The organism is Microbulbifer sp. S227A (assembly GCF_049800935.1).
This window is the reverse complement of the sequence record NZ_JBNAFZ010000007.1, coordinates 1-57,671: the sequence shown is the minus strand read 5'-3', so window position 1 is coordinate 57,671 and position 57,671 is coordinate 1. Positions and strand designations below refer to the sequence as shown.

The following is a 57,671-nucleotide window of genomic DNA, read 5'->3' as shown; positions in this document are numbered from 1 at the left end:
CATGAGCGCGTTTTTGTTGTTCTTTGTCTTTTGCGGATCCGAAAGCAGCTTCAGACACCGAGGCGGTGCCGCCAGCCGGTAAGGCTTTGCGAGACACGCCGTAAACCCATCCATGGGGGCTCGGCTGCGGCCGTCCTGGCCGCAGACGGTCTCGCAAAGCCTTACCAGCTAGCGACACCTTCGCATAAAGTTCAGACGCTCTAAGCGGCCTGTGAAAGCTTGTTGCGCTAGCCCTGGCCGCGATTAAACAGCGCCGCCACAAAGTCTTTCGCCACAAATGGCTGCAGGTCTTCTGCCTGCTCCCCCACGCCGATAAAGCGTACCGGAATCCCCAGCTTCTGTGCTAGCGCGAAAATCACCCCGCCCTTGGCAGTGCCATCAAGCTTGGTGAGCACCAGGCCGCTAACCCCCGCGGCATCCCTGAAGGTCTCCGCCTGCGACAGCGCGTTCTGGCCGGTGCCGGCATCCAGTACCAGCAGCACCTCGTGCGGCGCGGCGCCGTCGAGCTTGCCCATTACACGGCGCACCTTGGACAGCTCTTCCATCAGGTTCGACTTGTTGTGCAGGCGCCCGGCGGTATCGGCAATCACCACATCGACGTTGCGGGATTGCGCAGACTGTATCGCATCAAAGATCACAGAGGCACTATCCGCGCCAGTATGCTGGGCCACAACCGGCACATTGTGACGCTGTCCCCAAACTTGCAGTTGTTCCACCGCGGCGGCACGGAAGGTATCGCCGGCGGCGAGCATCACCGACTTGCCTTCATTCAGGTAACGGTGGGCCAGCTTGCCGATGGTAGTGGTCTTGCCGACGCCATTCACACCAACCACCAGAATCACAAACGGCTTTTTACTCTCGTCGATCACCAGCGGCGCTTCGACCTTGCCCAGCAACCCGGCCAGCTCCTCCTGCAGCGCCTTGTACAGCGCTGCGCCATCAGACAGTTCGCGGCGGGAAACCCGCTCGGTGAGGCGGTCGATAATCTCGGTGGTGGCATCCACGCCCACGTCCGCCATGAGCAGCTGGGTCTCCAACTCCTCCATCAGGTCTTCGTCGATTTCCTTGGCACCCAGGAACAGGTTGCCCATACCCTCGGCAAACTGGCTGCTGGTGCGCGACAGGCCGCGGCGGATACGCGCAAAGAAACCCTCTTTCTTGGGCTTTTCCTGCACCGGCTCCGGTACCGGCGCTGGCTCGTCCTGCGCCACTTCCATGGCCGGGTCGAATCCGGATTCCGGGGCTTCTTCGGTGGAAAGATGCTCGTCTTCCGCTGCCAGTGCCGGAGTAGAGGCAGGCTCTGGCGTGCCCTGTGCCACCTCGGCGGCCGGATCGAAACCCGCTTCCGGGGCTTCTTCCGTCGATAGTTGCTCTTCTTCGGACGAAGGAGCCGGCGCCTGCAAATTCTCCGGGATTACAAATTCAGCCTCGCCGGCCGCTTCTTCGGCCACCTCCTCAGCAAGAGGGTGCTGGGACTCCGCGGGGGCTGCCGTATCCTCGGCGGCCTGGTCCTCGGACTTCTTTTTGCGCAGAAAATCAAAAATCATCGGGTGCGAATTCTTCGAAGGAGATAGATGAGGGTCACTGCCACTGGCAGCCGGTCTCGGAAAGGCGCTAATCTTAGCACCGCTGACTGTTTAGCACACAGTACGGCCCTGTCTAATTTACTGCTGTAGCAACTTCTCCGGACAACCGATGCCCAGAAACCGCCGCCCCCGGCCGAGTAAACCGTCTTCCGCCACACAAGCGCCAAGCCAGCTGCGCATCATCGGCGGCCGTTGGCGCGGGCGCAAAGTCGCTTTTGCGCCGATTGAAGGACTGCGCCCAACCGGGGATCGCCTGCGCGAGACCCTGTTCAACTGGCTGCAGTTTCATCTGCCCGATGCGCGCTGCCTGGATCTGTTTGCCGGTTCCGGTGCACTGGGCCTCGAAGCCCTGAGCCGCGGGGCCGCGCATGTGGACTTTGTGGAACTCGACGGCGGCGCCGCGCGCACTCTGCGCGAACAGTTGAAACTGTTACAGGCGGCAGGTGGCGAGGTGCACAACTGCACCGCAGAGGTATTCACCAGCCAGAGCGGCCCGGCCTACGACGTGGTGTTTGTCGACCCGCCCTTCGCCAGGAACCTGTGGGCAGACACCCTGAATGCACTCGCGCAAAGCCAACGGCTGAGCACTGGCACCCTGGTGTATGTGGAGTCCCCACGGGACAACGTGATTGCCGCGCCTGAGGGCTGGCAACTGGAGAAAGAAAAGCACGCCGGACAGGTATGCATGCGCTTGTATAGGGTGTGAGCGCTGGGCGTAGATTCGAGGCGTGAATTCCCACTATTCATCCCGTTAGTGGCGATTTTGCCGCGACATTTTGAGAGCCGCGGCTAAATTGTTTAAGATGCGCGTCCCTTCTGGCCGGCAAGGCGAATTGGCTTATGAAAAAAGTGGTTTACCCGGGTACGTTTGACCCCATCACCAATGGTCATATGGACCTCGTTGAGCGGGCCTGCCGCCTGTTCGATCATGTGGTGGTCGCTGTTGCCGCCAGCACCCGCAAGAACCCGCTGTTCACCATGGAAGAGCGCGTGGAGCTGGCCCAACAAGAGCTGGCCCACTTGGACAACATCGAAGTGATCGGCTTCGACATCCTGCTCGCCGATCTGGTACGCCAGCTGGATGCCCACGGTGTAGTGCGCGGCCTGCGCGCGGTATCCGACTTTGAATACGAGTTTCAGCTGGCCAATATGAACCGCCAGCTGGCGCCGCAAATGGAGAGTCTGTTCCTGACACCGGCGGAACACCTGTCTTACATCTCCTCCTCCCTGGTACGCGAAATCGCCTCGCTCGGTGGTGACGTCACCAAATTCGTACCGCCCGGCGTGCAAAAGGCACTGCAAGAGAAATACAACCGCTAAAGCGGTATCCGCCAACGCAAGCTGGCCTACCAGTCTGATACACTCGGGCGATCCACACTCTTTCGGGTCGCCCAGTGAATCGTTTTTTCTCTCGCGCTAACGTCCTTTCCAAGCCCCGGCTGCTGGCTACCAGCGCCGCGCTGTCTTTGCATCTCCTTGCAGTACCGGCGAGCGCCCAACAAACGGCGCAACCGCAAGCACTGGCGGACGTAAAACAGGAAGTACAGCCAGAAATTGCCACCGGGCGCACCGAAATCAAGTCCGCCATCGCCAGCGAGTTTATGGCGGTCACTGCCAACCCCCACGCCTCCGCGGCAGCGGAGCAGATCCTGGCGAAAGGCGGCACCGCAGTAGATGCCGCCATCACCGCACAGCTGGTGCTCGGGTTGGTGGAGCCCCAGTCGTCCGGCATTGGCGGCGGCGCCTTTATGCTGAGCTACCGCGCCGACGACCAAAAGCTCAACGGCTATGACGGCCGTGAAACCGCGCCGCAGGCCGTGGATGAAAACTATTTCATGCACGACGGCAAACCCATGAGCTTTATCAAGGCGGTGATCGGTGGCTATTCCGTGGGCGTCCCCGGTGTCATGCGCATGATGGAGCTGGCCCACAAGCGCGACGGCAAACTGCCCTGGGCCGAGTTGTTCCAGCCGGCGATTGCACTGGCGGAAAATGGTTTCGCGATTTCCCCGCGCCTGTACAAGCTGGCGGACCGGCTGCCAATGGTGGCCGCGCGCCCGGCCATCACTGCCTACCTGTTTGGTGACGACGGCAAACCACTGCCGGTCGGGCATATCCTGCAAAATCCGGAGTATGCGGCAACCCTGAAACTGCTCGCCAATAAAGGCACCAAGCCGTTTTATGAGGGCGAAATTGCCCGAGCCATTGTGGACGCCGTGCGCAACGACCCGGAAAACCCCGGCGTGATGACCATGGCAGATATGGCCAGCTACTCCGCCAAGATCCGCAAACCGGTGTGCGCGGATTATTTCGAATTCGATGTGTGCGGTGCCGCGGCACCCTCATCCGGGGGCACCACCGTGGGCGCCATCCTCGGCATGCTACAACACACACCGGTGCAGAAATTTGAGGTAGGCAGTGCCGAGCTTACCCATCTGTTTATCGAAGCCTCAGAGCTGGCTTTTGCGGACCGCAACACCTACGCCGCCGATAGCGACTTTGTCGCAGTGCCCACCGCAGCACTGGTCGCCCCCGAATACCTGGCCGCGCGCGCGAAACTGATCGACCTGGAAAAAGCACAGCCGGCAAAAGCGGGCGACCCCAAAGCCTTTGCGGGCAAACGTGTAGAAGCCAAGTCTCCCGAACTGCCCAACACCAGCCATCTCTCCATCGTCGATCAGTACGGCAATGCGGTGAGTATGACCACCAGTATCGAGACCGGGTTTGGCTCGCGACTGCTGGTGAAAGGATTTTTGCTGAACAACCAGCTCACCGACTTTTCCTTCGTGCCGCACAACGCCAACAAGGAACTGGTGGCCAACCGCATCCAGGCTGGCAAGCGCCCGCGCTCGTCCATGTCGCCGACCATGGTGTTTAACGAAGACGATAGTCTGCGCCTGATTATTGGCTCACCCGGTGGCTCGCGGATTATCGATTACACTGCCCGCTCCATCCTTTACCACCTGACAAAGGGCATGCCCATTGCCGAGGCGATCGCCGCCGGTAACATCGGCGCTATCGGTTATCGGGTGGAAGTGGAGCCCGATACGCTCAGCGATGACGAACTGAAAAAGCTCGAGGCAAAAGGGCACAAGGTGGTGCGCCGGGACTTGAATAGCGGCATCCATGGTATTGCCGTCAAGCAAGGCAAGCTCCATGGCGGCGCCGACACCCGCCGCGAAGGCAGTGCGGTCGGGCGCTAATCACCGGCAATCTCACAGGGAAGTAACGATGACAAATCCGTGGTTCTTTTTGGTAATTGCCGGCCTGCTGGAAGTGGGCTGGGCCATCGGCCTCAAGTATACCGAGGGCTTCAGCAAGCTCATGCCCAGTGTGCTCACCGCTATCGCGATGATCGCGAGCTTTTATTTTCTGTCGCAGGCATTAAAAACGATTCCCGTGGGTACCGGCTACGCCGTGTGGACCGGCATCGGCGCAGTGGGCACCGCTATCCTTGGCATCATTCTATTTGCCGAATCCACCGCCCTGCCGCGCCTGTTGTGTATCGGCCTGATCGTCGCGGGCATTGCCGGACTCAAACTGTTTTCACCCGGCTGACTTAGTTACCCGGGATCCACAGGTAATCCGTCGGGTCATCGGGGCAGGGGCCCAGGCCACACTCCAGCAGGGTGGCGACGAACATAACCAGCAAGATCACCAGAAAGCTGTACACCCCGAGGTTACCCAACCAGCCGGGGCTGCGCGGAATATCCGCCGCGTCCTTCTGTTTCATCCCATCCAGCATTAACAAAACACCGAGATACAGGGCCAGCAAAAAGAACGCGATCAGCGCCCAGGTATAAAAATGCAGCCCCAAAAACGGCATGCCGTAACCCGGGTCGCCGGGGGCGATATGCAACAGCACCTGCCGCGCGGAAGACACCATGCCGGCAAGGGCAGAGAGTATCGCAATGCCGTAATGCGCCGGGCGACTGCCAAAGCACACATTCAGCATCAGACCGATTCCGACCATAGCAAACGCCACCCGCTGCAGCAGACACAGGGGGCAGGGCAGGTCGTGATAGACGATTTGCCAGACAAAGGCGAACCAGAGAGTCCCACCGACCCCTACCAACGCGAGGGCATTCAGACAGTCGGTCCAACGGCGCAGGCCGAAAAGATAGTGAATCACAGCGCAGCTCTCCTGGGCGTGCTGGGCGTGCTTCGCCCCGCAGCGGGCAAAACGTGGCTCAAAGGGAAATCTTCAGGGGGGTGGTCATATGGTAGAAACACCAGGCGACATAGATGGCAGCGGTAATCGCCCACCACCCCATCGCGCTAGCCCGGTGCCCACGCCAGGTGAACCAGGCGGAGATCAGCGCCGTGAGAAAAGGCAACACAATGATCATGGATTCAAACTCGATTGGAACATCGGGCTCAAATTTAGGGTGAGCGCAAACGAATTCCCAATCAGCGCTGACAGCGGGGACAGAAGAAGGTGTTGCGCTGGCCGATAATCTGCTCGCGAATGGTGCCGAGGCATCGCCGACAGGGCTCGCCGGTGCGACCGTAAACATTGAGCTGCTGGGCAAAATAGCCCGGCTTGCCGTCACCACCGACGAAGTCTCTGAGGGTGGTGCCGCCCTGCTGAATGGCGAAGGCCAGCACCTCCTTGATCGCTTCCACTAAACGCTCGTAGCGGGCGCGGGAGATCTTGCCGGCAGGGGTTTGCGGGCGGATACCGGCCATGAACAGGGCTTCGGAGGCGTAGATATTGCCCACGCCGACGACAATGCGGCCGTCCATGATGAATGTCTTTACCGGGGCCTTGCGGCCGCGGGAGGCGTTAAACAGGTAGTCCGCGTGGAAGTCGTCGCTAAGGGGCTCAGGCCCCAGGTGGGCAATCAGCTCGTGATCGGCGATGTCTTCGGTGGTCCACAGCAGAGCGCCGAAACGGCGCGGGTCGTGGAAGCGCAGCCGCTGGCCACTGTCGAGCAGCCAGTCGATATGATCGTGCTTTTGCGGCGGCTCACTGCCTCCAACAATACGCAGGCTGCCGGACATACCCAAATGCCAGATGGCGAGTCCCTTGTCAGTCTCCACCAGCAGGTACTTTGCGCGGCGATCCAGTCGCTGAATACGGGCACCGCGGATCTTCTCGGCAAAGTCGGCATCCACCGGCCAGCGCAGGCTGTGCTGGCGAATTTCGCACTGCTTTACCTTGCGACCCTCAAGGTGGGGCGCCAAACCGCGCTTGGTGGTTTCTACTTCTGGGAGTTCTGGCATCTTCGGGTTTCCGGGGCAACCGCTAGCTAGTTGGGTGGCAGCTCCGCTAGTGCTGGCCCTTCGCCAGACACGCCGTAAACCCATCCCTGGGGGCTCGGCTGCGGCCGTCCTGGCCGCAGACGGTCTGGCAAAGGGCCAGCACTAGCGGAGCTTTCGCATCAGAGTTTATTTGTTTCTTGCGGGCACAAAAAAGCCCGGAGAACCGGGCTTTTTCGCGAACAGTCAGGCAATCAATTACTTGATTTTGCCTTCCTTGTACATCACATGCTTGCGAGCAACGGGATCGTATTTTTTGATCTCCATTTTCTCAGGCATGGTGCGCTTGTTCTTGTCAGTGGTGTAGAAGTGGCCGGTGCCGGCGCTGGAATTCAGGCGAATCTTGTCACGCATTGTTCTATCTCCAATCTGCTATTAAGCAGCTATTAAACTTTCTCGCCGCGCTTGCGCAGCTCTGCCAGTACAGTATCGATACCTTTCTTATCGATAATGCGCATACCTTTAGTAGAAACACGCAGTTTAACGAAGCGCTTCTCTGCTTCCACCCAGAAACGGTGGGACTGCAGGTTCGGCACGAAGCGACGCTTGGTGCGGTTTTTGGCGTGAGAAACGTTGTTTCCGGTTACCGGGCGCTTACCGGTTACCTGACATACCTTGGACATCTGATTGGCCTCTTAAAAACTCTCGTGCCCTCAGCTCAAGGCGGGGCAAATGCAAAATTCGGTATCCAGCGGACCGCGGGATCTGTACAGAATCTGGCCCGGCCGCAAAGAGCGGCGTTTTATACCAGAACCCCCTAGGTGGGGCAAGTTTTAACCAACTTTTTTGCTGTCTGGGCGGCCACTTTGGGTCAATGGCGCGAATACCAGCTTCTCTGTCTTGGAGTGAGTATATCGGCCCGACCGCCACGGATATTCGATACGAAGCTCAGTAGGCCTCAGAGCAATCCGCGTTCCGCAAAAGAGCAGCCGGCTCCCTCACCAACAATCAGGTGGTCCAACACTCGGATATCCACCAATGCCAGGGCATCTTTAAGTCGCCCGGTAATATGGATATCTGCCTGACTGGGCTCACTTACGCCAGATGGGTGGTTGTGGGCAAGGATTACCGCCGCGGCGCCCCTGGCAAGGGCTGTCTGCACCACCTCACGGGGATAAACACTGGCCGCGTTCAGCGTGCCCTCAAACAGCTCATCAAAGGCAATCACCCGGTGTTGGCTATCCAGAAACAGGCAGCAGAACACCTCGCGGGTACGATGGCGCAACTGTGCGGCTAAATAGTCACGCACCGCCTGTGGACTGGTGAGCGCATCGGTACGCCGCAGGTGCTCCGCCAGATGGCGCCTGCCCATCTCCAGTACCGCCTGCAACTGCACATACTTGGCATCGCCCAGGCCCTTGCCCGCACAGAAAGCCTTGCGCTCCGCCTCCAGTAACGGCCGCAGCCCACCAAAGTCGCTCAGCAGCTGTCGCGCCAGATCCACCGCCGATACACCCGGCAAGCCGGTACGCAGAAAGATCGCCAACAGCTCCGCGTCAGACAGCGCCGCCGCACCCTTGGCCAGCAACTTTTCCCGCGGCCGCTCCTCCGCCGGCCAGTCGGTAATCGCCATTTCCCCTCCCTGGGTAATCGCCCAAAACAAAAAGTAAATGCTCGCTTCCCCTGCAAGCTCGCAATAGCAACCTCGTGACCATATGGTCCACGGCGCTAAAATGGTAATCTTACGTGTTCCCAGCGTTTCGGAAACCCAGAATATGCCCTCACTGGCCAACAAACGGATACTGCTTGGTGTCTCCGGCGGCATTGCCGCCTATAAAAGCGCCGACCTGGTACGCAGGCTCCAGGACCGCGGTGCCACCGTGCGCGTGGTCATGACTGCCGGTGCACAGGAGTTTGTGCGCCCGCTGACATTCCAGGCGCTGTCCGGCAATCCGGTGCACACGCACCTGTTGGACCCGGCCGCCGAAGCAGCCATGGGGCATATTGAGCTGGCCAAGTGGGCCGATGTAATCTTGATCGCACCGGCCAGCGCCAGCTTAATGGCGCGGCTCGCCGCCGGTATGGCCGACGACCTGCTGACCACCCTGTGCCTGGCCACAGAAGCCCCGGTGGTACTGGCACCGGCCATGAACCAGGCCATGTGGCGCCACCCCGCCACCCTGGCCAATGCCGAAACCCTGCAAAGGCGCGGTGCCACCCTACTGGGCCCGGATGCCGGTAGCCAGGCCTGCGGCGATGTGGGTCCGGGGCGTATGCTGGAGCCACTGGATATTGTCGACGGGTTAGTAGATTTTCTCGTGCCCGAGCAAGTGCTCGCCGGCAAAAAAGTCACCATCACCGCCGGCCCCACGCGCGAAGCGCTGGACCCAGTGCGCTACCTGAGCAACCACAGCTCCGGAAAAATGGGCTTCGCCATCGCCGCCGCCGCAGCACGCGCCGGTGCCGAAGTTACCCTGATCGCCGGCCCGGTACGGCTGGACACACCCGCGGGCGTCACCCGCGTGGATGTTGTGAGCACCGACGATATGCTCGCCGCTGCCGAGCAGGCGGCCGATGATAGCGACCTGTTTATTGCCGCCGCTGCCGTGGTGGATTTCCGCCCGGCGATTGTGGCGGAACAAAAGATTAAGAAAGAAGACGGTCATGACAGCGACGTACTGAGCCTGGTGAAAAACCCGGATATCGTCGCCACCATCGCTGCACGCAAAAGCAAGCGCCCATTTGTGGTGGGCTTTGCCGCGGAAACCGAGAAGGTCATCGAGCATGCGAAGAGCAAGCTCGCGCGCAAGAACCTCGACATGATTGTGGCAAACGATGTGAGCGACCCTGCCGGCGGATTTAACAGCGACCGCAATCAGGTGGTGATTATCGATAACGCCGGCGAAACGCCGCTGCCCGCTGCACTGAAAACCGAACTGGCAGCGGAACTGATCGGGCGGATTGCCAAGCGCGCTTTTCCGGGCGCATAAAAAGCATTACACGAAATAATAACGACACCACAGAAGTACAACACTGCACGGCCGCACCTTGGGGGCGGCCGAACAAGATTCAGAATAACTGAACCGGTCCGGGGGCTGGTCTGGAAAGACTAGGAGACTGAAAAGTCGTGGCTGTAAAAGCACAAACAGAAAATAAACCTCTGTGGCACAGCGGGCTCACATTACCTGCGCTGCTGGCTGCCGCCGTTTGGCTCGGCGGTGCACATCTGCTGAACACCAACGTACTGCAGACGCACAACCAAGCCAGCGTACGCGCGGCGTCGCAACAAACAGCCAATGGCTATGCCGAACAACTGCAAGGGTTTTTCAGCCAGCGCCAGCAGCAATTGGCCAAGCTGAATCTGCAGCAAAAATCTTCTACGCGCATGGGCACCAATGCGATCCCGCAGGGGGCGGTGCAATACTTCACCGCGGCAGAGCTGTATGCGGGTGTTGGCAATCCGCCACTCAATTTTGCCCAGGTAGACCTGCTAAAACGCAGCCAGCAAGGCGGCCAACAAAAACCCGAATTCCTGCGCGGTAGCGATAACCAATGGCAACTGTATAGCGCACAACCAGAGCAAGACGGCGCCCTGCTGATTGCCCAGCCATTTGGTGTGTTTGAACGTGCGCTGTCGGAACTGGACACCGCACCGGGCAACGTCCGTGTGGCGCAGCAGTTCCCCGACGGACCTGCAAGCCCATTGTGGAATTCCCCCACCCAGGGGAGTACCGGCGACTCGGTGTCGGCCCCGGTTGCCGGCAGCTATCTGAAAGTCTCCTTTACCCCTTCACCCACTTTTGCCGGCGCACACAGTATTTCACCAATATGGCTATTTGCCCTGGCCTTGATCGGCCTCGGGGCAACGCTGTTTGGCTTGTGGAAAATGCTACCCGCCGATGGCGGTGCCGCACCCTGGGAGCAGGCCGGACGCAGCAAGAAAAAAGGTGCTGCACAAAAAGGCCTGCGCAAAGAGGATCTCGACACGCCCAAGTCTGCATCAGAAAGCACCACCACTGCGGTGAGCTCGGCGGCACCCAAAGTCGAGCAGGCCTCTGCCCACGACCTGATGCGCACACCGAGCACCGAAATCCCGGCCCACGTATTCCGCGCTTACGATATCCGCGGTATTGCCGGTGAGGAAATTAACGAGCCATTTGCTTACCAGCTGGGTCGCGCCCTTGGCACCATTGCCCTGCAGGCGGGACAAAAACTCTTGCTGGTGGGCCGCGACGGCCGCAACAGCAGTGAGCTGCTGAGAGACTGCCTGATCGAAGGCATTCTCGAAAGCGGCTGTAACGCGGTGGACCTCGGGCTGGTGCCTTCGCCGGTGCTGTATTTCGCTTGTTCCAAAGGCAAGAATGCCAACAGTGGCGTAATGGTGACCGCGAGCCACAACCCCGCAGAGTACAACGGCTTCAAAATTGTAATGGACGGCCGCTCGCTGGCAGACGACAAGCTGCAGGATCTGCGCGCATTAATGCTATCCGGTCAGTTTGCCTCCGGTGAATCCAGCAACAGTCAGCAGGATATCCGCGATACCTACATCGACGAAATCTTCAACGATGTCGCGCTCGCAGGCCAGCCACACGTGGTGATTGATGCGGGCAATGGTGCCACCTCGGAACTGGCACCCGAATTGTTCGAGCAGCTGGGCTGTGCGGTAGATACCCTCTATTGCGAAGTGGATGGCAACTTCCCCAACCACGCACCCGACCCATCGCGCCCGGAAAACTTGCAGGACCTGATTACCGCAGTAAAAGGCGAAGGAGCCGACCTCGGCATCGCACTCGATGGCGATGGCGACCGTGTGACCCTGGTGACTTCGAGCGGCCGCATCGTATGGGCGGATCAGCTGGTGATGCTGCTGGCGCGGGATATTCTGGCGCGCAACCCGGGCTCGGATGTCGTGTTCGACGTGAAAAGCTCACGCGCACTGGCCGATCTGGTCAACCAGTATGGCGGCCGCCCGGTGATGTGGAAGACCGGCCACGCACCGATGAAGGCCAAAATGGTGGAAACCGGCGCGTTGCTCGGTGGCGAGCTGTCCGGGCATATCTTTATCAAGGATCGCTGGTACGGTTTCGACGACGGCATTTACGCCGCCGCTCGTATTCTCGAAATTATGGCGCTGCGCGAGCAGACCCTCGACGAGCTTCTCGACTCGCTGCCAAAGATGGTAAATACCCCGGAAATTTTGTTGCCGGTGGCAGAATCCCAAAAGTTTGCGCTGATCGAACGCCTTCGCAACGAGGGTACCTTTGGCCAGGCGGATCTCAACACCATCGACGGCCTGCGCATTGAGTTTGCTGACGGTTGGGGCCTGGTGCGCGCCTCCAACACCACTGCCGCACTGACCTTGCGCTTCGAAGCCGACAATGAGGCCGCCCTCGCACGTATCCGCGAACTGATTGGCCAACAACTTCAAAAGATTGATCCCGCCCTGGTGCTGCCTTAAGTACCAGCGGGTTGCCCCACAGCAGTAAGGAAAACGCTATGTCACTGGATCAGAAATCTGCCCTGCGCGTCGCTCAGGTTCTCAATGAGGCGCTGCCCTATATTCAGCGCTTTATTGGCAAGACCGTAGTAGTCAAGTTTGGCGGCAACGCCATGGTGGACGAGGAGCTGCAGAACAGCTTCGCCCGCGACGTGATCCTGATGAAACTGGTGGGCATGAACCCGGTGGTGGTACACGGTGGCGGCCCGCAGATTGGCGACCTGCTCAACAAGCTCAGTATCGAATCGCGCTTTGTCGACGGCATGCGCGTGACCGACAGCGAAACCATGGACGTGGTGGAAATGGTGCTCGGCGGCACCGTGAATAAACAAATCGTTAACCTGATCAATAAAAACGGCGGCCGCGCGGTGGGCGTCACTGGTAAGGATGGCCTGCTGATTCGCGCGAAGAAGCTGACCCGCGACAATGGCACCAAAGAAGATGCTGCCGGCCTGCACGCGTCGGAAATCATCGACATCGGCCACGTCGGCGAAGTGGAGAGCGTCGACACCGATGTGATCGACATGCTGATCAACAGCGACTTTATCCCGGTGATTGCGCCAATTGGCGTGGGCAAGGATGGCGAGTCCTACAACATCAACGCAGACCTGGTTGCGGGCAAGATTGCCGAGTACCTGAAAGCAGAAAAGCTGATGCTGCTCACCAATGTGGCCGGGCTGCAGGACAAGCAGGGCGAGGTGCTTACCGGCCTTTCCACCCTGGAAGTGGACGGGCTGATCGCCGATGGCACCATCTACGGCGGTATGCTGCCGAAAATCGCCTGTGCGCTGGACGCGGTAAAAGCGGGTGTAACCTCGGCACATATTATCGACGGGCGCGTACCTCATGCGGTACTGCTGGAAATCTTCACCGATACCGGCGTGGGCACGTTGATCACCAACGCCAATTTAAGCGCTGAATAGGCGAAAAAACACACAAATCACGACGTGACCCGGTTCACATAACCAGTGTTAACGGTCACTAACAATTGATGCCCCGGCGTCGAATCGTTACGATTCTGGCGCCGGCCTCCTGGCTTTCAGCGAATAAAACTTTTATCAAAAAAGTCGCGGGCTTCTGACACCCCATCCCGCTGCCAAGCCAGACAAACAACACAACACCGGCACAACAACAAAATCAGATCCCGGCTGAATATTCCGGGCAAAGGCAGTTCATGAGCAGCGAAAAAATCAATCGACGCCAACAAATCCTGCAAGCACTGGCGCACATGCTGGAAGCCAGCCCCGGCGCCCGCATTACCACTGCGGCACTGGCCAAAGAGGTAGGATTCTCAGAGGCGGCGTTGTATCGCCACTTCCCCAGCAAATCCAAAATGTTTGAAGGCCTCATCGAGTTTATCGAAGAGACCATTTTCAGCCGCATCAAGATCATCATGCAGGACGAACCCAACGCGCTGTCCCGCTGCCAGAAAATTCTGCACCTGCTGCTGGCCTTCTGTGAGCGCAACCCAGGCATCACCCGCCTGCTGACCGGCGACGCCCTGACCGGGGAAACCGAGCGCCTGCACGGCCGTATCCTGCAGCTGTTCGACCGCCTGGAAACCCAGCTCAAGCAGATTTTGCGCGAGGCAGAACTGCGCGAGCAACTGCGCCCCGCCATTCCGCTGACCGCAGCCGCCAACCTGTTGCTGGCCAGCGCCGAGGGTCGCATCGTGCAGTACGTACGCAGCGGCTTCAAACGCAAACCGACCGAGCACTGGACAGAGCAGTGGCCGGTTCTGGTAGCAGGATTTTTCCGGGAAAGTGCGCTGACCGCGCAGGGGTAAAGAGCTACGGGAAGGCGGCCGGCTTATTTGCCGGCAATTTCCCGATAGCGGCTTGTGGCCTGATCAAACTCGCTGTTGATGTTGACCGCCTCTTTGTTACGTAAAGACAGGCGCTGGTTCACCACATCTACCTCTTTGCGCAGATTGCCAATCCGCTCCATCTGCTCGGCAGAAACAGTGCCCCCATTGCGCTGGATACGCGCCGCGGCGGACTCTTCGTTTTTGATCTGGCGGTTCAGCGAGCTGATATTGGAGCGCAGGATCGCGACATCCTGCTGCACAATGGCGAGTTTGCGTTTGCGCGCAGATTCAATATCCGCAACGCTGTTGTAGCGTTTGAGCAATGCCAGGTCGGCGGCCATCTGCGCCTCCCGGCGCTCCTTCTCCGCCAGCTCCGACCCGCTCAGCTCGGGCTCGACAACCTCGAGAATGCGCCCGGAAATAGTGAGGACCTCATAGCCCCCCGCCACATAACGGGGGGGCACGACATCGTCCAGCACCTGGACGCCGTGTTCGTTGGTATAGCGGTAGAGCTTCTTGCCATCCCACCCCGAGCTTGCAGCTCCGACTTCCATTGTCAGAAGAGCACCGGCGAACGCCAGTACAGTTGCGATTTTCACGCCTGCCTCATTTTATCTTTGCAATCGTTCATTATTTGACCAGTGACGCATTTCCTTCTGCGCCACTGTTAACCCTAATTGTTTTGCTACCGGCTTGTCTTTAGCCCCATAGGGTTAAATACGTAATTTTTACCGCCTAACCCTCAGCAGAAACGCCGTATTTCTGGCGGTAATCAATGATTCGCTGCAGCAGCTCTTCACCGGCAGCCTCAGACTTAAGATAGGTAATAATATCGTCCAGTTCTACTATGCCGATCACAGGAATGCTGTATTCCTGTTCAACCTGCTGAATCGCAGACTGGTCCGAATCATCGCTGGCCTTTTCCTGGCGGTTCAGGCCGATCACCACCCCGGCAGGCGACGCGCCGTGATCATCGATAATCTGCATCACCTCGCGTACCGCAGTACCCGCCGTAATCACGTCGTCGATGATCAAAACCTTGCCTTTAAGCGGCGCACCCACTAAGGTGCCGCCCTCGCCGTGGGCCTTGGCCTCTTTGCGGTTGTAGCAGAAGGGTTTATCGATACCTTTCTGTGCCAGCGCCACTGCGGTTACCGCACCCAGCGGGATGCCCTTGTAGGCCGGCCCGAATATGACATCAAACTCCACTCCAGAGGCAATGATCGCCTCCGCGTAGGCGTTGCCGAGAGCGGCAAGCGCTGCACCGCTGTGGAAACGGCCGGCATTAAAAAAGTAGGGACTCTGGCGACCGGATTTCAACGTGAAATCTCCGAAACAGAGCACATCGTGCTCTAGGGCCAGTTGTATAAAGTCTCGCTGATACTGCTGCATGGCAATTTGATAACTATTGGCTAAGGTGAAGGAAGGTCCCCAAGGAACGGGGTACGGCAATCATAGAATGTTCAGACAAATAACGACTGCAATTTTACACAGTCCGCTGGTAAGGGGCTAATAATGCGAATAGTGAGTTTGTCCGTGGATGGTGTGCACCAGGCTGCACAACGCGGGCTATATGATTGGCTGGCAGATCAGGACGCAGACATCATCTGTCTGCAAGATCTACGCTCACTGGAACCGGAACTGGATCATCCCATCTTTCATCCGGACGGTTACTACAGCTACTTCTTCGATTCCGGCACCCCCCATGAAAACGGGGTCGCGATCTACACCCGCGCACAGCCAAAAGCCCTGATTTACGGCATGGGATTCGCCAACGGCGTGGACATGTACGGGCGCTATTTGCAGGCAGATTTCGAACGCCTGAGTGTCGGCTCACTGCTCGCTCCGGTGGCCACCGACGAGACATCACTGGAAACAAAAGTACAGTTTTTTGACGACATGCAGGCACACCTGGCCAAAATCAGCCGGAAACGCCGTGACTTTATTTTCTGCGGAAACTGGGGCATGGCACACCGCCGCGCCGACGTACAAAACTGGCAGGATCATCAGGACACTCCCGGGTTTATGCGTCACGAGCAGCGGTGGCTGGATCAGCTGTTCAATGACATCGGCTATATCGATGCCTTCCGCCGGGTAGTAAAAGACGCAGACGAATTTACCTGGTGGCCGAGCGGTGAAGCGGGCAACGGTGACGGCTGGCGCACCGATATGCAGATCGTATCGCAGACCCTGAAGAACAAGATCGAGTACGGCGCCATCAACAAGAACGTCAAATTCTCCAGCCACCTGCCGGTGATCATGGATTACGACCTGGAAGTCTGACGCTTCACGCAAGCTTCGCTTCCGATCAAACAGACAAACAAAAAGGGCGCTGTGAACAGAATTCACAGCGCCCTATTTATTTGTCTTCGCCGGTACTGTTCGCTGGTAACGTCAGCGAATACGCGAGGCCTGCAACTTCACATCTGCATCCCGCCAGGCCTTGTTGAAGCGCGCCTCGATCAGCTCTGCCTGATCGCCTTTGTCCTGCGCGCGCAGCGCCTGCGCCAATCCAAACAGCGCCCAGCCGTTGTCCGGGCGCCGATCCAGATCCTGCCAGTAAACGGTTTCCGCCTCGGCCGGACGGCCAGCCTCGAGCAGTACCGCACCCAAAGCCAGGCGCGGCGGATAGTGCCATTCGGCGGGCTCGGTATATACCAGGCCGTCCTCGAGCAAAATGGCCCGGCTCAAATGATTGACCGCACTCTCGTAATCCTTGCGTGCGGCCGCCAGCTCTCCAGCAAGCACCTCCGGGGCAATCGCCAGCACCTGTTTGGCGGTATTGGGCGAAAACATCGGGTAGTCCAGCGCCGGATCAGCGGCGAGCTTCTGCACCTGCGCCAACTCCTGCTGCGCCTTGTTCAATTGGCCCTTGGCGATAAACGCGAGTCCGCGCACATAGTGCCAGGCAAGGGAAAGAAATGGGTCCGCCGGCGGTTGCGGCAGCGCCAGCACCTCATCCCATTTGCCAAAGCGCGCCAGCGACCAGTAGGGGAGCACGCGGAAACTCGCCAGCATCGGCATCGCTTCCAGGGTCTCATCGGAAATCTGCTCGGCGGTTTTATTCGCCGCGTCGATGGCCTTGCCGCTGCGCCCCAGCTCGGTATTGGCGAACCACAGGAAGTGAATGTTGTGCGGGTAATAGGCCATCGGGTAGATACCCTGAGCGCGACACTGGGTGATGTAATCCTCATCCGCGGCGATCGCGCGCTCGTTCGCTTTTACCGCATCCGCATAGCGCCCCACCCGCTGGTAAATATGCGCCGGCATATGTACCAGATGCCCGGCACCGGGGATCAGGTTTTGCAGCGTATCCGCGGCCTTTTCCGCGCGCTCGGGATTATTGGTGGGTTCGATCAGGTGGATATACAAGTGCAGGGCGCCGGGATGCTCGGGATTTTTCTTCATCACCTGCTCCAGCAACTCGACGATTTTTTCCGTGCCCTCGTAGGGAGTCCCGTCCCGCATCCAGTAATTCCATGGGCGCAGATCCATCATCGACTCGGCATACAGGGTGGCGATATCCAGGTCATCCGGGTACTGCTCGACGACCTTGCCCATGGCCGCCGCATACTTCTTATCCGCCGCGCTGCGGTCCGCGGCATCACCGGTATAGCGGGTAGTCAGCGCATCAATCAGCGCGCGCTCCCGCTTATCCACACCGCTGCTTAAAGACTTCGCTTTCAGGGCCAGCTCGCGCGCCTTGGGCTCTGCTTCCGGGTCCATAGGCGCATTAATGTTGGGCCCCAACACCAGTGCCTGGCCCCAGTAGGCCATGGCGCAGTCTGGATCCAAGCGCGCCGCCTCGCGAAACGAGCGGCCGGCCTCCGCATGGTTAAATGCGTAGGCCAGGTTCAGGCCCTGATTGATGTACTGCTGCCCCTGCTCCGAGGCACAGCTTACCGGGAAGATATGTTTACCGAGGTTCTGTAGGCGCGGCGCAATGCTGCCGGTGGGCGAAGGTTTATCACCACCTTCGGGCTCGCGGTAGTGTTTGTGGTGGGTACGCGCTTCCTGTTTATCCACAGGTGCGCTGGTGGTGGTGCTGCTAGTGGAAGTCCCGGCTTCCTGGGCAAAGCTGTGCGTAAAACTTTGCCCGGCAAGTAGCAGTAGAGCACAAAGGGCTGAGGCGAGGTGGGTTCTTTCCATGGGCTCTCTCACTGTTGTAACAGGATAGAGAGAAGCCTATGACAAACCGGGCATGGCTCCACCACAGGAAGTGGCAAAGCCTGCCGGATTTTGATTTACGCGCGCAAGGTCTGTGACGTACGCCGTTACGCGTCGGCCAATGCCTTTTTCTGCAGCTCGACCAGCTCTTTGATGCCCGCCTTGCCCAGCGCCAGCATCTCCGCAAACTGATGCTCGGTAAACGGGACGCCCTCAGCGGTGCCCTGCACCTCGATCATGCCGCCGTCTTCCGCCATCACCATATTCATATCGGTATCGGCGTGGGAGTCCTCCGGGTAGTCCAGGTCCAGCACCGCCTGACCTTCATAAATACCCACAGAGATTGCCGCCACCATGTTTTTCAGTGGATCGGTGTCGATAATTTTTTCCCGCTGCATGTAGCGAATGGCATCCACCAGCGCCACGCAGGCACCGGTAATTGACGCGGTACGCGTTCCGCCGTCTGCCTGGATTACATCGCAATCGAGGGTAATCTGATGCTCCCCAAGGGCCTCCAGGTCCACCGCCGCGCGTAGGGAGCGACCTATGAGACGCTGAATTTCTACGGTGCGCCCACCCTGTTTGCCGCGCGCCGCTTCGCGCCCCATACGGCTACCGGTAGAGCGGGGCAGCATGCCGTATTCCGCAGTAATCCAACCACTGCCCTGGCCGCGCAGAAAACGCGGCACTTCTGCCGCCACAGAGGCGTTACACAGCACCTTGGTGTCGCCGAACTCCACCAGCACCGAGCCCTCCGCGTGGCGGGTATAGTTGCGGGTGATGCGCACATCGCGCAGTTGTTCTGGTTTGCGGCCGCTTGGTCGCTGCATATCTCACCTCTTTAGAATCATCTTTAACTTGCAAGCCCGGCATTATAGCCATCAAAGCACACAATCACCCTGTGCTATGATTTGCCGCTCATTTTCCATCACTCATGCTCAATTAGAGCATTTCTGGAGCACGGCAGTATGGCCAACAACAAAGTGCGCAGCATGACCGCTTTCGGGCGTGCCGAGGTAAATTACTCCACCGGTACCGCGGTGTGGGAAATGCGCTCGGTGAACCATCGCTATCTGGAACCGCACTTCCGCCTGCCGGAAGCTGCCCGCGCACTGGAGCCCAAACTGCGTGAACAGCTGCGCAAGACCCTGAACCGCGGCAAGCTGGAAATGACCCTGAACCTCAGGGCTACCAGCGGTGAGGCCGCGGCAATTGAGGTGAATCAGGCGCTGGTTGAGCAACTGTTGAGTGCGGCCAAGCAAGTCTCACCGGGCCTTGGCGGTGTCGGCAGCCTGCCGCTGAATCCGATGGAAATTCTGAAATGGCCGGGGGTAATTGCCGAACCGGAAACCGATGCGCAGGAACAGGCCAACGCCATCCTCGACGGCTTCAAGCAGGCACTGAAACAGCTTGTGGATAACCGCGAGCGCGAGGGCGCCGAACTCGCCGGTTTTATCGAAGCACGCCTTGTCAGCATCAATGAACAGGTCACCACCGTGCGCGCGCTGCTACCGCAGATTCTGCAAAACCAGCGCGAAAAACTGAAAACCCGCCTGGAAGAACTGCTCGAAGAAATCGACAAGGATCGTATCGAGCAGGAAATTGCGCTGCTCGCACAAAAAGCGGATGTGGATGAAGAGCTGGACCGTCTCGACGCTCACATCACCGAGACACGCCGCGTACTCAAAAACGGCGGCCCCATCGGCCGTCGCCTCGACTTCCTGATGCAGGAATTCAACCGCGAAGCGAACACGCTTTCATCCAAAGCGGTAGTAACTGACACCACTCAGGCTGCGGTGGAGTTAAAGGTATTGATCGAGCAGATGCGCGAGCAGGTGCAGAATATCGAATAAGTCCTATTCAAGAGTTCAGACAATCTTCAGTCGCACGCACCAGGGATGGTGTAGACGATATCTCGCACGAACAACCACTGACTTGAGGCTGCTTCACAAATTTCGTAACCCCGTTGCTCAAGAAGATATGCGGAAGCGTAGTGAACTGTAGTAGGTAGAATCACAATGAGCGCCAGCCCAAGTAAGGCAGTCGCACCAACAGCTTGCTTGATTTTTCCTGGGACTGGCTGTCGAATCAGCGAATTATAAATTCCATCCAATAATAAAAACGACATCGCGATTCCCGCGCCAAACAAGTAATAAACACCCTTGTCAATTAACACGTTATTGTCAGCTTGGAATATCGCTACCATCATGTGATAGAAAGCTACGGTGGGGAGTATGAGACAAATACCCGCCACCGAAAAAAATACCAACAATATAGCTGCGGCCGTTGGGCGTGACGTCTGTTGCGATATTTCGGCTTTCGCTACCATTGCGGTATATTCCTGTGTAAATAATGTTTCGCGGTATCGATTAGGACTCTTCTAGTTTCATCGATAACATAATCCAAAGCGCTATCGATAAATTCACCGGCCGCGCTGGAAATACTTTTCTTAAAATCTGCCACTTTCGCATTTTTCTTACGCTGTAGCTCGTCTAACGCAGAAATGACTTTCTCAGTAATTTCAAACCGGTTATCCAGCCTGGAAAGTCCGTAAGAAACAAGCAACCCCACTCCAATAGCGGCCACAATGGGTCCCACTGCCACAGTGAATATTGCTGCTGCACCTGCAGCGGCAATTATTGACGCCCCCGTGGCAATCCCTATTTTTATAATGTCTGTAGCCAAGGTTCCGATCAGCTGATTCAAAGTAACTTGATCTGTAAGAATGTAATCTGCAATTCTAAAGGCACTTACCAAAACAACAGTCAAAATCCCGCCGCTACGCATTGCACCAATTGCACCACTTTTCCCGACTCCCATTTGTACTACTTGGGCATTTTGTAACCCATATCTGGTGCCAGTAAAAATCGTTCGCAGTCGCGGATTGCCCTTGAATATTACATAGGGCTGCCCTTTATAATATTTGATATATGCCTTTGTTCCGGAAAATCCGAGATCGGCAAATAGTTTTGTCAGCATGCCCAAGTCTTTGCTTGTGGCACTGTAATTTGCCGCAGCCTCGACCCCACTCCTAAGCATCGCCCAGGTAGATTGTTGGGAAGAATACTCGGGCGATTTCGCAACGGTCGCTACAACATGATCAAATTCATCCAGCGAAAGTGCGTACAATTCGTGCGAATTATGCCGGAGGCCATTTCTGATCGGATCTCTTTCCATATCTTTCATCGTTAAACAAATCCATGTTTATCCGCTGTAAAGCTGAAGCGTAAAGCGCTGAAGTTTAACGCAAGAGTAGAAAAACAAGAAAAGCGATACAATGAGAATTTGTGGCACGAATGTACGGATTATGCAAGGCAATCCAACGGGTAATGATGTGTTAGGTTGAATACTTAGATAATTTTCATTGTCTCTCAATGAGAGTCGCAACGCCCACACCGGCGCCACCACAAATAGCGACCAGACCGCGCTGCAGGTCTCGTCTCTCCAGCTCGTCGAGCAACATGCCGATAAGAATGCCACCGGTGGCACCTAGCGGGTGACCCATGGCGATAGCACCTCCATTGACGTTCAGCTTGTCAAAATCGATCGCAAAGTGCTGCTGGTATTTCAGTACGCTCGCGGCAAAGGATTCGTTAATTTCCCATAGATCGATACCTTCTGGCTTAAGTCCGGTCGTGCTCAACAACTTTTCGGTGGCGCGCAGGTGGCCGGTGAGCATTTGTACTGGTTCATCGCTGGCACTGGCAAAGTGGCGAACTTTGGCGCGCGGTTTTAGGCCATATTCTGCGCAGGCATTATCGCTGGCGAGTAATACCAGCGATGCGCCGTCTACCAGCGCCGGGGCATTTCCCGCGGTATGCCGGCAGTCGAGTTCGGTGCCGGGATAGGTGAAGCCGACGAGCTTCTGCGCGAGCGGCGCGAACTCACGGAAACTTTCCGGCAGGGCGGAGAGCTTTTCCATAGTGGTTGTGCGTATGCCATCGTCGGCCTGCAGGATTGGCTCGCCTTCGCTATCGGTTACCGGAATCAGCGCGCTGGCAAAGTGGCCCGCCTGCGATGCGTGTGCGGCGCGCTGCTGGGATTGCAGGGCCAGTTCATCCAACTGTGCGCGGCTGTAGCCTTCGCGGGTAGCGATCAGGTCGGCGGACAGACCCATATGCATAAAGCGCGTCGCCCGCATCACTTCCTTGTCGGAATACCAGGGGCCCTTGTCGGAAAACATCGGTACCCGGCTCAGGTGCTCGACACCGCCGGCCACCATCACCGATGCCATGCCTGCAGTAATATGTGCGGCAGAAGTATTCACTGCATCCAGCCCCGAGCAGCAGAAGCGGCTGATGCTGGCACCCGGCACACTGTCGGGCCAGCCCGCGTACATGGCGGCCATCTTGGCGATATTGGAACCCTGCTCACCGCTCTGGGTGGAACAGCCCAGCAGTACATCGTCGACGATAGTCGGATCTAAGTCGTTGCGCGTTTGCAGTGCACGAAACAGCGGTGCGAGTAGCCCGACGGGTTTTACCTGCGCGTATGCGCCTTTCTCGGCGTGACTGCGGGCGCGGGGGATCCGCACGGTGTCGATAATATTGGCGCTTTGCATACTCTGCTCTTTATCTGGTTTTTTAGTTAGCGGCCGATAATCAGGCTGGCACAGGTGGTGGTGCTGCCGCCGAGGTTAAACGTCATCAGATTTTTGGCATTGGCGATCTGGTTTTCGCCAGCGGTACCAATCACCTGGCGGAAACCATCCAGGGCCATACGCACACCGGTTGCACCCACCGGGTGACCGAGACCAATCAGGCCGCCGCTGGCATTGACCGGCAGTGCGCCATTTCGCGCAAAAGTTTCTTCCTCGATCAGGCGGTGGATTTGGCCGGGTGGCACAAGCCCGCAGTGATCCAGAATCATGTATTCGGTGATATTGAAACAGTCGTGCACTTCCAGCCCGTCCACATCGCGCACGCTGTGCATGCCGGCACGAGCGAGGGTTTGCTCAAACAGCTGCTGCACATGGGGGAATAAAACACCCTGTGGGTTCTGCAGTTTAAGTTTGTTGGAAAACAGCATGGGCGCATTGATATGTCCCCAGCCCTTAATGCGCGGTATGTCTTCGAGGCGCAGGCCGCGGGCGCGGGCGTATTCCTGTGCGCGCTCTTCAGTCGCAAGAAAAACCACCGCGGCACCGTCGGTAATCTGCCCGCAATCGTGCCGGCGGATGGCGCCGCTCACGGTTGGATTGGCACTGTCATCCTCGGCAAAGCTGTTATCGGCAAATTGCCAGCGACGGGACTGCGCGCTGGGGTTAACACTGGCGTTGGCAAAATTCTTTTCCGAGATTGCCGCGAGATGTGCCTTGTCGAGCCCATGGCGCGCGCGATAAATATCGATAAGTTCTGCAAAGGCGCAAGGCCACAGGTATTCCGCATCGGTCCATTCGCGACCGTTCCAGGCCGCCGGCGCCAGATTGGCCGCGGCCTCGTGACCGGGCACATTACGCATCTGTTCGATGCCCACCACCGCCGCCAGCTGATAATTGCCGGCGCGCAAGTCGGCCATGGCCGCGAGCAGTGCCATGGAGCCGGATGCACAGGCGGCCTCGTGGCGCGAGGCGGGCAGGTAACGCAGCGCCGGGTCCACCTCACCAAAGAAGCCTCCCAGCTGTGCCTGGCCCGCAAACAACTCGCCGACAAAATTGCCCACATGGCCCACTTCAATTTCTGCGGGATCCAGTTTGGTGTTTTCCAAACCGGCCGTTAGGGTTTCGGCAAAGCCATCGAACAGGGACAAACCGTCGCGCGCCCAGTTGCGGGCAAAATCACTCTGCGCACCGCCGAGGATATAGATGGGACTGGTGGCCACGGTATTCTCCGCTTAATTAGCTGTGACTTTCTGTGCTTATTGATCGCCGCGCTTCTTAATCGCCACGGAGAGAGGGGCCGTCGGCCCAGGTAGCGTGGGTGCCGCTGCAAATCCGGTGGGGCAGGATAATGCGGCACACCGGTCCCGCCTCGATGTCCTTCGCATCGATTAACACGCACTCGGAGCGGTCTTCTTTCATGTCGGTGATAAAACTCACCAGATAGCCGTCGTCTTCGTCCTTGGCGTTTACCCGCGGTGCAAATGGCGACTCGCTGCCAAACCGCTGCTCGCCAAATGGCAGGCTCCAGCTTTCGCCTGTTTCCAGGTCGTGTTTGACCATGCCGGAGAACAGGAACCAACCCGGCTCACCCCACACGGAATACAGGTAGCGGGATTTTCGCCCGGCGTAGCGCTGGTTGAACATGCCGAATTCCAGTACGCGATCGTCGAGTCGCTCCTCTTTGGTCTCCCCGGTTTTCAGGTTGAAGCGCCAGCGGTGCAGGTGTGACTTGAACGAATGCATATCGATGCCGGCCATCATGCGCCCGACTTTTTCCGGCAGGCCGGGCAGTGGTTCCGGCACCGGCGCGTCCTGGAAGTAGCCGTCGAGAATAATCTCATCGCCCTCCTCATACGCGTTCATCCAATGCAGGACATAGGTGGGCGCCGCCTCAAACCAGCGGATGTCTTCGGCCTTGCCGTAGCGCGGCAAAATGGCAAAGCGGGTAGGCATGTCCGGGTGGTAACCGGCGCGGTGGATATTGTCCTTCAACAGGTTTTCGTCCCAGAACAGCGGCAGGTCCACCAGAATGGAGTAGTTCTCGGTAAACGCCATATCGTGCGGCAGGCGCGGCCCGGGGGTGGGCACCGGGGTGTAGTGCACCAGCTTGTTGTGCTTATCCACCACACCGTAGTGCTGGTAGGGCGGATGCTTGGAGTAGTTGAAGAACAGCATCTCGCCGGTGCGCTCATCCACCTTGGGATGCGCAGAAATACCATCGACCGGCGCCCAGCCGGCAACACCCTCCTGCTCCAGGGTATAGGGGTCGAGACGGTAGCCATCGCCGCATTGCCAGAAGGTCGACAGTACCTTGCCCGCATGCACCACCACATCCGTGGAGGAGGCGTCCTTGACCGCGCCTTGCGCGCCCCAGCCCGGTCGCTTGGATTTGTGCACGCTGTTGGCAATCCCCGCCCACAGAGATTCGCCAGCTTCCTGCTCGGCTTCGAACCCCTTGGTGCGCACGAAGCGGTTGCGGTACTCGACCTTGCCATCGCGGAAGCTCATGGCGTGCAACATGCCATCGCCATCGAACGGGTGGTAGACACCGATCGCCTCGTGCACCTGATTTTCCGTATTGCGGATATACACCCCGTCGATATCCCGCGGTATCTCACCGATCACCTGGAGGTCCGTCGCGGTAAATTCGGTGAAGTTCGGGGTCCAGGCACCGTTCAGGTAGGGGTGCATGCTGGGCTGGAGGGTACTGGGGACGGTGTTCTTATATTTGATATCCATACCGGTAGTGCTCAGGGCCTCAATAGGGTTATGTCTAGGCTACGTCTAAGTAACAGGTAAATAGTAACTTGCATTATGATACTAATAATAAAAACAGATCGGCCGGATTCGATCAAGTATGCATTTAGATAGAGAATTGGATGCCAATTTAGGCGTCAGTGATCGGATAGGATCACCAGCACTAAAAGACTGATTACGGGGAATACGCCACAACGGCGGGATGCGCTAATATCGCGCCATGAATTCGGGATTATTGATTAACCGCGCCATCGCCGGCGGGCTGGATGTAATCGGGGACCGCTGGTCGCTGCTGATCCTGCGGGATGCGTTTCTGGGGCGGCGCCGCTTTGAAGAGATTCGCGCACACACCGGCGCCAGCCGCGCAACGCTGACACGTCGCCTTGCTGCACTGGTTGACGCAGACGTGCTGTATCGCAAGGCCTACGGCACCGGTTCGCGGGTCGAATACCGACTCACGGCCACGGGGCAGGAACTGTTCGGTGCATCACTGCTGGCGTGGCAGTGGGAATCCCGCTGGGCCCACGGCGAACAACTGCCCGCGCGGTTGCGCCACAGTGTGTGTGGGAGCCCACTGCACCCCCGCGCCCAGTGCCGCGCCTGCGCCGAAGAAGTCACGCTGGATTCCGTCGACTGGGACCTGCCCGCAGCGGGGCTAGAGCCACAGTTTGAAGAGCTGCGCTCCATCGGCGGGCAGCGCCGTGTGCGCGCCGAGCCGGCGACGGGCAGTGACCGCGACCTCGCCACGGTGAGCAATCTGATCGGCGACCGCTGGACCCTGCTGATCCTGATTGCCGCCTTTTTCGGGGTGCGCCGCTACGACGACTACGCCCGACATCTCTCCATCGCCTCGAACATCCTGACCCAGCGCCTGCGCTTCTTGGTGGAAGCCGACGTGCTGGAGCGCATCCGCTATCAGCAGAATCCGCCCCGCTACGAGTACCGTCTGGCCCCACGGGGCAGGGACCTGTACCCGTTGGTCATGGTGATGCGACAGTGGGCGGAGCAGCGTTTGCCCCCAGATCAGCGGCCGCTGGCCTTGCGGCACAAGGGCTGCGGGCAGCCGCTGGTGATCGATGTGATCTGCGGTGAATGCGGACAAAAACCCTGGCCGCGGGACGTAACCCGGTCAGAGACCAGCTGAGCACCGATTGGCCGATACCAGCCAGGCCTTACCAGTCATCCACAATGCGGATTTACCTCGACTGACCGCGCCACTTGTGGATAAATATGCACATCCGCAATTTCGAACAGATTCGAGGTGAGATGTGCTCCGAAATGACATTTACAATGATGAGTATTCCATCGGTGTGGTTGCTGGCACCGCCACGGATACCCGTTTTGGGCTCGACTTTCTCGCCGCCCGCCAGGTAGCGGGCCTGGGCATCTCCCTGTCCGCCTCACCGCAAGCGCAGACCCAGCTGCAGGCGCTGGAACGGGGCGCCCTCACCCAGAAACTGATTGATGCGATTGAGTCCCTGCAGCAGCAGGGCGCCGCGGCGGCAATGATCTACTGCAACTCGCTGTCTGGCGCCGTGGACCTGGATACCGTGCGCAGCACCGTCGCGATCCCGGTGGTGTCACCGCTGGATGTGTACGCGGAATTGACCCAGCGCTATCGCAACTTCGGCCTGCTCGCCGCCAACTGCCAGAGCTGCGCCAACATCGAGCGGGAAATCCTGTTGCGCAACCGCAGTGCCAAGGTCATCGGCATCGGCAACCTGCAGATTGTGGAAGATATCGAAGACGGGGTATCACCGGCGGAACTGGTGCAGCAGCACGCGCTGGATGACCTGGCGGCGGCACTGGTGAAAAGCGGGGTGCAGATCCTGATCCTCGGCTGCACCCACTTTGACTACTTCTACACCGAGCTACTCAAGCACTGCGACGGCATCAAACTGTTCCTGCCGTCGGAGCGCATGCTGGCTCTGCTCAAGGCACAGGCACTGGAAGCGGCCTGAACCCTTGGCGCAAATGGCAGCTAGGCGATAGACGCCTTGCCGCACTCAGATTAAAGGACTTCAAACAGGGCCGCGGCACCCATACCACCGCCAACACACATGGTGACGACGACATATTTCACACCGCGACGCTTGCCTTCGATAAGCGCATGCATGGTCATGCGGTTACCACTCATGCCGTAAGGGTGACCAATGGAGATGGCGCCACCGTTTACATTGAGTCGGTCAGCGGGAATGCCCAGCTGATCGCGGCAATAAATCACCTGCACCGCGAACGCCTCGTTCAGTTCCCACAAACCAATATCGTCCATTTTCAGGCCGGTGCGCTTTAGCAGCTTGGGAATCGCGAATACCGGCCCAATTCCCATTTCATCGGGCTCACAACCGGCCACGGCCATACCGCGGTAGACGCCGAGCGGCTGCAGATTGCGCTGTTCGGCAAGCTTGCCATCCATCATCACTACCGCAGCAGCGCCGTCGGACAATTGCGAGGCATTGCCCGCTGTTATCACACCGTTCTCGCGCACTGCATTCAGGCTGTTTAGGCCCTCAAGGGTGGTACCCGGCCGGTTGCCCTCATCCTTGGCCAGCGTCACTTCCTGTTCGCTGATATCGCCAGTTTCCTTATTGGCCACCAGTTTGGTCGCCGTCACCGGAACAATTTCATCATCGAATTTACCGGCCTCCTGGGCCGCCGCGGTACGGCGCTGGGATTCCAGCGCGTATTCGTCCTGAGCATCCCGGGAAATGTTATAGCGCTTGGCGACAACCTCGGCGGTATCCAACATCGGCATGTAAATAGCCGGCGCTTTTGCCAGTACCGCCGGATCTGCCGCACGGTGCAGGTTCATATGCTCGTTTTGCACCAAGCTGATGGACTCACAGCCCCCGGCAACAACCACCGGCGCACCATCGACGACGATCTGCTTGGCCGCGGTGGCTATCGACATGAGGCCCGAAGCGCACTGGCGATCAATGGTCATGCCGCTGACGCTTACCGGCAGGTCTGCGGCCAGGGCAACCTGGCGGGCAAGGTTGGCACCCTGACTGCCCTGTTGCAGCGCCGCACCGAAAATACAGTCGTCAACTTCTGCGGGATCAATACCCGCACGCGCGACCGCGGCGGTTACCGCATGGGACGCAAGCGACGGGCTTTCCAGATTATTAAACGCACCGCGATAAGCGCGACCAATGGGCGTGCGCGCAGCTGAGACAATAACCGCTTCTTTCATAGATAAACGCTCTTCGAGCCTGCACCCACACGTATGCGTGGATGCGGCAGATAGGTTGAAATTACTGGGGCCAAATCAGGCCGGCTGAATGCTGGCCATCGCCATAGTGAGGAATTTTTCCGTTTGTCCCGCGCCCGAAGCGAGTTCACCCTGTGCACTTTGTTCGCAAATTTTGTCCCAGCTTTCGAGCACTGCCTCGGGGGTTTGTGCCTCCGCGGGGATAAAGGTGCCCGCCGTTTCAAACAGGCGCGTACTGGCATAACCACCCGCACCGGCGCATAGAATAAAGCGGTTGGGGGCTTCCTTATGACACAGGGTGAGGGCACCGGCGGTTACCGATTCCGGTGTCAGCATACCGAGTATCTCTGGAGGCATCAGATCTTCGGTCATGCGGGTACCGGCCGTCGGCGCCAGCGCATTCACGCGGATATCGTATTTCGCGCCCTCGAGCACCAGGGTATTCATAAACCCTAGCACTGCCATTTTGGCGGCGCCGTAGTTGGACTGGCCAAAGTTGCCATACATACCGCTGGAAGAAGTGGTCATCACTATGCGACCGTAATTCTGCGCGCGCATAATGTCCCACACCGCCTTGGTGCAGTTCACCGAGCCCATCACATGCACATCCATCACCATCTGGAAATCGCTCAATTCCATTTTGGCGAAGGATTTATCGCGCAGGATACCGGCGTTATTAATCAGGATGTCGACGCGGCCCCACTTGTCCATGGCCTGCTGCACCATGTCCTGCACCTCGTCAAACTTGGCTACGTTGGCACCGTGCGCGATGGCTTCACCACCGTTGGCCTCAATTTCCCGCACTACTGCCTGCGCCGCCGCTGAAGACGCACCGCTGCCGTCGCGGGCGCCACCCAGATCATTGACTACAACTTTCGCGCCACGTGCGGCCAGTGCCAACGCATGGGATTTACCAAGACCATTACCGGCGCCGGTTACGATGGCCACCTGGCCGTCAAAACGTACTGTCATTGTTTTTCTCACTTGGAATAATTGTATTGTCAGTTTTCACTGTGAATGGTTGCATTCATGCAACCATTTGCATGGTCAGCCACTCTGCCTTGAGTGCAGGTTTCTCTTCACCCTCAATTTCCACGGTTACATCAAACTTCAGCATGAACTGGCCAGGATTTTTTTCTTCCGCACTGGCAAGCTTCGCATGGGCGCGAATCCGGCTATCGACTTTCACCGGCGCGATAAAACGCACCTTGTCAAAGCCATAGTTAATACCCATGTAAGCGCCTTCGATGGCAAGGCCAAAGGTCTCTGCAAAATGGGACAGCATCGACAGCGATAAGAAACCGTGTGCGATGGTCGAGCCAAATGGCGTTTGTGCCGCGCGCTCGGGATCGACATGAATAAACTGGTGGTCCAGAGTCGCCTCGGCGAAGAGGTCAATTTGTTGCTGATTTACGGCAAACCAGTCTGTTGTTTTCAGCTCGGTACCGACGTGTTGCAACAGCACTTCTTTGGTAACGGTGGTCATGCTATTTCCTGGATTGATAACTGGCTTTTTTGTTTAAAACCAATCTGGCTTCATCTCAAAACTGGTAGCGTCGATATCGCGCACCAGTTTCGACCAGTGGTAAATTTTCGGGAGTTCTGAGCGGAAGAAATACTGCATTGCCTGTAGCTTTCCGCGGTAAAAGTGCTCGTCATCTTTATGCGGATTAGCCTGGAGTCCCGCATCTGCGGCGAGCCCCTGGCGCAACCAGATCCATGCGACCACGATATGTCCGAACATCTCCAGATAACTGACCGAATTGGAAAAAACGAGGTCGATATTTTTCTCGGCGGTTGCACCGAGCACGCTAGTCGTAGTCTGCTGCAACTCGGTTAGCGCAGCGCCTAATTGCCCAGCAAACAGACTCAATTCCGTATCGCGGGCTTTGTCGATAGTGCCCTGCATTTCATTGAGTATTGCCTGATAGCCGGCGAAGTTATTCATCGGCACCTTGCGCCCGAGCAGGTCGAGGGACTGAATACCGGTGGTGCCTTCATGAATCGGATTCAGGCGGTTATCCCGGTAAAACATTTCCACCGGATGCTCATTGATATAGCCGTGACCGCCCATCACCTGGATCGCCAGGTTGTTGGCTTTGGGGCCGTATTCCGACGGCCAGGTTTTGATAATCGGGGTCAGGAAATCCAGCAGGGTGTGCGCCTGCGAGCGGGCTTCTTCGGTTTCTGCCGTTTTTTCGTCGTCGGCAAGCTGGCAGCCGAGCAGGCACAATGCATAGGCGCCTTCGGCATAGGCCTTTTGTGTGAGCAGCATGCGACGCACATCCGCGTGCTCGATGATCGGGATGGGGGGGGATTCCGGGTCCTTGTTGCCGAGTAACCGCCCCTGGGGACGTTCACGCGCGTAGTCGAGGGAATACTGGTAGCCGGTCAGCGCCGTGAGGGCTGCACCGGTGCCCACCATGATGCGCGCCTCGTTCATCATGTGGAACATATACATCAGTCCCTTGTTTTCTTCACCCACCAGATAGGCATTGGCACCACCGTTTTCGCCAAAACTCAGCGCGGTGGAGGTATGTCCGCGACCACCCATTTTATGGAATAGGCCAGCGAGGGCCACGTCGTTGCGCTCGCCAATACTGCCGTCTTCGTTGAGCAGGAATTTGGGCACGATAAACAGGGAGATGCCCTTCACGCCCTTGGGCGCTCCCTTAACCCGCGCGAGTACCAGGTGCACGATATTTTCACTGAGCTCGTGATCACCACCGGAAATAAAAATCTTGTTACCGGTCAGCCGATAGCTGCCATCCGCTTCGCGGGTAGCAGTAGTAGTGAGGTCGGCAAGCCCGGAACCGGCGCCGGGCTCGGTCATCGCCATGGTGCCCATAAAACGCCCTTCGCGCATGGGGCGCACCCAGGTGTCGATTTGCTCTTTGGAACCATGAGCTTCAATCAAATTGGCATTGGCATCGGTCAGGGAGATGTATCCCAGTGTTGTGCTCGCCACAGCAAAAAGGTGCGCCTGAGCCGCACTGGTGACAATCGGTGGCAACTGCATACCACCACTATCAAAATCGCTGGAGGGCGCGGCGAGTCCAGCCTCAATCACCGCATCCAGCGCAGGCTTGATTTCAGGAATCAGGTGCACTTTTTTGCCGTCAAAGGTCGGCTCGTTGGTATCGACCTTCTGGCGGATTGGCAGGAAATGTTTCAGCGCAACCGTCTTGCCGGTCTCGATAGCTGCGTCAAATGTCTCGCGACTGTGGTCCGCGTAGCGCGCACGGGCCGTGAGAGATTCTGCATCAAAGAGTTCATACAGCATGAATGCCAGATCGCGTTCACTAAGTGCTTGGGCTGCCATGGGTCACCTAATATTTATTGAGCATTGGCGGTTATCGGAATTCTTCCACCCAGCTTGCGGGCGGTTGGGTATTGTTGACCCAGTTGATAGACTCGGCCATTACCTCTCAGGTCAAGTTTGGGCCAGGTCACGTTCGAGAGCCCCGCGGCATACGTTGCCGTGGCGCTGTTTGTTAAGGCGGGAATATGAGCGATACAGCCTATCCGGCGTTTGGGCATCTATTGCGGTTCTGGCGCAAGGTGCGCGGTATGAGCCAGGAAGCGCTGGCGCTCAATCTACAATCCTCAACCCGGCATATCAGCTTTCTGGAGAATGGCAAGGCGCGCCCCAGTGAAGCGCTGGTTGAGGCGATTGCCCAATCGTTGCAGCTCGGAGAGCGGGACAGTAGCTACCTGCGACTGGCAGCAGGATATCTCGCGCGCAGCCAGGCCGTTGACTTCGAAGCGCCAGAGTTCAATTGGCTGCGCAAGGCTACCCTGTTTTCACTGAAGGCGATGGACCCCTACCCAGCAGTGCTCATGGATCGCTACGGCCGCTTGTTGATGGTGAACCGCAGCTGGGTGGCCTTCTACAAAGAGGTGGTTAGCGCTGAGGAGCTGGTCGAGGTAAAAAATCATTTCGAGTTTTTGTTCCGGCGTCCGTCGGAAGGTGCGGCGCAAGAATCCTGGCGGCATAAGTTGGCCATGATCTTGATGTATGCCCAGCAGGAGGCTCTATTGACCGATGATCCCGTCTACCACGGGATGGTGCGTGAACTCGCAGCACATCCCGGTGTGCCGGACGACTGGGCCCAGATTGCTTCACAGCTCGAGCCCATGGCCAGTTACCGTGTTCAGCAACGCTACAAGGGCAAACTTCTGAGTCTTTTCAATGTCAGCCTGAACGTCGGTGCAGTGGGCCCCGCATCGTACGTGTCGGAACCGCGCTTGGCGATTAACACGCTCTATCCGGAAGATGAAGCGCTCGACCTAGGCGACGCACTGGATAGCGATCTCTCACACCCTCTGCTGTTTTATTAACAACAAGCAATCGAGGCGTTTCGGAGCACCCACACAGATTTACGCTGACACCTGCTGTGAACACAGCTCCAGTGCGGCCTCCCTTAATACCCTCTCAGTGGCAGTGCGGGCGGACGGGATGTTGCTCGCCAGCGTCAGGAATCCATGAATCATCTCCGGGTAACAGACATAATGAACGGGTACCCCGGCATGTTTCAGCTTTGCGGCAAATTCTGTGCCTTCGTCCCGCAGCACATCGAAGCCTGCGGTGATCAGATAGGTCGGTGGTAAGCCCTGAAGATTTACTGCGCACAACGGTGACACATAAGGGTCTCTGGTACTGCCAGTATCGGGGACATATTGCTGGGCAAACCACGCCATATCGGACTTACGCAAATAATAGCCATCGGCAAAAGCAGAGTACGACGGTGTTTCCAGACTGCTGATATCCGTGACCGGATAGAGCAACAATTGGTGACGAATACGAGGACCACCTTGATCGCGGGCCTTAAGGCTGCACGCAATGGCGAGATTACCCCCGGCGCTGTCACCGGCAATTGCAACCTGTGAACACCCCGGGGCAAGCGCTTCCACGTTGGCGCCAGCCCAGCAAAGCGCAGCATAGGCATCGTCCAATGGAATCGGATACGGGTGTTCCGGAGCCAGACGATAGCCAACGGATACCACTACGTGCTGGGTGCTGTGCGCCAACTGATCTGCGAATTCATCGTGGGTATCGAGATCACATAGCACCCAACCTCCGCCATGCAAAAAGACCAGTACCCCACGCGGGTTTCGCGGCCGGTAGATCCGCAGGGGTATCTGGCCGCCCGCCACGTCTAAAACCATGTCCTCCGATTGGCAGCGACGTACACCGCCATCGTCTGGCGTCATTGTCTTGACGGCTGTGCGCGCCACTTCGGCACCAACGTCAGTCAGTGCCGGACGTTCCAGGCTCTCCACCAGCTGAAGAAACCCACGTATGTCTTCAGCTAGTTGCCGCTCGGTCGGGCTCATTCTGTTGCACCCGGTTATCGACCCGCGAGGACGTCAAAGTCCATATCGTCCAGCGCCATCAGACTGTCTGCACCGGCGCGCATCTGTTCCGCCAGGCTGCTGCAGCGTGGCAGTATTTTGTCGAAATAAAAGCGTGCCGTCACGGCCTTGGCACGATAGAAAGCATCCGCACCTTCCCGTACTTCGGACACACTGGCCATGCGCCCCCATTGCCAGCCCAGCAACACATAGCCGGAGTACATCAGATAATCCACCGACGCAGCGCCAAGCTCGTCAATATTCTCACTGACGGAATTGAATAGTGTCGCGGTGATCGCCTGCCATTCTTCAAGGCGCGCAGAAAGACGTTGGGCGTAATCTGCCTCCATGTCTTCCATGTCGGCACGAATGCGGACAATGACCGTCTCCAGTGAGGCCCCTTGGTCGCGTAGCACCTTGCGTGCCAGGAGGTCCAGTGCCTGAATACCAGTAGTGCCCTCATACATGGTAGTGATGCGTGCATCGCGCAGGTTTTGTTCCATTCCCCACTCGCGGATGTAGCCGTGGCCTCCGTAGACCTGCATGCCGATATTCGCGCATTCGATGCCCATTTCGGTCATGAAGCCTTTGGCGATTGGCGTATAAAATGCGAGCAAACTGGCAGCTTCAGCCGCTGCCTCGGCATCAGTACCCAGTTCGATGTCTACCAGCTGCCCGAGACTGTGCAGCAATGCACGGCTACCTTCAGTCAGCGCACGGATAGTCAACAGCATGCGCCGCACATCCGGGTGTACGACCAGTCTGTCCGCCGGGCGCGTTGGCGCTTTTGCGCCGGATAACGCACGCCCGGCTTCGCGTTCAGTCGCATAGCTGAGCGCACCCTGCAGCGCGACTTCGCCATGGGCAAGACCTTCCAGCGCAACGCCCAGTCGCGCAGAATTCATAAAGGTAAACATGGCCAATAGCCCACGGTGCGGCTCACCAATGAGAAAGCCCTGAGCACCGTCAAAATTCATCACGCATGTGGCGTTTCCATGAATGCCCATTTTGTGTTCGAGCGAGCCGCACTGGACCGCATTGCGTGCGCCAGGTTCGCCTTGTGGGTCGGGTAAAAACTTGGGGACAATAAACAACGAAATACCGCGAGTTCCCGCGGGGGCGTCGGGCAGTCGCGCTAGTACCAGATGAACAATATTTTCACTGAGATCGTGTTCGCCGGCGCTGATAAAGATTTTGGTACCACTGATGGAATAAGAGCCGTCTTCCCGTGCTTCCGCGCGGGTGCGTAAGAAACTAAGGTCACTGCCGCATTGAGGCTCGGTCAGGCACATAGTGCCTGTCCAGGCGCCACTGGTCAGTTTAGGCAAATAGATTGCTTGCTGGGACTCTGTGCCATGGGCCAACAGCGTTCCACGACAACCTGCACTCAAACCAGGATACATTGCCCACGCATGGTTCGCCTGACTCAAGCATTCGGACACCATAAAGTCGAGGGACTTTGGCAACGCCTGCCCCCCAAAAGCGGTGGGCATGCTGAGGCCCGGCCAACCACCATCAATATATTGCCGATAGGCGTCGGCAAAACCGTCGGGTGTTTTTACCCCATCCTCATTCCACAGGCAGCCCTGTTCATCGCCATTGCGATTCAATGGGTAAAGCACCTCTTCACTAAAGCGCGCCGCCTCCTCGAGAATGGCGTTGCGCAGTTCGCAATCCAGTGGCTCGCCACCTGCGAGACTTGCGTAGTGTTGCTGCGCGTTAAGTAGCTTGTCCGCGAGAAACTGGACGTCGCGGATGGGTGCTTTAAAGGGCATGGCGTTCTCACATCTGTTAGCCAAGGAAAATACCTGCGATTTTCAATCAAGCAGGCACTACCGGAGATTATTGGTCGACTCGGAAAAAATTCGCGTTGTAGCTATTTACGCAGGCTGCGGCGCAGTACCTTGCCCACAGCCGATTTGGGCAACGCATCGATAAATTCAATATGCTTGGGGACTTTATAAGGGGTCAGTAATTTGCGGCAGTATTCCCACAGTGAATCCATATTGCGTGAGTCACCGGCGGCAACAACGAATACTTTGATGGCTTCGCCAGTGCGTTCATCGGGTACGCCTATCGCAGCACATTCGAAAACATCCGGGTGAGCGGTCAATACATCTTCAATTTCATTTGGATAGACATTGAAGCCGGAGACCAAAATCATGTCTTTGATACGGTCTACGATTCGTATAAACCCATCTTCCTGGATCACGGCGACATCACCGGTGCGAAACCAGCCATCGCGGTCAATTGCCGCGACACTTTCCTCCGGACGATTCCAGTAGCCCTTGAGCACCTGGGGGCCACGTACCACCAGTTCACCCGCTTCACCGTCGGCGAGGATTTCTCCGTCGGAGTCGATGACCTTGACCTGCATCGCTGGCAACGGTTTGCCGACGGTACCTAATTGATGTGCTGTCGGCACATTACAGGTAAGTGATGAGCTGGTTTCAGACATCGCATAGCCTTCAAATAACAGCGTGCCCGTGCGGCGCTCCCACTCTTCCGCGACTGAGCTGACCAGCGCTGCGCCTCCGGCAATGGAGCCACGCAGTGCACTGAAATCAATGTCATCAAATTCCGGGTGCCGCATAAGCCCCGCAAACAAGGTATTCACGCCAGCAAACCCGGTGAAACGATGGGCTTTCATCGCCTGTATCAGACTGTCGAGATTGCGCGGGTCTGGAATCAACACCGAGTGCACGCCATTCATACAACAACTGATGACATTCCAGGTGAAACCGTAGATGTGATACAGCGGCATGGGAGCGATCACCACGCCGTCGTTGCGCTCGTTTTCATCCAGTGCACTAGTGGTCTGCCATGCACTTGCATACAAATTACCGTGCGTCAGCATGGCACCCTTTGATGGCCCAGTTGTCCCACCCGTGTATTGCAGCACCGCCAGGCTTTCCATGGCGCAGTCTGTCGGCTCGCAAGGCTGGTCGAGATGGCGCGCCAGGACATTACTGAGTGTCACATAAGTTTCCGGGCACTCGTCGGGCAGTTGCTGCCCGGCGTCCGCTTTCAGTGCGTTGGCAACGATTACCCGGGTAATGCCGAGTTCACCTGCAACCTTGGCGGTTACCGGCAGACAGGCCTCATACACCAATAGTGCCTTGACGTCCGCATCCTGAAACTGATGACGAATTTCTCGCTCGGTGTACATCGGATTGGTATTGACGATGACCACACCAGCCCGCAAAGCACCCCAAACCGCAATCGGATACGCCAGGATATTGGGCATTTGGATCGCCAGCCGGTCACCTGGCTGCAAACCATCCCTGAGAAGATAGGCTGCAAAAGCTCGGCTGTGGCGATCCAATTCCGCAAACGTCAGCGTTTGACCAAGGCAGGAAAATGCTGACTTATCTGCATATGCCGATATAGCAGCATCAAACGCATCCACCAGGTTCCGAAACCCCTGCGGATTAATTTTTTGCAGCATCGCCTGTGAATATTCGAAGGCATTCTCAGTCATTTTCTCTTATCTCAGTTTTTGGTCACAGGTTAGCTGGCCGAAATCGCGCGCTTGTCCATTCCACGAAAGGCTTCCCCTTCACGCCGGGAGCGGTAGAGAGAAAAAACGTAGACACTGCCGAGCACAACAAGGGAAATACCTGGACCATAAGCCCAGCCGAGACGGGCCAGCATATCCATCGTGACCCCAGAGGCGTCCACAGAATCGGAAAAGCCGGCAAAGTCGAGAATTAGACCGGCACACAGCGTGCCTGCGCCAAACGTCACTTTTTGAATGAGCATCAACGCGGAGTTCAGTGAGCCTTCCTGACGCAGACCCGACTCTGCCTCAACATCGTCGGCGACATCCGCGGCCATCGAAGCAGTGATACTCATGGCGCCAATAAAAAACGTCTGGTGAATAACGACAAACAGGCACACCAGGAGTAGTAGGTTTGCCGTTCCCGGGGCTGGCGTAAATCCGTAAATACGCGCAAGTACTGGAATCGGCCCCACCAGAGCGGCGGTAACGAGGAACAGCATTAAGCTGCGGCGCTTACCCATCTGTGCGCTGATTTTCATGGTTAATATCGTCGCGGGAATTAAGGCCACGAATACGCACAGCATGAAGGCACCTGTCTGCGTGCTGCTGAAGCCATAAAAGAAAGTGTTGACGTGCAATAACATGGTATTTGCGGTACCCATACCACACACCAGTATCAGGCTGCCGAAAAATAGGATGCGCGCAGAAGGAATTTTGAAGAACTGGATGATATCGGTAAACGCACAGTGCCAGGCGCGGCTTTTCTGTTCGCTTGTCGCCTGCTTCAAGTAGGGAATTCGCGAACGTGTACCCCATACAGCAATTGCCATCCCAACAGCGGACAGCAGCGCGGCCGCGAGCCCAATGTTCTGATAGCCACTGGCGATGTCACCGTTGCTGGTGGCAGTTGGAATCAAAATAAACCAGGCCAGGACCTGCAAGCTGATTCCGCCAGCGTAACCCCAGAAAGTTCGGTGTAAAACGATGTTGGTGCGTTCATGGTAGTCATCGCTGAGCTCTGCGGCCATTGCCATATGTGGCACGACAAAGAAGGTCAGTGCTGTACGCACCAGAATCGCACTGCCTATGTACCACGCAAATAAGCCGCCATCATCAAGCCCTGCGGGCGGGTTAAAAATCGCAAACAATGAAAGGGATACCGGGAGAATCGACAATGCCATGAAACCGTGCCGCCGACCCCAGCGGCGCGACTGTGACTTGTCGGAGAAGTACCCGACAATTGGGTCAGAAATGGCATCAGCGATAATGGACAGTAGCGCAGCCAGCCCCGCAATGCTCGGGGACATACCAAGTATTTGTGTGTAGTAAAAAAACAGGAAGTAGTGAAAGCAAGAATCCTTCGCCGCCCAGGCAAACTGTCCCATACCATAGGCATTTTTTGTCGACTTATTCAAAGTATTTTGCATGGCTCTTATCCCGCTGTGAGTCCACCATCGAGCACCATTTCGGTACCTGTCATATATGAGGAGGATGGATTGGCTAGATGAGTAATGGCTTTCGCAACTTCACCACTGCGCGCAAAACGCCGCAGGGGAATTTGCCGATGAAGATAGCGACTCGCGCTCTCGGTATCGGCAAACATTTGTTCGTTGACCAACTGTTCTACCAAGGCGTCACCCATATCATTTTCAATCATGCCTGGATTTACGCAATTAACACGCACACCTTGTGGTGCAAGCTCAAGAGCCAGCGACTTACTAAAGAGCTGCAATCCGCCCTTGGTCATGTTGTAGAGGGTTTGGTTTGCGACGCCGACCAGTCCGGCGATAGAAGAAACGTTGACAATGGCGGCATCACCACAATGCGCCGCACTTTCGCGCAACAGCGGAAGAGTAGTTTGGCAACCGAGAAAAACGCCTTTGAGGTTCGTTTCTACTTGCTTGTAGAAATCCGTTTCCGAACAATTTTCCAATGCACGAGCGATATGTACTCCTGCATTGTTAATTAAGATATGCAGGGCCCCATGGTGCTCCATGACATGTGCCACCAAGGCGCACCAGCTGTCTCGAGATGTAACATCGAGCTGGATAAATTCCGCATTACCACCATCGGCGCAAATTAATTGGGCAACGGTTTCGCCTTGTTCGCGACTACGCGCCGCCAGTATCACTGTTGCACCGCCGCGAGCCAGTTGACGCGCCGTTTCTGCACCCACACCGCGCGAGGCGCCGGTAACCAGTGCGATTTTTCCGCAGAGCTCCTGATCCACAGATACCTCCATCAGGCCGGGGCGGCGACAGCCAGGGCACCGCGCGCTTGTTGCTGTTGCGTTTCGCTAAGTAGCGACAAATCGCTGCGGGTCGAGAGTACCTCTTCTCGCAACACTTGGCTTGTGCCAGTAGTGACCAGCTCGAGTGGCGCAGTTTTTAAAGTGGTGCCTATGCGCCACGCGCGGTCGACTTCTTCCGCGCTGGCAGCACCATCGGCGACGATAAGTAGTCCAGCCTGCACGACACTTCCAATAAGCGCGGTAAAAATTTCCTCACATACTGGTTCGCTGCGAAGAAAACTTTCTGACGCATACGTGGGCGCTGGATAGCAATAAAATCCCTGGCCCGATTTCATACCAGTGTGCCCGGCGGCAACAATTGGCTGCAGACAGCGAATTATTTCCGCTTTGAACTGTGCGCGATGGTGGGTTTGTGCGGGTCGCCTCCAGCTATCCAGTACGACATTCAGGCCAAACAAATCCATCATGCCGAACGGACCCATGGTACCCCCCATATGACGCATCCAGGCGCGGTCTACTTGTTCGACCGTCGCCCGCGATCGACTGACCAGGAGCATGGCCGTCGTGAGCAGCGGCCCTAGCAGGGAATTCAGGATATAGCCGGGATACTCCTTGTGCAGCACCATTGGCACGCAACCGAGGCTACGTACGTATTGCTCGAGTACGGCTACAACCCGTTCGCTGGCACGTGGACCCGGGACAATATCCATCAGTGGCGCACCCAGATAAGAATGCAATGCGGCAAAAGTTTCGCCGTCTCGGAGCCCCACATCCATGTCCGATGGCAATAGCGCGGAAGTGTTACTGGTAAGTAGTGTACCGGGGCGCATCAGCGCCTCGAGCTGACGCAGTACGGTGCGTTTTATCTCAAGGGATTCCGTGACCGATTCACTGACTAGATCTGCGTCGCCAATGGCAACGGCGAGATCGGAGCATGTGCGCACACGCGCCCAGCAATTGTCGATAGCGACTTGCGACACCTTGCCACTGGCTATCAGGAGCCCGGCAATTTCCTGTTGGCGAGCGCGCACAGTAAGCAGAGCGTCTTCGTCCTGATCGAACAATGTCACCTGATAGCCGGCGATAGCTGCAATCAATGCGTTGTAGCTCCCCATGGTGCCCGCACCGATATAGCAGATTTTTTTTATCGTTTTCTGGTTCACTACTTCTTACCTAAACGTCGCAGGACTTAACGGATCGCGCGCGGCAATCGATCGGGTACTAGCAGGTTGACACTGCAGCGCGCGACCATCGCTGGGCGATACTCGATTACCGGCAACGCCTGAATAGCATTGACGATATGGAACTGGGTTGGGTTTTGTTCCCAGCTGAGCTGCTGCCAAGCCACACTGCCACTACCCACCTGCACATCGTGGTAATGGGTTTCCGAGGGAAAGGTGGTGGCTTCACTAACGCTGGATCCAAAGCCTCCGATCGCCGGCATATAGCGCCAAGCCATGGGGTTATCGCGGCCTTGTTGTGCCGCGGTCGATTCCGCAATCTCTTCGGCCGTTGGCGGTCGCAGGTCGTCCACCTGCAAATTAACAATCGAGTTGTCGAAATGTCGGGCTTCGGCGTGCCAGCAGCCGTTGTTTACGGTGTGTTCAGGGATATCGGCATAGATTTTGGGAATTCCCTGCAGCTCGCGCCCAGTCAGAATTGGATCCGTGAGGTTTTCCCACATCGCCAGGGTATAAGTGCCACGCAATTGGTCGTGCCGACCATCAAAGCGGGCATTGGCATGGACGCCGATCAGGTTATAGCCATGCCCGGCGAGCCAGTCGACCTGCTTGTTGCAGGCGTACACAACCGTGATCACAGGCTCGTCATCGAGAGAAAAAGGTTCCGGTAGGTAACGGGCGAGCTTTTCGCCATCGGTAACATAGGACACCACCATCATAGTGACATCGCGGTACCAGCCACTGGCGCGGGCATCGCTACCTCGCGGCCCGAAGTGCGCGGGCATGGCAAATGGTTGGTTTACAGGAAGGTCTCGCATGGGTACCTCAAAAAAAGTCCGGTAGCGGCAACGGAAACATGAACCGCATGCCGCAGCAATTTTCTATGGACCGGCGCGACCCCTTCTGGGGCCACACCTTAGTCCGCTTTAGAAGTTGTACTTCAAGCGGAGGCCGACAAGACGCGGATCGCTCAATGTCGACACAGCAGTCTGGGTCACCGTGCTCGGACGCTCGCGGTAGGTAACGTGGCGGTCGTCGCTGAGATTCTTGACGAAGCCAGTAACCTCCCAGGTGTCATCCAACGAGGCCACGTTCAAACGCAAATCGATGCGATCGCTGGAATCCAGCAGGTCGTAATCGTCGCGATTGAAGGCCGTCATATATTGCTCTCCGGTGTACAAGTAACTACCGGTAGCGCTCCACTGAAAACCAATGGCTTCCCAGCTGTAGGTCAGATTGGCTGAGGCTTTGTGCTCAGGGCTGAGCGGGAAGGCATTACCCGTAAGATTCTGTTCGGCTATACACAGATCGTCGAACACCAGGCCCTCTGCGCGTGGGCCCAACGCACAGGCGTTAAGATCAGCGGACGAGAAGTCTTCAAAGCGGGTGTTGTTGTAGGAGTATGTGCCGCTGAGCATCAAGTTTTCGGTCAGCAGGGCCACCAACTCGGTCTCGAGGCCTGTAGCACTGGCTTCGGCGGCATTTTCATAACTCGCCAGGCCAACGCCATTAATCACGGTCTGTTTGAGAACCTGCATATCTTCATACGCATAATGGTAAACCGACGCACTCAAGTTCACCCGGTTGTCGGCAAAGCTGCCACGGTAGCCAATTTCCGTTGAAGTCAGGGTTTCCGGCTCAACCATATCCACATCAGTGCTGGCGGTGGGCTGAAGGAAATTGAAACCGCCCGAGCGGTAGCCTGTAGCAACAAAGCCATATAGGAATTGGTCTTCACTGAGCGTGTAGTCGAGGCCCAGCTTCCACGTAGGCTGATCCCAGGACTCGGATTCCGAGCGAGACACAAACGGGCTTGACGGGTCACCAACGTACTGTGCGAACGTCAGATCACTACCGGACTTTTCGTCTTTTGAGTAACGCGCCCCCAGGGTAACTACCAGATCATCATTGACGCTCCAATCCATCTGCCCATAAACGGCGCTAGATGTGGTTTCGAGGTCGGCAGTAGCCTTGTAGAGGTAGCCATCCGGGTTCACCGTCTGGCCGATAAAGCTGCCGAAAACTCCGTAAACCGCCATCAGCTCCGCATTGCGTTCTTGGTAGCTGATGTCCTGAAACTCATCACTGCTGTAATAGTAGAGACCACCGATAAAATTCACCGATCCGTCCAGGTCGCTACTCAGCTGTAACTCGTGCGAGGTAAAATCCGCTTGCTGTTCAAATGAGAAAATCAGGTCGGAAGGCGTGGCGCCAATACCGGTCACCAGAGAAACTGGGAGCGGACCAAACTCAGTGGTTAGGAAGAGGTTGTTCCAATCAAGGCCTGAGTCGCCGGAAGCAGTGAGATCCGCATCGAGCGCACGACTGAAATCAAAGTTCGAATGTCCTGCGGTATATTTGAGGGTGAAGCTGTCGGTATCCAGCTCACTGGTAAAGAAGACAGCGTCACGTTCGCTGGTCTGGGTCGGTGTGAAGTCGATTGAAACTTGGCTGGAATTCTTGACACCCGGATTTTCCGCGGTCATCCCCTGATGCATATTGGCAAAATTCTGCCCCGGATACATACCCGGGAAATTCAGCACCGTGGTGCCGACATAAGCATCGCGTACTTCCTGCACGTAATCGGTCGCAAAAGGTTCCAACGTGTAACCATTGGAGGGATTGCTATCAGACTGCGCGCGCATCACCTTGACGGTATTGGTCCAGTTATCGGTGGTTTCATGGCGCAGGCTAATGGTGCCGTACTGGTTTTCCCGGTTGTCGTAGTCGTCACCGTTGTAGATATTTTCCTGAAAACCATCGCGGCGAATATCGGAGATTGCGGCAAGGACTGAAAGCTTTTCTGTGACCGGGCCGGTGGTCAGTACCTGGCCCACCGTGTGACCATAGTTGCCCAGCTCAGCAACGATGGAAGTACCCCATTCTTCGCTGTCTGGCTGCTTGCTGACGAGATTGATGGCACCACCAATCGAGTTGCGACCGTAAAGGGTGCCCTGTGGGCCACGCAGGACCTCAACACGCTCGATGTCGAGGAAGTTCGACATGGTGAATACGTCGGTTTCCGTGTTGTAGACGCCGTCCCAGTACAGGCCGACACCGGGGTCCGAGCCCAACGCCACGTTGGGGCGGCCTACGCCGCGAATACTGACCCGACTGGGCGCAATGGTCAGTGAGGGCGAACGCACCGCGAGATCCTGCGGGCCATCCAGACCCAGCTCATCGCGCGCCTTGCTGTCGAAAGCAGATACTGCCGCGGCAGTTTCCATCAGGCCGGTCTCACGCTTGTTGGCGGTGACCACGATTTCTTCCAAAGTAGTTTCTGCACCGGCTGGTACCGCTGCTACCAGTGCTGTCACGGCCGCACACAATCGGTGGGTAGGGAATCGCTTGTAGAAATTGGACTTCATGCCGGTAGACCTCCAGGCCTTTTTATCGTTGTAAATGCGGAAGCTCTCGGGCCGGAATAATTCCGACTGGGCATACCGCCAGTAGCACTAACATCAATCGCTGGTGCAGAAAAACTTGCACGCAAACAAATTTATTCACATTCATTTGATTGGTCAACAAGTTATTAGTCATTTTTTCTGCATCTAGGCTGTCATTCCCATGTTAAAATTAGCGTCTCCAGACTATCTTTCGGCCAAATACTGTTCAATCTGTTTCTTAATTGAACCACTCAGTCACACGAGGTTTCTATGTCATCGGTAACCGCCACCTCGAGCGGGGGGCGCACACGGCGTGTTCAGGAAAGGGCAGAGGCCACCAAGGCCAAGCTGGTCGATGCGGGAAAACTAATGTTCTCTGAGCGCGGCTTTGATGCAGTTTCCCTGCGTGATATCGAAAATGCCGCCAAGGTAAAACGCGGATTGCTGGCCTATCACTTTGGCGACAAAGAGGCTTTCTGGAAGTCCGTGGTGGCGACGGTGTTCAGTGGCATGCACGAAGAGTTCGAGCAGCGCCTGGGGCTATTGCGCGAGGTTTCCGAAAGCGAGCACTTAGCCTTTATTGTGCGCTTTTATGTGGGCTACCACGCACGCCACCCGGAGCTAAGCCGCTTGATGGCTCAGGAAGCAACCCGGGATAGCTGGCGCATTCAGTACTTGATTGAGCAGTACATTGCACCAGCCTGCGAGAAAATGCAGCGATTGGTGGGTGACTCCCTGCAGTTAGACCGGGATGCCTTTGTGCACTGGTACTACATCATGGTCAGCGCCTCGTCGACCATATTTTCTTTTGCGCCCGAGTGCCGGCGCCTATTCAATATTGACCCCTGTGAAGAAGTGCGCGTCGATAGACATGCGGATATGCTAGTGCAGATGTTGCTGCGGCTGAAACAGGAATAATTACTCATCGCGCAAAAAGACGTTTACTGCGGGAAGGGCTGCTCAAGTAGAAACGGCAACACCCGCTTCCGCAAAAGCGGTCGCAGTGTCTGCATAGGGATGCGCCCCACCAATCACCAGTGATGCCAAGCGCTCCCGCGCGTGCGCAGCCATTCCGAATCCTATCCAGCCACCCATCGAATAATCCCAATAATGCACACGGGTTAATCCGAGAGCATCGAGCACACAAAGCACATCCCCGACCCGATTGGGCAGATCATAGGCGCTTTGCTCGTGAGGCTTATCACTCTGACCATGTCCACGACCATCGATCATGATCAGTTGGAACTGGTCGCGCAAAGCATCGACATAGCCATTTTCGTCCCAGGCTTCCAGCCTGGAAGTACTGCCATGCTGTAGAACCAGTGGAGCACCTTAACCGGTAACACGATAATGAATATGCAGGCCTCGATTCATGGCGTATGGCATAGAAAGACCTGGTATTTTCTGGGGTATAAAGCGGAGATCAGAGCGGTCATGTTAGAGTAATTTCCTACTCGCCTGTACAAACTAATCGGGGGTTCCTGTGAACAAAGCAGAAAAAATTTCCGCGCTTGCGATACCGGTCATACTGGCGATTGCGGCAGGCCTGGCCGCGCTGCTGTCCTCGCACAGCGTCTGGCTTGCTGGTGCGCCCCTGCTGGTGTGGATGTTTGTACTGGCATTCGTCCTGCAGTGGCTGGTCTTCATTCCATCATTCCTCGCGCAAACCGAAAAGTTTTTTGACCTCACCGGCAGCGTGACCTATCTCAGCGTGGTGCTGGTGCCGCTGTGGTTAAACCCGCAGTCGTCGTCGCGCGCAATCCTGGTGGCAATACTCGTGAGTTTGTGGGCGCTGCGGCTGGGTTCGTTTCTATTTTCCCGCATTCTCAAAGACGGCAAAGACCGTCGCTTCGACGCCATCAAGCCATCGTTTTTGCGCTTCCTGATGGTATGGACGCTGCAGGGATTGTGGGTGAGTGTCACCGCCTGTTGCGCACTGGTAGTACTTACCAGTGCGAACGCGGAACCACTGGGTATTTGGGCGGTAGCCGGGACGCTTTTGTGGTTGCTCGGCATGGCCATCGAGGTGGTCGCCGATACCCAGAAATCGCGCTTCAAGGCCAACCCAGCAAACCGCGGCCGCTTTATTGATAGTGGCTTGTGGGCCTGGTCGCGCCATCCGAATTACGCCGGCGAGATATTGCTGTGGACCGGTATCGCTCTGATCGCGGTGCCGGTGCTGCAAGGCAGCCAGTGGGCGGCACTGATTTCACCGGTTTTTGTCTTTGTTCTGCTGCGCTATATCAGTGGCGTGCCGATGCTGGAAAAGCGCGCCGATGAACGCTGGGGCGATCAGGCAGACTACCAGCGCTATAAGGCCCGCACCCGTCTGCTATGGCCAGTGCCCGTGAAAGCGCACTAAGCAACACTCGTCGGACGCAATGCGTAACAAAAGGCGATGCTCGAGGAGTGCTAATCTGGATGAATAGCTAACCCTCCTCGGAACAAGCCCCATGCCCACCGCGGACGCCGCCACGGTCTTCACCCAACGCTGTCGCTTGCGAAGGCTGGAGACCTTTGTCGACGTGGCCTACGCTGTCCTGTTCGTCAATTTCATTATGTACCTGCCGGCCACCGAGGATATGACCTGGGTGGAAATGCCCTACGGTCTGCTCAGCCTGCTGGTGGCAGACCCAGAATTGCTGCTGCGCCTGGTAATTGCGGTGGGTCTTACCCTGATTAACTGGAACCTTACCCACAAGCTGCTGGGGCCGGTGGAGCGCTCCGACGGCCTACACACCTTGCTGGTACTGCTGCAGCTGGTGGTGGTTGGGCTTTACCTGTTCTTTGCGGTTGCAGACCCGCAATTGGTGAGTGTTTCGTCGCCGGTGGGGCAGAGCAGTTGCCTGGCCATATCCGGTCTGATTGGTCTTTTGGGCTGGAAGTACGCCTGCCGCAAGGGATTTGCCCACCCCGAACTGGACGCCCGCGAGCGGCGCGCGGTCGCACGGCGCTCGACGATCGAGCCGCTTACCGCAGCACTCACCATCGGCCTCGCGTTTATCGGCCCCACGGTGTGGGAGCTGGGCTGGTTAATCATTCCTCCACTGCTGATCGCACTGTGGCGCACATTGGGCTGGAAGTGAATACGCGGCGCCCGCGTTAACTGGCATAATCCCGCAAATGCTTTCCGATCCCCCTTTAAAACGCGCCCTGCTGATTGCCAAGCAGTGGCCCGAACCCGCCTCCACGGCTGCCGGCCGACGCACACTGGATATTCTCGACCTGCTCGCCGAGGCGGGCTATGCCGTGGAAATTGGCAGCCCCGCACAGCCCACGCCTTTTCAGGCAAAGTCCGGATACGGCGAACACCAGATCGAAGTGAACGAGTCCAGTTTTGATGACTGGGTGCGCCAGCTGGACCCGACGCTGGTGATTTACGACCGCTTTATGATGGAAGAGCAGTTCGGCTGGCGCGTGCGCGAGCAGTGCCCACAGGCGATGACGATTCTCGACACCAGCGATTTTCACAGCCTGCGCGAAGCGCGTCATCAGGCGGCAAAAACCGGTGACGCGCTCAACCTGTTCCATGCCAGTGCGGAACGTGAAATCGCCGCCATGGCGCGCTGTGATCTCACCGTTATGATTTCCCAGGTGGAGGTGGACCTGCTCCAGCAGCACTTCTGCCTGCCGGACTGGCAACTGCACTACCTGCCGTTTCTGGTGCGGGAAATGCCAGACCTCGACGCGCTGCCGGATTTCGAACAGCGCGAGCACCTGGCAATGATCGGCGGCTTCAAGCATGCCCCGAACCGCGATGCGGTAGCCTGGTTTGCCGAAACTATCTGGCCCCGGGTGCGCGCATTGCTGCCGGAAGTGGAATGCCACGTGTACGGCGCCTATGCCGATCACGCCATGCAGCGCTTCCACAAACCAAAGGCCGGGCTGCGCATTGTCGGGCGCACCGACGATGCACTGGCGACCCTAGCCCGCTATCGCCTGAACCTGGCGCCACTGCGGTTTGGCGCGGGGCAGAAGGGCAAGATTCTCGACGGCTGGCTTTCCGGCACCCCCACCGTGACCACCCCTATCGGTGCGGAATCCATGGCGAGTACGGATGCCTGGGGTTACCCGGTGAGCGACTGCCCGGATACCTTTGCCGCAACCACCGCCGAGCTCTATCAGAACAAGGCGGCGTGGCAGCAGGTGCGCGCTGCCGGCACTCGGGCTCTCGCCAGCGGGTTTACCTACGCCGATCATGCGCCGCAATTTCTCGCACGTATCGAAGCCATTGCCGCGGACCTGGAGGCGCACCGCAACCGCAACATCTGGGGACGCATCCTGCGGCGCACCGAACACCGCGCCGAGGAATTTATGAGCCGCTGGATCGAGGCAAAAAACACGTTAGCGAACAGCAACAAATAGGGCGTACCTCACTTCTCATAAGCCAACTGGCAGTCCATACACAGATTCACGCCCGCCACTCGTGCGCAAAACACACCAGCGATAAATACCCCGCCAGCGCGTGCGACCGCCGTCACACCTACTCCTCAACGAGAGACTATCGTACCAATTTCGACCTAATTTTGGCGCGAAAAGCAAAGAGTTATCCCTGTTTAGACATGAGGTCGAAATACACCTCCTCGTTAAACACTTGCCGCGGGGGCACACCGCAACACAATTGCGCACCCAATCCGCGGCCGCTGCCCAGGAGTCCCGCAGTGCATTTACGGCGGAGCCTACCAAGCCCCGACGATAAAAATAATTCAGGAGAAACTCGTAACAATGAAAATACTCAATCTACTGGCACGCAGCGTGCGCATGTCCGGCCGCGCCGGTGGCGCGCTCGGTGTCACCGCACTGCTGCTCGGCGCCGGCCTGAGCACCAGCTTTTCTGTGCACGCAGTCGAGCCCGAGCTCACCGCCACCAGCGTTGCCCCACAGGAGATGGTCACCGACCGCATCATCCTGAAATACAAGAACACGACGGCCGGCGCCAACAGTCTTGCCATGTCGCAAACCGCAATCGACCGCGTCGCGCGCACCGCCGGCCACCGCTTCAAACATATGCGCCGGCTCGCAACCGGTGCCCAGCTGATGAAGCTGGAAAAGCGTGCCAGCAAGGCGGAAATGAATGCGATTATTGCGCGCCTGCAACAGGACCCGCAGGTGGAATACGCGGAGCCAGACCGACTGATGCGCCCCATGGCCACCCCCAACGACACCAACTACAACCAGCAGTGGCACTACTTTGAGTCCACCGGCGGTCTCAACCTGCCGGCGGCCTGGGATGTAACACAGGGGGAGGGGGTTGTGGTTGCGGTGATCGATACCGGTTACCGCCCGCACGCGGACCTGAACGCAAACCTGCTGCCCGGTTACGACATGATTTCTGATACCACCGTGGCGCAGGACGGCAACGGCCGCGACAGTGACGCCAGCGATCCCGGCGACTGGTCGCCCGCGGGCGCCTGTGGTCAGGGTCAACCGGCGCGCAGCAGCAGCTGGCACGGCACCCATGTGGCGGGCACCATCGCCGCGGTAACCAACAACAACACCGGTGTAGCCGGCGTTGCCTACAAATCGAAGATCGTCCCCATCCGGGTGTTGGGGCGCTGTGGTGGTTATACCTCGGATATTGCCGACGGCATCATCTGGGGCGCCGGCGGCAGCGTGAGCGGTGTCCCCGCCAATGCCAACCCGGCACAGGTTTTGAACCTCAGTCTGGGTGGCGGCGGTGGCTGCGATACCACCACCCAAAACGCCATCAATACCGCGCGCAGCCTCGGTACCACCGTGGTGGTTGCAGCGGGTAACTCCAATGCCAACGCCGGCAATTACAGCCCAGCCAGCTGCTCCGGCGTCATCACCGTGGCCTCCACCAACCGCGCCGGTAGCCGTGCCTACTACTCCAACTACGGCAGCGTGGTGGATGTAGCGGCACCCGGTGGCGAAACCGCTACCAATAGTAACGGCGTGCTTTCCACGCTGAACAGCGGTTCTCAGGGCCCCGGCAGCGACAGCTACGCCTTCTACCAGGGCACCAGTATGGCGGCGCCACATGTGGCGGGTGCGGCAGCCCTGCTGTATGCCGTAGACAGCGGCATCACACCTGATGAGGTGGAAGCCAACCTGAAAAGCACCGCGCGCAGCTTCCCCGGTTCCTGCAGCCAGTGCGGCTCCGGTATCGTGGATGCGGCAGCAGCGGTCGCGGCAGCCAATGGCGGCGGTGGCGGCGACCCGGATCCGGGTGACGGTGCGCTGACCAACGGCGTGGCTGAATCTGGCCTGGCGGCAAGCTCCGGACAAGAACTGCGCTATACCCTCGAAGTACCGGCCGGCGCGAGCAACCTGAGCTTCCAGATTTCCGGTGGCAGCGGTGACGCGGACCTGTATGTGCAGTACGGCAGCCAGCCGACCACCGGCAGCTACGAGTGCCGCCCATATCTGAACGGCAACAATGAAACCTGTTCGATCAGCAATGTGCAGGCGGGTACCTATCACGTGATGGTGCGCGCTTACAGCACCTTCTCCGGCGTGAGCCTGGTGGGGAATTTTGACGAGCCGGGCAATGGCGGCGGTGGTGCCACCGGCTGGACCGAATCCAACGTATCCGGGTCGGCCAGTACCTGGCAGCACTTCACTCTGGATGTGAACAGCGGCATGAGCACGCTGGAAGTCTTGATGAGCGGCGGCAGTGGTGACGGTGACCTGTACGTGCGCTACGGCAGCCAGCCCACCACCAGCAGCTACGACTGTCGTCCCTATCGCTGGGGCAACGACGAAAGCTGCAGCATCAGCAACCCGCAGTCGGGCACCTGGTATATCAGCGTCCGCGGTTACAGCGCTTATTCGGGGGTAACCCTGCAGGCGGAGGCGGCCCCTTAAGGAGAATAAAAATACTGCTTAATTCGGAATCCCCCCCTTGTTTGGCCGGCATTTGCCGGCCTTTTTTATTTGGGTGCGTATACCGAACAGCGGATATCAGTGCAGTCCAGTTGCAACAAGGAAGATCAATCCTCGAATTCCACCTCCGCACAGGGAACACCATTCACATCAACGATGTTTACAACGTCCAGCGGCGTAGCGTTTCAGCAATTCACCTACTTTGCGGAACCGGGCGAAGTGGCGGGCCTGCCGCGCACCGGCAACTGCCACACCAGCACCGGCGGTCACCCCTAACAGCACCAGGGTAACCAAAACCTCAAAGGCGGCCGAGCCCGGCAGCTCCGTGAGGTCCGTGAGCTCCACCGCATGCTGCGCATTTACGTATTCCACACAAAAGCGACGTATATCTGCGCGCAGCGCCGGGTCTTGCCAGACCAGTTCGGCAATCTCCAGCGCCTGGTCGAACTGCTCGCGGGTGATACTGGACGGGTCAAAGCCGATGGCCTCTACCAGCTGGCGCTTTTCGGCGGTGAGCTGCTCCGATACAAAGGCATCCAGATACGACTCGCCGCTGACACTGGCGCGCTCACGCGCGCGCATGCCCGAGCGCAGGCTGCGCAAGATGCGCTGGGTGGGATTCACCACATCGTTGACTTCTTTCAGCCACTTGGCGAAATCCGTGCCCGCGTGCCACAGCCCGTTGAAAAACGCACCGGTATAAATAAGCCCGCGCATCAAGTGCGACTCGTTTGCCTGCGAACGTTCATGACCGGCGGCCTCTGCACGTTCCTGACTGACGATTTCAGCGAGCGCCAGGCGGATTTTTACCCGCAGCGCGTTGCGCTCGTCTGCGCTTTGGCTGTGACTGGCTTGGGCCGGATCAGCCGCCTGCAGTTCGAGCGTGCCGCTGCGAATGGCCTCGAGCAGGATCTGCTCTGAATCCTGAATTGGCCCCTGAACTGGACTCTGAACTGGACTCCGAACTGAATAGGGACCTGAAATGAGCGAAGACGCACCGGAGTGCGTGCGCAGAGCGGAAGGGAGCCCGAAACTCTCGGACCCGCCGAGCTGCAAAAGGGGGTAACTGCCGCCACCAAAAAAGTGCTGCTCGGCCATCAACAACTGGCCGGGCTCCGTATTCGCCAGTAATTCCCCGGCAATAAGAACCTGCTGTGGATCAATCCAGGGAACGGAGAAACGGATTGAGGCCGTCAAGCGATAATACTTTCCCTGTCTGTCGCTTAAATCAAAGTGGGGCATTTCCTTGTCCCGTAATAGTGATTGCGGCAAATGCTATCGCAAAACGGAAATCATCAGAAAGCACCAAGGTCGGCACGAGCGTGCCAGTCACCGGCCTGACGGGGGATGCGCGCGGGATGATTGGCGTTGCTCGCTGACGATCTTCGCCATGGGCGTAACGCCAAAAACACACGGATTTCGAAATCCGGTCTCTCAGGACATTGCCCGCACCGCGCCCTGTGGCAAGATTGCTAGCAAGTCACAACAAAGATAATCAAACCGACGATTCTCGAGGTGCCCGTGGGACTGATCACCGCCGCCATTCCGTTTTTCCTGCTCGCGCTTGTGCTCGAGCTGACCCTGGACCGCTGGCGCGGCTGGGGCCTGTATCGCCTGAACGACACCATCGGCAGCCTGGGCGCCGGCATCATGAGCCGGGTGGTCGGGCTGGTGCGCGTGGGCATCCTGATGCTCGTCTACATTCCGCTGTACCAGTGGTTGGAACCCACCTACCAGAGCCTGGGTATCCACTGGTCGCTGGATAACCCCTGGCACATGGTGCTGGCGATCGTCCTGTACGATTTCTTCTATTACTGGCGCCACCGCATCGCGCACGAGGTCAATATCTTCTGGGCCGAGCACGTGGTGCATCACCAGAGCGAGGATTACAACCTCAGTACCGCGCTGCGCCAGTCCAGCGGTTTTGTACCCCTGGCGTGGATGTTTTACCTGCCGCTGCTGCTGGTGGGCATGCCCCCGGAAGTGCTACTGACCGCCGGCGCCATCGATCTCATCTACCAGTTCTGGGTCCACACGCAGAAGTTTCCCAAGATCCGCTGGATGGAGTGGATCCTGGTATCGCCGTCCAATCACCGGGTGCACCACGCACAGAACAAGGTGTATGTAGACCGCAACTACGGCGGCGTGCTGATCATCTGGGACCGTATCTTCGGAACCTATCAGGAAGAACTGGACGACGAGCCATGTATCTACGGCGTGCGCAAACCGCTCAACACCTTCGACCCGTTCGCCGCCAATTTGCAGCACCTGAAGCGCATGTGGCTGGATGCGGTGTACACCAAAAGCTGGAAGGAAAAACTTAGCCTGTGGTTCCGTGCCACCGGCTACCGCCCGGCGGACGCCGAGGCGGCCATGCCCGTCCCCAGCGGGGATCTGGACAACTTCCAGCGCTTTGACCCACAGATAAACCGCGGCGTGCGCTGGTACGCTCTGGCTCAGCATTTGAGCTACACCCTGGCAACCGTGGGAATCCTGTTTATGGGCAGCGGCCTCGATTTTGCCACGACCGCACTGGTGGTGTTCCTGATCATCGCGGGCCTGATCCTGAACGGGCGTATCCTCGACGGCAGCAGCGCTACGCGCTACTGGGAGCTGGGCCGCCTGGCACTGCTCGCCGTATCGATCCCGCTACTGCCGCAATTGATCTGGACGGCGGTGGCAGGCTATTGCCTGATAAGCGCCGCACTCTGGTGGCGGTTGGTTTTTAATGACAAAGACGATACAGTCACATCCGTTAGTCATTAACGCAAGGAATCCGTGGTAGCCCGCCTTCCCCAAAGGCACGGTTGTGATTCCGCAGGCACCTCGACCGGGTTCGGAAACCCTGCCTCCCCGTGGCAGGCGGACCGGAAAAGCCCAACACTTTGCCCCCAGCCCCGGTCGAGGCTCGCCTGTTTTGCATTCGCTCCGCACTACGCATATTCGCTCCGCGGCCCCCGCATTCGTTATACTCCCCGCCCATCACCCCACTTACTCACACTGCAGCAAGGTTCGCCGTGTCCACAGGTACTCTCTATACGGTCTCCGCGCCCTCCGGCGCCGGTAAAACCAGTCTCGTCAAAGCGCTGATCGAGGCCGATACTCAGGTCACGGTGTCGGTATCGCACACCACCCGGCCCATGCGCCCCGGTGAGATCGATGGCATCAACTATCATTTCGTGGACCACGATGGCTTCGCCGGCATGCTGCAGGAAAGCGCGTTCCTCGAGCACGCGCAGGTGTTTGAGAACTTCTACGGCACCTCCAAGGCATGGGTGGAAGAAACCCTCGCCAGCGGTCGCGATGTGATTCTGGAAATCGACTGGCAGGGCGCGCAGCAGGTGCGCAAGCTGATGCCGGAGACGGTAGGAATTTTCATCCTGCCACCCTCGCAGCAGGCGCTGCACGAGCGACTGACCGGGCGCGGCCAGGACGATCAGGCGGTGATCGACAAGCGCATGGCACAGGCAATCGATGAGATGTCCCACTACGTGGAGACCGATTATCTGGTGATCAACGACGACTTCACCACCGCACTGAATGAGCTGCGCGCAATCATGGTGGCAGAGCGACAGCGGCTGGCGCGACAACAGGAGCAACACGCGGGTCTGCTGCAATCGTTACTGCGCAGTCAGTAAAAGCCACCAAAACGGCACAAAGAACCCATTGTTCGATTTGCGTACACCGCGCGGTCCGGTAGAATAGTTAACCCCGTCCGCGTCGGCCGTGACCGACCAGACAACAGAATTTGTCCTTTTTTGCCCGCAACCGGGCGAACCCACACTGGAACAGAGATTTTATGGCACGTATTACCGTTGAAGATTGCCTCGACCACGTAGACAACCGCTTTGAGCTGGTGATTGTTGGCAGCAAGCGCGCTCGCCAGATCGCTACCGGCGGCCGCGATCCGATGGTTGCGGAAGAAAACGACAAGCCCACCGTCATCGCCCTGCGCGAAATCGAAGAAGGCTTCGTTGACGCCAGCATTCTGGACGAGCCGGAAGAAGAGCCGGTACAGGCCGCTTCCCCGGCGCCGGTATTCCTGTCCGAGCAGGACCTGTAATCCCCACCCCACGTTTTGATGCAGGATATGCAGGAAATCTAAGAGGCGAGCGCGGCTTTGCACACGATCGATAGTCTGGCCCATCGCCTCTCGTCCTATCTTCCCCCCGATCAGATTCAGTTCGTCCGCCGCGCGTATTTTTACGCGGAGCAGGCCCATGAGGGCCAGACCCGGCGCTCTGGCGAGCCCTATATCACTCACCCTCTCGCAGTCGCCACCATTCTTGCGGGCATGCACATGGACGCCCAGAGCCTGGCCGCCGCCATGCTGCACGATGTCATCGAAGACACCGGTATCCCCAAAGCGGCACTGGCCGAGCAGTTTGGCGAGGAGATCGCGGATCTGGTGGACGGGGTGTCCAAGCTGACCCAGTTTGAGACCGACAGCCCGGCGGAGAAGCAGGCGGAGAACTTCCAGAAAATGGCCCTGGCCATGGCGCGGGACATCCGTGTGATTCTGGTGAAGCTCGCCGACCGCCTGCACAACATGCGTACCCTTGGCTCGCTGAAGCCCGGCAAACGCGCGCGCATTGCCCGCGAGACCCTCGAGATCTACGCACCCATTGCCAACCGCCTGGGCATGAACGATGTGCGGATCGAATTCGAAGACCGCGCCTTCTTCGCCATTTACCCGCTGCGTGCCAGCCGCCTGCGCGCGGCGCTGGTTGCCGCCCGTGGCAACCGCAAGGAGCTGCTGGAAAAAATCCAGAACGCCATCGAACTGCGCCTGGAGCGGGAGAACATCGATGTGCTGGTGATCGGCCGCGAGAAGCACCTGTTCAGCATCTACCAGAAGATGCGCTCGAAGAAGAAGTCGTTCAAGGAAATCATGGACGTCTACGCCTTCCGCATCATCGTCGACAGTGTGGACACCTGCTACCGCACCTTCGGGGTTATCCACAACCTGTACAAACCGGTGATCAGCGAATTCAAAGACTACATCGCCATCCCCAAATCCAACGGCTACCAGTCACTGCACACGGTGCTGCTGGGCATGCACGGGGTGCCGATCGAGGTACAGATCCGCACCAAGGAAATGGACGAGATGGCCAACAGCGGTATTGCCGCCCACTGGCTGTACAAGTCGTCCGGCGACGAGGTGCTGAATACCGGTGGCACCAGCCAGGTGCGCGCGCGCCGCTGGGTGCAGGGCCTGCTGGAGATGCAGCAACGCGCCGGTGACTCGCTGGAATTTATCGAAAACGTAAAGATCGACCTGTTCCCGGACGAGGTTTACGTATTCACGCCCAAGGGCAAAATCATTGATCTGCCCGCCGGGGCCACCGCGGTGGACTTCGCCTATTCGGTGCACACCGATATCGGTAATTCCTGTGTGGCGGTGCGCATCAACCAGCGCCTGGCGCCGCTGTCGCAGCCGCTGGAAAGCGGCCAGAAGGTGGAGATCCTCACCAGCAAAAACGTGCAGCCGAACCCGAACTGGCTCAATTTTGTGGTAACCGCGAAAGCGCGCAGTGCCATTCGCCACTACCTGAAGCACCAGCGCCATCACGATTCAATCGCCCTTGGCCAGCGCCTGCTGGAAAAGGCACTGACCAAGTTCGACCTCAAGCTTTCCGACCTTTCCGAGGAGCAGCTCAGCCGCGGGGTGAAAGAGGCCAATTACGAGAGTTTCGAGAACCTGCTGGAAGAGATCGGTCTCGGCAACCGCGCGGCCTTTTCCGCAGCCAAGCTGCTGGTCCCGCCAGGCACCACCGAGACGGAGGCGAGCAATATTTCCTCGCCGCTGACCATCGATGCCCAGGAGGGCATGATGATCAGCTTTGCCCGCTGTTGCCGCCCGATTCCCGGCGATACCATCATGGGGCATATCAGTTCCGGTAAGGGTGTGGTGGTGCACCGGGATACCTGCCGCAATGCGGCGGAGTTGCGCGAGCACCCGGAAAACATCATGGCGGTGAACTGGTCACCGGATGTAAAAGGCGAGTTCCTGGGGGATGTGCGCGTGGAGGTGGAATCCGAGCGCGGCATTATTGCCCGCCTGGCGACGCGCATTACCGAAGAGGGCGCGAGCATCGAGCAGATCCATGTAGACGAGAAGGATGCTCAGCACAGTACCATCGCGCTGACGCTGGAAGTGACCAACCGCGTGCACCTGGCCCAGGTGATGAAACGGCTGCGTAACTTGCCGGCGGTGATCAAGATCGCGCGACCCTGATTTTCAGACTCCTACATCCCTTTGCGGTCAGCATTTCGCTGGCCACCCCCCCACTTAATTGCTTCTGCTGATGGCTCCGATTTAG

General features: G+C 57.8%; 53 protein-coding genes (1 of these 53 running past the window's edge). 22 read left to right on the top strand and 31 right to left on the bottom strand.

Annotated features, from left to right (window positions below):
- Together ftsE and ftsY are read right to left on the bottom strand one after the other, a co-directional pair.
- A protein-coding gene (gene ftsE, locus ACP15R_RS16745; RefSeq protein WP_010132065.1) for a cell division ATP-binding protein FtsE crosses the window boundary here: on the bottom strand, positions 1-3 show its 5' portion. The gene continues 681 nt to the left of window position 1, outside the view; only the first 3 of its 684 coding nucleotides appear in the window; the start codon lies at positions 1-3; its stop codon lies off the left edge, out of view.
- 224 nt (positions 4-227) lie between these two features.
- Positions 228-1,217, bottom strand: coding sequence for a signal recognition particle-docking protein FtsY (gene ftsY, locus ACP15R_RS16740; RefSeq protein WP_318247435.1), 990 nt, complete (start codon positions 1,215-1,217; stop codon positions 228-230).
- Between the two features lie 478 nt (positions 1,218-1,695).
- Between ftsY and rsmD the strand changes: the two genes are divergently transcribed.
- From rsmD to sugE, 4 genes are all read left to right on the top strand, one after another.
- Entirely contained in the window at positions 1,696-2,292 is a 597-nt protein-coding gene (gene rsmD / locus ACP15R_RS16735; protein ID WP_224868024.1) for a 16S rRNA (guanine(966)-N(2))-methyltransferase RsmD, read from the top strand.
- 134 nt (positions 2,293-2,426) lie between these two features.
- A complete protein-coding gene (gene coaD, locus ACP15R_RS16730) occupies positions 2,427-2,906 on the top strand; it encodes a pantetheine-phosphate adenylyltransferase (RefSeq protein WP_077407728.1) in 480 nt (159 codons plus the stop codon).
- A gap of 74 nt (positions 2,907-2,980) precedes the next feature.
- Positions 2,981-4,789, top strand: a complete 1,809-nt coding sequence (ggt, locus tag ACP15R_RS16725; protein ID WP_224868025.1) for a gamma-glutamyltransferase — start codon at positions 2,981-2,983, stop codon at positions 4,787-4,789.
- A gap of 28 nt (positions 4,790-4,817) precedes the next feature.
- Positions 4,818-5,144: a quaternary ammonium compound efflux SMR transporter SugE gene (gene sugE, locus ACP15R_RS16720; protein ID WP_224868027.1), complete on the top strand. Its 327-nt coding sequence runs from the start codon at positions 4,818-4,820 to the stop codon at positions 5,142-5,144.
- A gap of 1 nt (position 5,145) precedes the next feature.
- Here sugE and ACP15R_RS16715 read toward each other — a convergent pair whose 3' ends face one another.
- From ACP15R_RS16715 to radC, 6 genes are all read right to left on the bottom strand, one after another.
- Entirely contained in the window at positions 5,146-5,718 is a 573-nt protein-coding gene (locus ACP15R_RS16715; RefSeq protein ID WP_224868029.1) for a disulfide bond formation protein B, read from the bottom strand.
- A gap of 58 nt (positions 5,719-5,776) precedes the next feature.
- Positions 5,777-5,935, bottom strand: coding sequence for a DUF5993 family protein (locus ACP15R_RS16710; protein ID WP_222231084.1), 159 nt, complete (start codon positions 5,933-5,935; stop codon positions 5,777-5,779).
- A gap of 61 nt (positions 5,936-5,996) precedes the next feature.
- Positions 5,997-6,812 carry a bifunctional DNA-formamidopyrimidine glycosylase/DNA-(apurinic or apyrimidinic site) lyase gene (gene mutM, locus ACP15R_RS16705; RefSeq protein WP_224868031.1) on the bottom strand — a complete coding sequence of 272 codons (816 nt, stop codon included), beginning with the start codon at positions 6,810-6,812 and terminating at the stop codon, positions 5,997-5,999.
- 234 nt (positions 6,813-7,046) lie between these two features.
- A complete protein-coding gene (gene rpmG, locus ACP15R_RS16700; protein WP_010132079.1) occupies positions 7,047-7,202 on the bottom strand; it encodes a 50S ribosomal protein L33 in 156 nt (51 codons plus the stop codon).
- A 32-nt stretch (positions 7,203-7,234) separates the two neighbouring features.
- The gene (rpmB, locus tag ACP15R_RS16695) at positions 7,235-7,471 is read right to left on the bottom strand and encodes a 50S ribosomal protein L28 (RefSeq protein ID WP_010132080.1); all 237 of its coding nucleotides are present in this window, start codon (positions 7,469-7,471) and stop codon (positions 7,235-7,237) included.
- A 275-nt stretch (positions 7,472-7,746) separates the two neighbouring features.
- The gene (gene radC, locus ACP15R_RS16690) at positions 7,747-8,421 is read right to left on the bottom strand and encodes a RadC family protein (RefSeq protein ID WP_224868033.1); all 675 of its coding nucleotides are present in this window, start codon (positions 8,419-8,421) and stop codon (positions 7,747-7,749) included.
- 142 nt (positions 8,422-8,563) lie between these two features.
- Between radC and coaBC the strand changes: the two genes are divergently transcribed.
- The 4 genes from coaBC (at position 8,564) to slmA (ending at position 14,071) form a co-directional block, all read left to right on the top strand.
- On the top strand, positions 8,564-9,778 hold the full coding sequence (coaBC, locus tag ACP15R_RS16685) for a bifunctional phosphopantothenoylcysteine decarboxylase/phosphopantothenate--cysteine ligase CoaBC (RefSeq protein ID WP_224868670.1): 1,215 nt from the start codon (positions 8,564-8,566) through the stop codon (positions 9,776-9,778).
- A gap of 137 nt (positions 9,779-9,915) precedes the next feature.
- Positions 9,916-12,246, top strand: a complete 2,331-nt coding sequence (locus tag ACP15R_RS16680; RefSeq protein ID WP_224868035.1) for a phosphomannomutase/phosphoglucomutase — start codon at positions 9,916-9,918, stop codon at positions 12,244-12,246.
- A 38-nt stretch (positions 12,247-12,284) separates the two neighbouring features.
- Positions 12,285-13,208, top strand: a complete 924-nt coding sequence (gene argB / locus ACP15R_RS16675; protein WP_224868037.1) for an acetylglutamate kinase — start codon at positions 12,285-12,287, stop codon at positions 13,206-13,208.
- Between the two features lie 251 nt (positions 13,209-13,459).
- Positions 13,460-14,071 carry a nucleoid occlusion factor SlmA gene (gene slmA / locus ACP15R_RS16670; protein ID WP_224868039.1) on the top strand — a complete coding sequence of 204 codons (612 nt, stop codon included), beginning with the start codon at positions 13,460-13,462 and terminating at the stop codon, positions 14,069-14,071.
- Between the two features lie 23 nt (positions 14,072-14,094).
- Here slmA and ACP15R_RS16665 read toward each other — a convergent pair whose 3' ends face one another.
- On the bottom strand, positions 14,095-14,691 hold the full coding sequence (locus tag ACP15R_RS16665) for a hypothetical protein (protein ID WP_224868041.1): 597 nt from the start codon (positions 14,689-14,691) through the stop codon (positions 14,095-14,097).
- Between the two features lie 136 nt (positions 14,692-14,827).
- Positions 14,828-15,484, bottom strand: a complete 657-nt coding sequence (gene pyrE / locus ACP15R_RS16660; protein ID WP_224868043.1) for an orotate phosphoribosyltransferase — start codon at positions 15,482-15,484, stop codon at positions 14,828-14,830.
- A 123-nt stretch (positions 15,485-15,607) separates the two neighbouring features.
- Between pyrE and ACP15R_RS16655 the strand changes: the two genes are divergently transcribed.
- Positions 15,608-16,375: an exodeoxyribonuclease III gene (locus ACP15R_RS16655; RefSeq protein WP_224868045.1), complete on the top strand. Its 768-nt coding sequence runs from the start codon at positions 15,608-15,610 to the stop codon at positions 16,373-16,375.
- Between the two features lie 111 nt (positions 16,376-16,486).
- On the opposite strand, the gene ACP15R_RS16650 is transcribed toward ACP15R_RS16655, so the two are convergent.
- Together ACP15R_RS16650 and rph are read right to left on the bottom strand one after the other, a co-directional pair.
- On the bottom strand, positions 16,487-18,241 hold the full coding sequence (locus ACP15R_RS16650) for a hypothetical protein (protein ID WP_224868047.1): 1,755 nt from the start codon (positions 18,239-18,241) through the stop codon (positions 16,487-16,489).
- 125 nt (positions 18,242-18,366) lie between these two features.
- Entirely contained in the window at positions 18,367-19,089 is a 723-nt protein-coding gene (gene rph, locus ACP15R_RS16645) for a ribonuclease PH (RefSeq protein ID WP_224868049.1), read from the bottom strand.
- 138 nt (positions 19,090-19,227) lie between these two features.
- Here rph and ACP15R_RS16640 point away from each other — a divergent pair, with 138 nt between their 5' ends.
- Entirely contained in the window at positions 19,228-20,112 is an 885-nt protein-coding gene (locus tag ACP15R_RS16640; RefSeq protein ID WP_224868052.1) for a YicC/YloC family endoribonuclease, read from the top strand.
- Positions 20,113-20,138: 26 nt separating this feature from the next.
- On the opposite strand, the gene ACP15R_RS16635 is transcribed toward ACP15R_RS16640, so the two are convergent.
- The 5 genes from ACP15R_RS16635 to ACP15R_RS16615 form a co-directional block, all read right to left on the bottom strand.
- Positions 20,139-20,588, bottom strand: coding sequence for a hypothetical protein (locus ACP15R_RS16635; protein WP_222231060.1), 450 nt, complete (start codon positions 20,586-20,588; stop codon positions 20,139-20,141).
- Positions 20,582-21,445 carry a hypothetical protein gene (locus tag ACP15R_RS16630; protein WP_224868072.1) on the bottom strand — a complete coding sequence of 288 codons (864 nt, stop codon included), beginning with the start codon at positions 21,443-21,445 and terminating at the stop codon, positions 20,582-20,584. Before ACP15R_RS16630 ends, ACP15R_RS16635 begins: the two co-directional genes overlap by 7 nt.
- A 175-nt stretch (positions 21,446-21,620) precedes the next feature.
- Complete coding sequence (locus tag ACP15R_RS16625; RefSeq protein WP_224868074.1) at positions 21,621-22,820, bottom strand: acetyl-CoA C-acyltransferase; 1,200 nt, start codon at positions 22,818-22,820, stop codon at positions 21,621-21,623.
- 26 nt (positions 22,821-22,846) lie between these two features.
- The gene (locus ACP15R_RS16620; RefSeq protein ID WP_224868076.1) at positions 22,847-24,079 is read right to left on the bottom strand and encodes an acetyl-CoA acetyltransferase; all 1,233 of its coding nucleotides are present in this window, start codon (positions 24,077-24,079) and stop codon (positions 22,847-22,849) included.
- A gap of 55 nt (positions 24,080-24,134) precedes the next feature.
- A complete protein-coding gene (locus tag ACP15R_RS16615; protein WP_224868078.1) occupies positions 24,135-25,598 on the bottom strand; it encodes a carotenoid oxygenase family protein in 1,464 nt (487 codons plus the stop codon).
- Between the two features lie 238 nt (positions 25,599-25,836).
- Between ACP15R_RS16615 and ACP15R_RS16610 the strand changes: the two genes are divergently transcribed.
- Together ACP15R_RS16610 and ACP15R_RS16605 are read left to right on the top strand one after the other, a co-directional pair.
- Positions 25,837-26,760, top strand: coding sequence for a winged helix-turn-helix transcriptional regulator (locus tag ACP15R_RS16610; RefSeq protein ID WP_224868080.1), 924 nt, complete (start codon positions 25,837-25,839; stop codon positions 26,758-26,760).
- Between the two features lie 124 nt (positions 26,761-26,884).
- On the top strand, positions 26,885-27,577 hold the full coding sequence (locus tag ACP15R_RS16605; protein WP_224868082.1) for an aspartate/glutamate racemase family protein: 693 nt from the start codon (positions 26,885-26,887) through the stop codon (positions 27,575-27,577).
- Positions 27,578-27,627: 50 nt separating this feature from the next.
- On the opposite strand, the gene ACP15R_RS16600 is transcribed toward ACP15R_RS16605, so the two are convergent.
- The 4 genes from ACP15R_RS16600 to ACP15R_RS16585 all read right to left on the bottom strand — a co-directional run bounded on the left by ACP15R_RS16600 (position 27,628) and on the right by ACP15R_RS16585 (position 32,149).
- On the bottom strand, positions 27,628-28,809 hold the full coding sequence (locus ACP15R_RS16600) for an acetyl-CoA C-acyltransferase (RefSeq protein ID WP_224868085.1): 1,182 nt from the start codon (positions 28,807-28,809) through the stop codon (positions 27,628-27,630).
- Between the two features lie 75 nt (positions 28,810-28,884).
- Entirely contained in the window at positions 28,885-29,799 is a 915-nt protein-coding gene (locus ACP15R_RS16595) for an SDR family NAD(P)-dependent oxidoreductase (protein WP_224868086.1), read from the bottom strand.
- Between the two features lie 55 nt (positions 29,800-29,854).
- A complete protein-coding gene (locus ACP15R_RS16590) occupies positions 29,855-30,313 on the bottom strand; it encodes a MaoC family dehydratase (protein WP_224868088.1) in 459 nt (152 codons plus the stop codon).
- A 33-nt stretch (positions 30,314-30,346) separates the two neighbouring features.
- Positions 30,347-32,149, bottom strand: a complete 1,803-nt coding sequence (locus ACP15R_RS16585) for an acyl-CoA dehydrogenase (protein ID WP_224868090.1) — start codon at positions 32,147-32,149, stop codon at positions 30,347-30,349.
- 185 nt (positions 32,150-32,334) lie between these two features.
- Between ACP15R_RS16585 and ACP15R_RS16580 the strand changes: the two genes are divergently transcribed.
- Positions 32,335-33,168 carry a helix-turn-helix domain-containing protein gene (locus tag ACP15R_RS16580; RefSeq protein ID WP_222248225.1) on the top strand — a complete coding sequence of 278 codons (834 nt, stop codon included), beginning with the start codon at positions 32,335-32,337 and terminating at the stop codon, positions 33,166-33,168.
- A 39-nt stretch (positions 33,169-33,207) separates the two neighbouring features.
- Here the strand turns inward: ACP15R_RS16580 and ACP15R_RS16575 are convergent, their stop codons facing one another.
- The 8 genes from ACP15R_RS16575 to ACP15R_RS16540 form a co-directional block, all read right to left on the bottom strand.
- Positions 33,208-34,164, bottom strand: coding sequence for an alpha/beta hydrolase (locus ACP15R_RS16575; protein ID WP_224868092.1), 957 nt, complete (start codon positions 34,162-34,164; stop codon positions 33,208-33,210).
- A 14-nt stretch (positions 34,165-34,178) separates the two neighbouring features.
- Positions 34,179-35,957: an acyl-CoA dehydrogenase C-terminal domain-containing protein gene (locus tag ACP15R_RS16570; protein WP_224868672.1), complete on the bottom strand. Its 1,779-nt coding sequence runs from the start codon at positions 35,955-35,957 to the stop codon at positions 34,179-34,181.
- 101 nt (positions 35,958-36,058) lie between these two features.
- The gene (locus tag ACP15R_RS16565) at positions 36,059-37,663 is read right to left on the bottom strand and encodes an AMP-binding protein (RefSeq protein ID WP_224868094.1); all 1,605 of its coding nucleotides are present in this window, start codon (positions 37,661-37,663) and stop codon (positions 36,059-36,061) included.
- A 29-nt stretch (positions 37,664-37,692) separates the two neighbouring features.
- Positions 37,693-39,111 (bottom strand): MFS transporter, encoded by a 1,419-nt coding sequence (locus tag ACP15R_RS16560; RefSeq protein ID WP_224868097.1) that lies wholly within the window; start codon positions 39,109-39,111, stop codon positions 37,693-37,695.
- Positions 39,112-39,116: 5 nt separating this feature from the next.
- Positions 39,117-39,914, bottom strand: coding sequence for an SDR family NAD(P)-dependent oxidoreductase (locus ACP15R_RS16555; protein WP_224868099.1), 798 nt, complete (start codon positions 39,912-39,914; stop codon positions 39,117-39,119).
- Positions 39,915-39,925: 11 nt separating this feature from the next.
- Entirely contained in the window at positions 39,926-41,098 is a 1,173-nt protein-coding gene (locus ACP15R_RS16550) for a 3-hydroxyacyl-CoA dehydrogenase (RefSeq protein WP_224868101.1), read from the bottom strand.
- A gap of 26 nt (positions 41,099-41,124) precedes the next feature.
- On the bottom strand, positions 41,125-41,934 hold the full coding sequence (locus ACP15R_RS16545; protein WP_224868104.1) for an acetoacetate decarboxylase family protein: 810 nt from the start codon (positions 41,932-41,934) through the stop codon (positions 41,125-41,127).
- Positions 41,935-42,042: 108 nt separating this feature from the next.
- Positions 42,043-44,484, bottom strand: coding sequence for a TonB-dependent receptor (locus ACP15R_RS16540; protein ID WP_224868105.1), 2,442 nt, complete (start codon positions 44,482-44,484; stop codon positions 42,043-42,045).
- Between the two features lie 288 nt (positions 44,485-44,772).
- On the opposite strand from ACP15R_RS16540, the gene ACP15R_RS16535 reads away from it, so the two are divergent.
- On the top strand, positions 44,773-45,420 hold the full coding sequence (locus ACP15R_RS16535) for a TetR/AcrR family transcriptional regulator (protein WP_224868108.1): 648 nt from the start codon (positions 44,773-44,775) through the stop codon (positions 45,418-45,420).
- A 42-nt stretch (positions 45,421-45,462) separates the two neighbouring features.
- On the opposite strand, the gene ACP15R_RS16530 is transcribed toward ACP15R_RS16535, so the two are convergent.
- Entirely contained in the window at positions 45,463-45,825 is a 363-nt protein-coding gene (locus ACP15R_RS16530; RefSeq protein ID WP_224868674.1) for an alpha/beta fold hydrolase, read from the bottom strand.
- A 160-nt stretch (positions 45,826-45,985) separates the two neighbouring features.
- Here ACP15R_RS16530 and ACP15R_RS16525 point away from each other — a divergent pair, with 160 nt between their 5' ends.
- From ACP15R_RS16525 to ACP15R_RS16510, 4 genes are all read left to right on the top strand, one after another.
- Positions 45,986-46,864 (top strand): DUF1295 domain-containing protein, encoded by an 879-nt coding sequence (locus ACP15R_RS16525; protein WP_224868110.1) that lies wholly within the window; start codon positions 45,986-45,988, stop codon positions 46,862-46,864.
- A 91-nt stretch (positions 46,865-46,955) separates the two neighbouring features.
- Entirely contained in the window at positions 46,956-47,588 is a 633-nt protein-coding gene (locus ACP15R_RS16520) for a hypothetical protein (protein ID WP_224868112.1), read from the top strand.
- A 37-nt stretch (positions 47,589-47,625) separates the two neighbouring features.
- On the top strand, positions 47,626-48,867 hold the full coding sequence (locus tag ACP15R_RS16515) for a glycosyltransferase (protein WP_224868114.1): 1,242 nt from the start codon (positions 47,626-47,628) through the stop codon (positions 48,865-48,867).
- 360 nt (positions 48,868-49,227) lie between these two features.
- Positions 49,228-51,330, top strand: a complete 2,103-nt coding sequence (locus tag ACP15R_RS16510) for a S8 family peptidase (RefSeq protein WP_318247431.1) — start codon at positions 49,228-49,230, stop codon at positions 51,328-51,330.
- 168 nt (positions 51,331-51,498) lie between these two features.
- On the opposite strand, the gene ACP15R_RS16505 is transcribed toward ACP15R_RS16510, so the two are convergent.
- Positions 51,499-52,590: a hypothetical protein gene (locus tag ACP15R_RS16505; RefSeq protein ID WP_424987568.1), complete on the bottom strand. Its 1,092-nt coding sequence runs from the start codon at positions 52,588-52,590 to the stop codon at positions 51,499-51,501.
- A 279-nt stretch (positions 52,591-52,869) separates the two neighbouring features.
- Between ACP15R_RS16505 and ACP15R_RS16500 the strand changes: the two genes are divergently transcribed.
- The 4 genes from ACP15R_RS16500 (at position 52,870) to ACP15R_RS16485 (ending at position 57,586) form a co-directional block, all read left to right on the top strand.
- A complete protein-coding gene (locus ACP15R_RS16500) occupies positions 52,870-54,114 on the top strand; it encodes a sterol desaturase family protein (RefSeq protein ID WP_224868119.1) in 1,245 nt (414 codons plus the stop codon).
- 251 nt (positions 54,115-54,365) lie between these two features.
- A complete protein-coding gene (gene gmk / locus ACP15R_RS16495) occupies positions 54,366-54,986 on the top strand; it encodes a guanylate kinase (RefSeq protein WP_222231005.1) in 621 nt (206 codons plus the stop codon).
- Between the two features lie 161 nt (positions 54,987-55,147).
- Entirely contained in the window at positions 55,148-55,411 is a 264-nt protein-coding gene (gene rpoZ, locus ACP15R_RS16490; protein ID WP_010132103.1) for a DNA-directed RNA polymerase subunit omega, read from the top strand.
- A 57-nt stretch (positions 55,412-55,468) separates the two neighbouring features.
- The gene (locus tag ACP15R_RS16485) at positions 55,469-57,586 is read left to right on the top strand and encodes a RelA/SpoT family protein (protein ID WP_224868120.1); all 2,118 of its coding nucleotides are present in this window, start codon (positions 55,469-55,471) and stop codon (positions 57,584-57,586) included.
- Positions 57,587-57,671: the final 85 nt, after the last annotated feature.

Bases quoted from the DNA above. Each gene is read 5' to 3' on its own strand.
- ftsY (WP_318247435.1), bottom strand. From the start codon at position 1,217: ATGGAAGTGGCGCAGGACGAGCCAGCGCCGGTACCGGAGCCGGTGCAG.
- rsmD (WP_224868024.1), top strand. From the start codon at position 1,696: ATGCCCAGAAACCGCCGCCCCCGGCCGAGTAAACCGTCTTCCGCCACA.
- coaD (WP_077407728.1), top strand. From the start codon at position 2,427: ATGAAAAAAGTGGTTTACCCGGGTACGTTTGACCCCATCACCAATGGT.
- sugE (WP_224868027.1), top strand. From the start codon at position 4,818: ATGACAAATCCGTGGTTCTTTTTGGTAATTGCCGGCCTGCTGGAAGTG.
- ACP15R_RS16710 (WP_222231084.1), bottom strand. From the start codon at position 5,935: ATGATCATTGTGTTGCCTTTTCTCACGGCGCTGATCTCCGCCTGGTTC.
- mutM (WP_224868031.1), bottom strand. From the start codon at position 6,812: ATGCCAGAACTCCCAGAAGTAGAAACCACCAAGCGCGGTTTGGCGCCC.
- rpmG (WP_010132079.1), bottom strand. From the start codon at position 7,202: ATGCGTGACAAGATTCGCCTGAATTCCAGCGCCGGCACCGGCCACTTC.
- rpmB (WP_010132080.1), bottom strand. From the start codon at position 7,471: ATGTCCAAGGTATGTCAGGTAACCGGTAAGCGCCCGGTAACCGGAAAC.
- radC (WP_224868033.1), bottom strand. From the start codon at position 8,421: ATGGCGATTACCGACTGGCCGGCGGAGGAGCGGCCGCGGGAAAAGTTG.
- coaBC (WP_224868670.1), top strand. From the start codon at position 8,564: ATGCCCTCACTGGCCAACAAACGGATACTGCTTGGTGTCTCCGGCGGC.
- argB (WP_224868037.1), top strand. From the start codon at position 12,285: ATGTCACTGGATCAGAAATCTGCCCTGCGCGTCGCTCAGGTTCTCAAT.
- slmA (WP_224868039.1), top strand. From the start codon at position 13,460: ATGAGCAGCGAAAAAATCAATCGACGCCAACAAATCCTGCAAGCACTG.
- pyrE (WP_224868043.1), bottom strand. From the start codon at position 15,484: ATGCAGCAGTATCAGCGAGACTTTATACAACTGGCCCTAGAGCACGAT.
- ACP15R_RS16655 (WP_224868045.1), top strand. From the start codon at position 15,608: ATGCGAATAGTGAGTTTGTCCGTGGATGGTGTGCACCAGGCTGCACAA.
- ACP15R_RS16650 (WP_224868047.1), bottom strand. From the start codon at position 18,241: ATGGAAAGAACCCACCTCGCCTCAGCCCTTTGTGCTCTACTGCTACTT.
- rph (WP_224868049.1), bottom strand. From the start codon at position 19,089: ATGCAGCGACCAAGCGGCCGCAAACCAGAACAACTGCGCGATGTGCGC.
- ACP15R_RS16640 (WP_224868052.1), top strand. From the start codon at position 19,228: ATGGCCAACAACAAAGTGCGCAGCATGACCGCTTTCGGGCGTGCCGAG.
- ACP15R_RS16635 (WP_222231060.1), bottom strand. From the start codon at position 20,588: ATGGTAGCGAAAGCCGAAATATCGCAACAGACGTCACGCCCAACGGCC.
- ACP15R_RS16630 (WP_224868072.1), bottom strand. From the start codon at position 21,445: ATGAAAGATATGGAAAGAGATCCGATCAGAAATGGCCTCCGGCATAAT.
- ACP15R_RS16625 (WP_224868074.1), bottom strand. From the start codon at position 22,820: ATGCAAAGCGCCAATATTATCGACACCGTGCGGATCCCCCGCGCCCGC.
- ACP15R_RS16615 (WP_224868078.1), bottom strand. From the start codon at position 25,598: ATGGATATCAAATATAAGAACACCGTCCCCAGTACCCTCCAGCCCAGC.
- ACP15R_RS16610 (WP_224868080.1), top strand. From the start codon at position 25,837: ATGAATTCGGGATTATTGATTAACCGCGCCATCGCCGGCGGGCTGGAT.
- ACP15R_RS16600 (WP_224868085.1), bottom strand. From the start codon at position 28,809: ATGAAAGAAGCGGTTATTGTCTCAGCTGCGCGCACGCCCATTGGTCGC.
- ACP15R_RS16595 (WP_224868086.1), bottom strand. From the start codon at position 29,799: ATGACAGTACGTTTTGACGGCCAGGTGGCCATCGTAACCGGCGCCGGT.
- ACP15R_RS16590 (WP_224868088.1), bottom strand. From the start codon at position 30,313: ATGACCACCGTTACCAAAGAAGTGCTGTTGCAACACGTCGGTACCGAG.
- ACP15R_RS16585 (WP_224868090.1), bottom strand. From the start codon at position 32,149: ATGGCAGCCCAAGCACTTAGTGAACGCGATCTGGCATTCATGCTGTAT.
- ACP15R_RS16580 (WP_222248225.1), top strand. From the start codon at position 32,335: ATGAGCGATACAGCCTATCCGGCGTTTGGGCATCTATTGCGGTTCTGG.
- ACP15R_RS16575 (WP_224868092.1), bottom strand. From the start codon at position 34,164: ATGAGCCCGACCGAGCGGCAACTAGCTGAAGACATACGTGGGTTTCTT.
- ACP15R_RS16570 (WP_224868672.1), bottom strand. From the start codon at position 35,957: ATGCCCTTTAAAGCACCCATCCGCGACGTCCAGTTTCTCGCGGACAAG.
- ACP15R_RS16565 (WP_224868094.1), bottom strand. From the start codon at position 37,663: ATGACTGAGAATGCCTTCGAATATTCACAGGCGATGCTGCAAAAAATT.
- ACP15R_RS16560 (WP_224868097.1), bottom strand. From the start codon at position 39,111: ATGCAAAATACTTTGAATAAGTCGACAAAAAATGCCTATGGTATGGGA.
- ACP15R_RS16545 (WP_224868104.1), bottom strand. From the start codon at position 41,934: ATGCGAGACCTTCCTGTAAACCAACCATTTGCCATGCCCGCGCACTTC.
- ACP15R_RS16540 (WP_224868105.1), bottom strand. From the start codon at position 44,484: ATGAAGTCCAATTTCTACAAGCGATTCCCTACCCACCGATTGTGTGCG.
- ACP15R_RS16535 (WP_224868108.1), top strand. From the start codon at position 44,773: ATGTCATCGGTAACCGCCACCTCGAGCGGGGGGCGCACACGGCGTGTT.
- ACP15R_RS16520 (WP_224868112.1), top strand. From the start codon at position 46,956: ATGCCCACCGCGGACGCCGCCACGGTCTTCACCCAACGCTGTCGCTTG.
- ACP15R_RS16515 (WP_224868114.1), top strand. From the start codon at position 47,626: ATGCTTTCCGATCCCCCTTTAAAACGCGCCCTGCTGATTGCCAAGCAG.
- ACP15R_RS16510 (WP_318247431.1), top strand. From the start codon at position 49,228: ATGAAAATACTCAATCTACTGGCACGCAGCGTGCGCATGTCCGGCCGC.
- ACP15R_RS16505 (WP_424987568.1), bottom strand. From the start codon at position 52,590: ATGCCCCACTTTGATTTAAGCGACAGACAGGGAAAGTATTATCGCTTG.
- rpoZ (WP_010132103.1), top strand. From the start codon at position 55,148: ATGGCACGTATTACCGTTGAAGATTGCCTCGACCACGTAGACAACCGC.